This window comes from Actinophytocola sp. (assembly GCF_050699935.1).
Taxonomy (GTDB): domain Bacteria; phylum Actinomycetota; class Actinomycetes; order Mycobacteriales; family Pseudonocardiaceae; genus Actinophytocola.
This window is the reverse complement of the sequence record NZ_JBOHGB010000008.1, coordinates 57354-113213: the sequence shown is the minus strand read 5'-3', so window position 1 is coordinate 113213 and position 55860 is coordinate 57354. Positions and strand designations below refer to the sequence as shown.

Below are 55860 nucleotides of genomic sequence, written 5' to 3'. Positions count from 1 at the left end.
GAGGTCGCCCCTGGGTACTTCACCCTGCCGCAGCTGGCGCCGTACATGTCCATCGCCTCGGGTGTTACCGACCGCACCCGGCGCACCATCCCCACGATCGTGCACACCAACGGCACCGCCCGCGTGCAGACAGTCACGCCGCGCCAGAATCCGTTTCTGGCCGACGTGCTCACGGAGTTCGCTCGGCTCACAGGAGTGCCGGTGCTGATCAACACCTCGCTGAACATCAAGGGCAAGCCCATCTGCGGCACGCCAGACATGGCGCTGGACTGTCTGATCCAGAGTGGACTAGACGCGCTGATGATCGAAGGCTGGTGGATCGCCAAGTGAGAATCGGGTACAGCTTCTGGGGATTCCTCGGTCCCGGTGTGGTCGACACGCCGGATGGCGGGCGCAGCCACCGCCGGGTACTGATCGACGGCATCCGGTCCCGCGGCCACGACATCGTGTTCCTCCAACGCGACCGCGACCGCGCCGAAACCGGGCTCGACCTGACTGGCACCTACACGTGGGACGACGGCTTCCCCGACATCGATGCCCTGTTTCTCGAGTGGCGCTGGCCCATCCCCGGCCGCAACACCACCCCGTGCGCAACGACCGGCCACACCTGCGACCTGCACCGCCAACAGGCGCTGCTCGACCACTACACCCACCGTGTCGCCACGCCCACGGTCGTCTGGGACAAAGACCAGCACGTGTCCGGCGACGACCCGCTGCGCCGCGTCAGCAACGTGGCGGTGTGCGAACCCGCGTTGTCTCCCAGCCCCGACGCGGTGTCATTGCTGTTCCCGGTCGCCGACGACGCCATCGCCGCCGCCGATCCGGCACAACTGGCTTCCTCGCCCCGACCACTCACCTTGGCCTACGTCGGCAACCAGTACGGCCGCGACGACGCGTTCGATGGCTTCTTCGCGCCCACGGCCACTGCGGTGGATCACGTGGTGGCCGGCAAGTGGACCGACACCGACCGCTGGCCGCACGTCCGGTTCATCGGCCGCATCCCCTTCCCCGAGGTGCAGGAGCTGTACGGGACCGCGCTGGCCACGATCCTGCTTGTCCCCAAGCGCTACGCCCGAACCGGGCAAATGACCCAGCGCCTGCCGGAAGCTGTCCTCGCCGGCTGCGTCCCGCTGTGCCCCGCCACGATCCACCACGCCGACACGCTGGTACCGCCCGAGCTGCTGATCCGCAACGGCGCAGACGCCGTGCTCCGGCTTCAGTGGCTGCGCGACCACGCTGGCCGTGGCGAGCACGCGGACCTGCTGGCCGGCTGCCTGCGGCTCCTCCGCCGCTTCGCCCTCACCACGCAACTGGACACGGTCGAGCGCGTCCTGGATCACCTGACCACACCGGCGGCCACACCAGTGACCACGCTGGCGGGTGGGTACGCATGACCCACGATCAGGTCGACCCACTGGATCTCGGTCCGGTGAGCCCATGGTCACCCCGACGCGCCGGCACCGGCACCGGCACCACAGGTCGCCAGCTCAAGACGACTAGGTTGGAGCGCCATGAAGAAGGTTGCGGTCATCGGCTGCGGAGGCAGCGGCAAGTCCTATGTCGCGCGCGAGCTCGGGACACTGCTGAAAGCGCCGGTCACGCACCTGGACGCCGTGTTCTACGACCGCGATTGGAACGAACTCCCGAAGGAGGAGTTCGAGGCACGGCAGCGCGACCTTGTCGCCGAGCCGAGCTGGGTGATCGACGGCAACTACAACTCGACGCTGCCCGTGCGGCTGCAGGCCTGCGACACCGTCGTCTTCCTGGACCTGCCGACTGCCACGTGCCTGTGGGGCGCGGTGTGGAGGCAGCTGCGGCGGAGGGCTGGCCAGCACCGGGAGACCGGCGAATTCAACCGCATCCACCGAGGCGTCATCCGCTACATCCGCAGCTACCGCACGAAGATGCGCCCCAAGGTCCTGCGCAAGATCCAGGAACACGCCCTGCACACCGAGGTCGTCACGTTGACCAGCCGACGCCAGGTACGGCGCTGGCTGACCCAGGTCGCCCACGACCAAGCACGCCCGTAGTCATTCCCCGAACGGTACCCTCGAGAGTCGGCGCGGTTCACCATGGACTCCGTGCTCGCCAGGGGACGGGCCGATGACCCGGAACGGTGTGAACCCGTTCGTCAGCGGCGACATCGGCCAGGTGCTGTATGGCACGGCCGACCGGCTCGCGGCGCGCACCGGCGCCTTGCATCGCGCGAAGACCGCGGGACGTCCGGTCGCCGACGTCGTGGCCGAACTCGCCCACGTGCACCGGGACGGGCTCGCGTGGCAGGTGGTCCTCGACATCGGCTGTGGCCGCGGCGGCAGTACACAGGCGCTGGCAACGCAGCTGCAGCCGGACCTCTTGGTCGGCGTCGATGCCTCGGCCGCGATGCTGGCGGCGGCGCGTCGCCGGATGGCGGGCACTAGTGACCGGCCCGCTGTCGGTTGGACTCGGGGCGACTTTCACCAACTCCCATTCAAAACCGGGGTGTGTGCGCTCGCGGTCGCGGCGTTCTGCCTCTACCACTCGCCCCATCCGGAGCGGGCCATCGCCGAGATCGCTCGGTGTCTGGAGCCGAACGGTCTGGCGGTGCTGGTTACCAAGTCCGTCGACAGTTACCACCAGCTCGACGCCCTCGCCGCCGTGGCAGGGCTTGACCGCGACGCTCGCGTCCGCCCCAGTCTCTACGCCTCGGCCCACAGCGGGAACCTCGCGTCGCTCGCCGCCACCGCCCTGCACGTATGTCAGGTGGAGCACGAGCGCCACCGGTTCCGATTCACCAGCATGCGGCATGTTGCCGAGTACCTGGCCACCAGCCCGAAGTACCACATGCCGTCGACACTGCAAGGCCAAGTGGACGCCATCGAGGCTGCCTTGATCACCGCCGTCCCGGACCAGCCGGTGGACACCGACTCCACCGTCACCTACGTGGTTGCACGCCGAGGCGGCTCCCAATGACCAGCCGCATCGATCGTGACAGGTTCATCAAGACCTACCCCAGTACGCAGGCCCGCGCGGCGGCGGAGCACCACTACCACTGGCTGACCATCCACGCGCGCCCACTCCGCCTCCCCGGGCTCCTCCGTGCTGACGGCACCAGCCTCGAGTTCATCCGGGTCGAAGGGCGCCACGCCACCCCACCAGACCTTGTCCGGATCGCCGCGCATCTCGGTGACGCCCACCGCGCCGCATGGACTAGTGAGCTCCACCGTGCCCGAATGGACCAGCCGCACCCCATCGACCGTGGTACCACGCTGTCCGACTTCGTCAGTCCACGGCGGGACGCGTTGAACCGGTGCCTTGACGCCGGCGACCTCACCGACCACGACTTCGACGCCGTGCACGCCATCCTGGCCACGGCCGTGTCTCAGCCGGTGGCCTTCTACAAAGACACCAACCCGCGCAACATCCTCATCACCACAGCCGGCCACATCGTCACCGTCGACGTCGACGACCTGACCCTCGCCCCGTTCGGCTATGACCTGGCCAAACTCATCGTCACCCTCGCCATGACCCACGGCCAGCTCCCCGACACCCTCATCCACCGCGCCCTCGACGCCTACAACACCGCCGCGGCACGCCACGGCCCGCGCCACGGCCACGTCGACCTCGAGCACCTGTCCCGCTACGCCGCGCTGCACCACATCCTCACCGCGCCCTACATCGGCCGCGGCGGCTACCGATACCCCTGGCCCACCGTGCAACCCACCGCCTGGCAAGGAGTGCGTCCGTGATCACCACCGAGCTGCTGCTGGTCCGCCATGGACAGGCACACTGCAACGCGGCCGGGATCGTCGGTGGTCCCCGGACCTGCACCGGGCTCACCGACCACGGCAGACACCAGATGACGTTGGTAGCCGAACGGCTCGCAGCCGACTACCCCGGCATCCCAAGGATCACCACCGTCTACACAGGGCCCCGCCAGCGGCTACGCGAATCCGCGGAAATCCTCGCGCACTCCCTAAACGCGCCCATCGCCGTTGAGCCCAGCCTGGACGGACCGCGACACGGCGAGGCCGACGGACAGCCCTGGCAGGAGATCACCGCATCCTTCCGCGGGAATCCCCAGACCCATCCCGACCGGCCGTGGGCGTCCGGATCGGACACCTGGAACGACTACCTCCGCCGCGCCACAGGAGACCTCGCGGAGTTGCTGTCGCGGGTCGCCGGGCAACGCATCGTTGTTGCCGCGCACGGAGAAACCGTCATTGCCGCACACGCCCTCCTGCTCGGATTGTCGGCCGGCAACCGCGTGCGGTTCACCGTCGAGCGCGCCTCCCTCACCCGGTGGCAGCACCGACGCGATCGCTTCGGCCACGACAGTTGGTGGCTGGACCGCCACAACGACACCACCCACCTCCACGCGACAACACCGGCAGACGACATCCGATGAACCACGAGCACGAGCCCACGAAGATGACCGGAGCCGACGACGCATTCCACACGCTCGCCCGGCGAACACTCGGACCTGTGACGGCACTGTCACGCCCCGATCTCCCCGTGCACATCAGGGCCTTCGCCGACTCCAACGGTCGGCACTATCTGGCGAAACGGCATTCCTCGCACGAGCGCTACGAACGCGAAGGCCACGCCTACAAGCGCTGGGTTCCCGCGATCCACGACCGGGCTCCGCACCTGTTGGCTACCGATCCTGATCACCTGATGCTGTTGCTCACCGCGGTACCCGGCGTGCCCGCCACCCACGTGACACCCGGAGGCGACTCCGAGCGCGCGGCCCATCACGCCGCCGGCGCGGTGCTCCGTCGGCTACACGACAGCGCCCCACCCGAGGACAGCCTCCGCATGGCCGTGACACTCGCCGAGCGAACCCGGTACTGGGTCGACCGCACCGGGGCACTGTTGACCGCAGCCCAGCGGCGCCTGCTACTCGACCACGCCGACGCCATCGGCGCGGCTCCCGTCGAGGTGCGCTTCTGCCACCTGGACTTCCAACCGCGCAACTGGATCATCGACGACGACGGCATTCTGCGGCTGATCGACTACGAACACGCTCGGCCCGACGCCCGTGTCCGCGACCTGGCCCGACTCGCCCACCGCTACTGGCCCCGCCGCCCGGACCTCTACCACGCCTTCGTCCGCGGCTACGGGACAGCGCTAGACGACAGTGAACGGGTGCTCATGTACCACTTCGGCGCGCTCGAAGCCGCGACGGCCCTGGTTCGAGGAACTGAGACCGACAACACCGACCTGACCCTGCATGGTCGTACTCTCCTCGACCGGCTCATGCGCCATCCCGACCCTTCGCCAGAGCTGTGGAGCACACCATGAACCCCCTCCTCTCCCTGGCGGGCCAACGCGCGGTCGTCACCGGCGTCGCCGGATTCATCGGCTCCCACCTCGCCGCCGCACTCATCCGTGCCGGCGCTGCGGTGATCGGCATCGACCGCCGCAGCCCACACCACGACCACGCCGCAGCCACGAACCTCGCCGCGCTGCTCGACGCACCGAACTTCACCTACGTCACCGCCGATCTCCGCACGGAACCACTCGACCAGCATGTTCGCGACGTTGACGTGGTGTACCACCTCGCCGCGATACCCGGCGTGCGCCCCTCCTGGGGTACACGGTTCGAGGACTACACCGCGTGCAACATTCTGGCCACCCAACGGATCATGCACGCGGCGACCCAATTGCGCGTCCCTCGTGTCGTCGTCGCATCGTCGTCCAGTGTGTACGGATCGACCGATGGCTCACCCAGCAGGGAAAGCGATCCGCCGCGACCCAGCTCCCCGTACGGAGTCACCAAACTGGCCGCCGAACAACTCTGCCTCGCCCACGCGGCCCGCGGCGACTCCCCCACCACCGCAGTCGCCCTGCGCTACTTCTCTGTCTACGGGCCACGCCAACGCCCAGACATGTTCATCCAACGCGCCCTCACCGCCACCCTCACCGGTCGGCCCCTTCTCCTGTTCGGGCATGGCCATCGACGACGCGACTTCACGTTTGTCGACGACGTCGTGGCGGCCACGATCGCCGCCGGAGCCGCGCGCACACCCAGCACGGTCCTCAACGTCGGCGCGGGCGTCGGAGCTAGCCTGCGCAACGTCCTCGACATCATCCACCAGCTCGTCGACCGCCCCACACCCGTGGAGGTCGTCTCCGACCACGCCGGCGATGTCGACGCCACCTTGGCCGACACGACCTCCGCCCAGCACCTGCTGAACTGGCATCCCACCGTCACTCTCACCGAGGGAATCACCCAGCAACTGCGGTCGCTCGACCCGACGGTGAGCATCCTCACGACCAACAACAACACATCGCTCGCGCCATTCACGCAGCCAGCCATCTAGGAGTCCGCCATGGCACACACCTACGTTGGTCGTGCTGTCCTCGCCGTGATACCCGCACGATACTCATCATCAAGATTCCCAGGGAAGCCGCTGGCCACGCTCGACGGCAAACCAATGCTATGGCATGTGTACCAGCAATGCATGAAAGCGCAGACTATTACAGACGCAGTGGTCGCCACCGACGATGCACGGATCGCCGCCGCGTGCACCCAGTGGGGAATTCCGTCGACCATGACCAGAGACCACCCCACCGGGACCGACCGTGTCGCAGAATGCGCCCAAAAACCTGAATTCCGCGACTACGCCGGCTACATCAACGTCCAGGGCGACGAACCGTTCGTCTCACCCGAATCCATCGACGCCGTCGGCCTCGCCCTACGCCACCAGTGCGGTGGCACAATCGCGGCGGTCAACGCATACTGCGACCTGCACGAGCCAGCCGAGGTGTGCGACCACAACGTCGTGAAACTGACCTTACGCACCGATGGCTGCGCACTGGCATTCTCTCGCCAACCAATACCCTATCCGCACACGTCGACCCGATTGGCATACTGTCGACAACTTGGCCTGTACGGATTCACACCGTCCGGTCTTCATGCCTTCGCAACAACACTGCCTGGCCCCGTAGAACGTGCGGAGGGAATCGAAATGCTCCGACTTCTCGAGCGCGGCCTCGCAGTACAAATGATCAAAGTCAGCGACACCGGTATCGCAGTTGACACCCCTCAAGACCTTGAACGCGCCCAAGCATTCATAGAACACACACGGGTAGATCGTAGTGAACCGTCCGGCAATACCCGCAACCTCGTCTGAGATCGAAGGTGCAGACAACGTCTTGACTCTACCCAGACTCGGTCTCGACGGTCTGTCTGTACAGCAGCTCGTACAGGTGTGCGCCCTTGATGAGGACCGAGGCTTCGACGGGGCGTTCGTTGCCGCTGTAGATGACACGCAACTGCCGGATCACCGGCGTCCCATCTGGAAGGTCCAGCGTCTCGGCTTCCTCCACCGTCGGGGGGCGTGCCGAAATCCGGTCGACGAAGGTCCGCTGAGGAAAGCCGAGGTCGGCAAGTGCCTGGGGTGCGCCGCCGCGGATTTTCGCGGCCTTCGCCAGGCTGCTGTTGGCGGCAATCTCGGCGGGATAGTACGACGCGGACAACTCCACGGGCTGCTCGTCGTGGAAGAGAATTCTGGTGCGGATGATCGTGGTAGCACCGGATATCAGCTGCAATCCGTCGGCGATGTCCGCGGGTGGGACGACGTTCTCGACGTTGAGCAACTGGTAGCGGAACCGGCCTGGTTCAGGCTTGATGTAGGCGGAGGCGTCGATAATGAACGGCTGCCGATCGCGAACATAGACGCCCTTGCCGACCCGGCTGTCGAGGAAGCCTTCGTCCTTGAGCGCCTTCAGCGCGTGCTGGATGGTGGCGTTTGCTGCGCCGTACCGCTCGACGAGTTGCGCGGTGGACGGCAGTTGCGTACCTGGGCTCAGCTCGCCGCGCATGATGAGATCGCGCAGTTCCGCTGCGATCTGCTGATGCCGGGGCCGGACGTCACGGGTGCGAGGCAAGTCCGACTCCTGGGGACGCAGTCGGGCCGGTCATGGCGTCAGCTCGTATCGCAGCCGTCGCCCGTCGGCCACCATCGTCATCACGCTGGCTTCGACGGCCAGATCGTTCTCGGTAACAAGCGCGCGGGCGAGCAGCAGCACACACGACGGGTCGTCCAGCTCCAGCACGGCCCGTTCGTCTGGTGTAGCCAAGCGTGCGCTGACGTCTTCGCGGACGCGGCGAGGCGGATGTCCGAGGTCGGCCAGGAGGGAGACAGCGCCGCCGCGGATCTTGCGGGGCTCGGCCAGCCTGGTGCCCAGAGCGATGTTCGCGGGGTAGTACGAGTCGACGAGCTCGACCGGGTGGTCGTTGAACAGCATGAGGCGGCGCCGGACGACCACCGCCTCGCCCTCATTCAGCCCCAGCATGTCGGCGACCGTCGCGGAGACGACCATTTCGTCAACACTCAGCAACTTTTGAGTTCCCGTGCCGCCATGCTCTGCTGCCTCGGCGCCCCAGGCGTCGCCCCGGTGGCCGCTCACGTAAGGCATCGACACGCTCGTCCACGGGCCTGCGCTCGTCATCGCTCGCCCTCCTTGTGTCTCGCGGTGGGAGGTGCTCCCGCCGTTGACCTTAGTCGTAAGGCAGCAAGGCCACCCTCGATGCTCATCCGACAACCTTGTCACCTTTCGGATATCGCAGTAAGGTCGATCGTAGCGAAGGTACTACAGATCGTCACTGACTCCGTTCGACCCCCGAACTTTCCGGCCGCTGCGCCATCCGGGCCGGCAAGACAGTTCCGCCGCCAGCGCACATCGTCCGAGTGCGGTTCGGCATGACCGAGGAAGGAGGGCTACATGAAGGCCACTGAGGAGAAGTGTGTGGCGGAGGGCCAGATCACCATCTCGCAGTCGTTCGGCTTCAGCGCCAGCCACGAGCTGAGGCAGTTACCGGCCAGTCACAAGTGTCGCCGCAACCACGGCCACAACTACACGGTGACCGCCTCGGCGCTCGCGCGCGATGACGCCCCCGGAGACCTGTCGCCGCTTGGGGACTATCTGGCCGCGACGTTTGACCACCGGTTGCTCAACGAGCAGGTCACCTTCCACCCGACGAGCGAGCTTCTCGCTGCGCACCTTGCCGAGTGGTTCCGGGACCATATGGAATCGGCAATGCCGATCACGCTGGTCGAGATGGTGGTGTCGGAGACCGCGACCACGTCAGCACGCTGTGACAGCGTCACCAGCGAGGTCACGATCTCGAAGACCTTCAAGACCAGCCACGGCGACGTCACGCTGGTTCTGGGGGCGGACGGGCTCAACGAGGTTGGGTTCATCACCGATTTCGGTGACCTGAAGCCGTTCGGGACGTACCTCCAAGCGCCTGACGCCGACGCGGGGCTACGTGCTGCCGGCCCTGCGCTCGTCGCGCACCTGGCTGGCTGGTTCGTCGACAACGTCGAGCCGGAGATCCGCGGTCGACTTGTATCCGTATGGGTCGACTCGGGGACGACCACCGGTCTGTGGGAGCGAGGCGATGCCTCGTGAACACGCCGGCCTTGGCTCCCGGACGTGTAGAGGGTTCCGCGATTCTCACGGAGAAGTTCGAGTCGTTCCAGGGCGAAGGCCCGTGGACCGGGCAGCGCTGCGTGTTCGTCCGGTTCTCCCGATGCAACCTCCGGTGCGGCTTCTGCGACACCCCAGAGAGCTGGGACTGGAGCAGGTACAACCCGGCCGAGGTCAGCGACAGAGTCCCTATCGCCGAGCTGGTGTCGTGGGTGCTTGAGCGCGGCGTGGACATGGTGGTCATCACCGGCGGGGAGCCGATGTTGCAGCAGCCCGCCATGACTGCCCTGGCCCGCGGCCTGACGGATCTTCGGGTGCAAGTTGAAACCAACGGCACGATTGCGCCCACACCTGAACTTGCCTCCTTGGTCGACCTCTGGGTGGTGAGCCCGAAACTCGCGAACTCCGGCATGGCCTACTCCACCCGAATCAAGACCGATGCCCTGTCGGCGTTGGTTGCGACAGACCGCGCGGTGTTCAAGTTCGTTGTCACCGAGCCCGACCGCGACCTCGACGAGATCGCCCAGCTCGTCAAGGAGCACCAGCTGGCTCCGGTGTGGGTGATGCCGGAGGGCACCACCCAGGAGAAGGTTCTGGCCGGTATGGATGCGCTCTACGACCCGGCCACTGAACGCGGGTGGAACGTCTCCACCCGCCTGCACATCCTGACCGGAGCGCGGTGACACCGATTCCCAGACCGAGCACCGGATCGCGCGGTTTCCCGCATCAGCACCAAACCTCAGCGGCCTCCTGTTGAAGGACGCCTTCCGAGGACCTGGCCGAGATCACCCTGATGCTCGCGGTCGTCGTCACTGCGCTGGCACGTCGCCCAGCACCTGCGCGCCAGGGCGCTACCACGAGCCGCCACTGCTGACGTCTTTGACCCATTACCAAACCCGGAAGCGAGACGAAGTCTGTGACCAACACTCTCGACAGGCTGGCTTCCAGCGACAGCCAGGATCTGGCGTCGCCGGGCCCGGTTGACACCGAGCGCGTCGCCGATCTTGTCGGCCAGCTCCTCGCCGCGATCGGCGAGGACCCCGGACGGGAGGGCCTGTCGGACACGCCGACCAGGGTCGCCGCGTGGTGGCGCGATTTCTTCTCCCCGGAGCCGTCGGCCACACCGACCTGCTTCACCGAGCAGCACCTGAGCGGCCAGTTGGTCGTGATCGGCGGCATGAGCGTCTGGTCGCTGTGTGAGCACCACCTGCTGCCCATGAACCTGGACGTCGCAGTCGGTTACGTGCCGGACGGCGAGGTGATGGGCCTGTCGAAGTTCGGCCGCATCGCACAGCAGTACGCGGGTCGTCTTCAGGTGCAGGAGCGCTTCACTCGGCAGGTAGCGGACGAGATCGCCGTCGTGCTCGGCAGTAGCGACGTGGCCGTCGCGGTCCGCGGCACGCACCTGTGCATGAGTGCGCGGGGTGTGCGGATGGATGCAGCTCGTACCACCACAGTGCAGGCCGGTGGTCGATTCGAGAGCGATCCTGTGCTCTCCCAACAATTCCTCACCCTCGCCACAGACAGGTGGAGGGCAGCCTGATGGCCAAGAGCATCGCCTTCTCCGCGATCGCGCCGCCGGACTACCTGAACGCCTTCGTCGCGCAGGAGCCCGCCAGCGTCCACCACGTGGCAGCCCAGCGTGTTCTGACCGACGCTGCCTACCGCGCGTTCTTCCACCGCGAAGCCCAGCGGGGCGCGGAGATCATTGTCGACAACGGAGTTTTCGATCTCGGCCACGCCCTGCCGGCCGCCGACCTGATCGCGGCAGCCCGCATAGTCGACGCCCGTGAGATCATCCTGCCGGACGTCATGCGCGACGGGCTCGCCACCATCCAAGCCAGCGACGAAGCCGCCCGTCAGATCCTCGACCTGAGCGACGAGTTCCGGCTGTGCGTCGTGCTGCACGCGGCAGACGATCAAGAGTGGCTGCGCTGCTACGACTACTTCGCCTCCAGTGACTACGTCGGAGCGATCGCGTTGCCCGCATCCCGGCGCCCCGCCCCCGAAGACCAGCTCTGCCGCACCCGCTGGGCGGCCACCCAGTACCTGGAAGACCACGGCATGATCGAGGACAGGATCGTCTATCGGCTGCTCGGCCTCGGCCGCAGCGGACACCTGGAACTCGTCGAACAGCGCGAGCACGAATGGATCGCCTCGGTCGACGGCGCCGCGCCGGTCATCCTCGGCGCGATGGGCATCGAGATGCTGCCCGGCGGGCCCTACGAGAAGCCCAAAACTCCTCGGATCGAGGACTTGGGCCCCATCCCCGAGGAACGGTTCGACCTGATCCGACGCAACATCGCAGTCGTCCGCGAGGCGGCCGGCAGCAGCGTCCGTATCCCGGAGGCCGCCTGATGAACCTGCTCGCCAATGCGGTCCTGCCCGCATGCCCCGACTCGGCGTTGCGCAGTTCTCCCATCGCGGTGGACGGGCACACGATGGCCCCGGACCGCCTTCTGCGCTACCTCCAGATCAAGGTGCACCACCTGATCCAGGACCACGACTGGGACAGCATCCACGTCGTCGGCAGTTACGACCGCGAAGCTGTGATCTCCGCGTACGAGAAGACCGGCAAGCTGTTCAACTTCGAGCGCCCCACCGCCGACGTCCAAGGCCGTGACCTCACCGTCAAGGCATTCCCCGGTGCCGACTACGTCCACCACTACGCGCTGATCATCGCCACGTACCTTGCCATGACAGGAAAAGCGGCCGACACCGTCACCTACGAGTTGCCCGACCCGACGTTGTCTCGCGAGGCGGTGGGGATGCTCGACCTCGAACTCGATGGCGACCTCGTGATCGTCGGCTGGGGCCTGGCGCACCTTGCCCCGCCGGACGGTGTGTGGAACCACGGGCACGGCTACGCCTGGCAACGCACCGAGGTCCACGGCCGCCGGGTGGTCTACCTCGGTTTCCTGCACAGCATCTGGGGCGACGTCGCCGGGCGCGTGGTCACGCGCCTGGCGGAGCTCGGTGCCCGCGACGTCGTCTACGTCGGCAAAGTCGGTGCCCTGAACCCAGACATCGAACCCAACACGCGACTTGCAACCGGAAACACAAGCCTCGTAGGTGGCAGCGTCGTGACGTGGCCCGATTTCTTCGGTGACTTCGCCACGGCCCAGCCGGGTGTGCACACCGGCGTCCACGTCACCTCGCCCTCGATCTTGCTGGAGAACCGGGACTGGCTGACCGAGCACGCCGAGCACGCATTCGTCGATCCGGAGATCGGCCCCATGGGGGTGGCAGCACGCGACGCCGGGATCGATTTCGGCTATCTACACGTCATTTCCAACAACCTCGCTCGCCATTACCCCGCGGACTTGTCCAACGAGCGTCACAACGACGTTGTCCGGCGACGCACCGTCCTCATCAGACAGATCCAAGACGTCATCGCCAACCGACTGGCCGCCCGGCCGATCTGAACCCCTTGGAGGAGCACCACATGACGAACGCGGCACCTTTCTTCAACCCCACGCGCGGACGGGAGATCACGGTCGTCGGCATCGACGGCGCGGGCAAGTCCACCCTCGCCACCCGCCTGCACCAAGCGCTCAACGAGGCCGGCCACGAAGCGATCCTGATCGGCAAGCACAGCACCGAAGTCCCGATGGACCCGGAGTTGTCCGCCTACGTCGATCGGCTCAACGCGCTCGTCTACCGCCGCGACGCCCGCGTCGCCCAAGCGTGCGGCGACCACTACTGGCTGCTGGCGTTGGCCGCCTGGTACACCCTCCAGGACAAACTCGTCATCCAACCCGCTCTCGCCGCCGGAACCCACGTGATCCTCGACAACGCCCACCACAAGATCCTCGCGCGCTACGCGGTGAATCCCGACGTCTCCACCAGTTTGGCCGAGCAGGTCTTCGCCCACCTCACCGAACCCGACCTGGTCTTCTTCCTGCACATCAGCGCCCGCGACGCGCTCACCCGCAAGGGCGAATTCAGCTCCCTGGAAACCGGCCACTCCGGCGCCACGGACGAGGACTTCATCCGCTACCAAGACATCGTTCTCGCGAAGCTGCGCGAGCACGAGCAGCGCAGCGGATGGCTGTCGATGGACGTGACCGACATGGACCGCGACGCCGTCTTCAAGACCGCCGCCGACGCGCTCGCCGACCGCCTCCAGCTCGCCATCTGACCCCGCCCGCAGCCACCACGAGGAACGCACCCATGCCAGTGACCCGACCGACCGACGGCGAGTACGTGTGCCACGGCATCACCTGGGCGACAGGAGATCCCCGGCTGCTGCTGGCCCCGCTGCCCGACGGGCCGCTGGTCTACGCCGAGATCATGAACCAGCGACTCGGCTTTGCGGTTGGTACTGGCCGGTGGTGCACCGGCCGGTACCAGTTCGCCGACACGGTGCGCGTCGCGGCCCTCGCGTGCCCCGACCGCGCGCCGACCGAGCAGAGCGACCAGTGCGCCCGGTGCCTGCGCCAAGACGAGTTCCGCTTCGCCCACCAGTTCCACCAGGACGGCAACGTCCCCGAGACCTTGCGCCAGTACATGGACCAGCCGCACTGGCTCTACCTCGCCACCTTCGCCGACGGCGCCACCAAAGTCGGCACCGCAGCCGAACCACGCAAGCAATCCCGCCTCGACGAGCAGGGCGCGCTGATCGCCACCTACCTGACCAAGAGTCCCGACGGCCGGGCCGTACGCCACCTCGAAGACGCCATCACCCGCAGTCTGCAGGTGCCCCAGACCGTCCGGGCCTCAACCAAACTCAAGGCGCTGGCCAACCTGACCGACCTGTCCACCGCGAGAGCGACCCACGACCGGCACGTCTCCCGCGCCGCGGACGCGCTCGCCGCGATGAACACCCCGGCAATGCTGGAGAAGTGGACTCCTCCCGCCGAAGGCGACCGAATGCGCGTCGCCAACGGTGTACGGATGCTGTATCCACACGACCTGCGCGACGGCGAGCACGGCTTCACCGTCGTCTCGTGCGTCGGCACCCAGATACTGGCCGTCCTGGACGGTGACGACGAGGTGGACTACGTGCTCGACCTCGGCACCCTCAAGGGGCGCCGCATCACGCTCGGCCCGTTCACCTCGCCTGCCGCCACCTTCCAGAACTCCCTCTTCTAACTGCCCCGGCTGGCTCGTCGCGTCCGTCCGCCACGAGCCTGGCCTGCACCCCTGAAGCGAGGTACCCGCGATGGCACCCCTGGACGCCCTTCTCGGCTGGGACGAGGACACCACCGCAGAGGCGTACGCCGCCTTCACCCGTGACTTCCCCATGTACACGGCCACCAGCCGAGACCTTGCCCGCCGCGCCGATCTCATCGACAGCCGGCTGGTGATCGACCTCTGCGGCGGAGCCGGCGCGACCGCGGAGGCAATCCTCGAACGCGTCCCCATCGACGCCCAGGTCATCTCCCTGGACAACGCCGCTGCCATGCAGCGGGTCGGCCGGCGCACCCTGGCCGACCCGCGCCTGACCTGGGTCACCGCCCCAGCCGAAGACCTGGCCGACCACGTTCCCGGCAATGCGGACGCCGTGGTCTGCAACTCCGCGATCTGGAAGACCGACGTGCCACAGGTGTTCGCCACCGTCCACCAGGTCCTACGACCCGACGGCCGGTTCGTGTTCAACATCGGCGGCGGCTTTGCCGGCGTCCGCCACCCCGACGAGACCAACGTGCCCGCCGGACCGTCGCTGAACACCTTGATCCGTCAGGTCGCGGCCCGTGACTACGGCTACGCCCCGCCTCCAGCCTCCGAGCCAGGTCCGAAGCTACCGCTGGACACGATCGCCAAGCACCTGTCGGTCGCCGGGCTGACCGTGCTCGACACCGAGATCATCGCCCAGCACAGCACCATGGCCGAGAAGAAGGCATGGCTGTCGATTCCCGTCTTCGCTCGACCCGACGGGGACTTCACCCACGCTCAGCGGATGGACATCCTCGACAAGGCGTACTCGCTGACCACACCCGACACACCTACCGTGACGAGCTGGCTCGTAGTGGTCGCACAGCGACCCAGGGGACTACGTTGACCGCCCCGCCGCCGACCAGTAGCCACGGCAGCGGGACCAAGTACTGCGATCACGCGGCCGTCGGCGTGCTCATCGCCTCACCGAACGGGCTGCTGGTCTTCGAACGCGCGAGGCCCCCCGCGGGGATCGCACCGGTCGCCGGTCATGTCGACCAGCACGGAGGACCCGAGCAAGCCGCCCACATTGAGGTCGCCGAGGAAGTCGGCCTGACCGTCACCTCACTTGACCTGCTGCTGACCGCATGGCGGCCCAACCACTGCCGCCGACCGACCAGCGACCGCGTGGGCCATCAGTGGTGGATCTATCGGGCCCAGACGTCTGGACCGATCCGACCCTCTGCCCAAGAGGTGCGTGCCCCGCGATGGCTGCACGAAGACCAGCTCCAGCAGCACGCGCACCGCACCGCGGCCTACGCCGAAGGGCAGCTGAGCGATGAGGAGTTCTGCGCGAAGCCCGGCCTGGAGCCGGTGTGGGTTCGATTCCTTCACGAACTCCAACTGGTGACGCTGCCCGACGACATCCTGAGTCTGATCGACAAGGTCCTCTGACCATGCGCCGGCAACGGGCCTCAGCGCGCCCCCACTACGTTCCCCGCTGCCAATCGGCGCACGTACGCGCGGATACGTTCGCGGTCCTCGGGGAACACGCTCTCCCACATCTCGTCCAGTTCGACCCACCTCGAGGGCTGCCCAGCCTCTCCGCCGAGCAGCACATCACGGCCGACGACAGCCCCGTAGGACAGGCTCAGTGTCGGCGCCCAGTCGGCACGGAAAGAACGGACAGCCACCGCGGCCGGCGCGGGCAGCAACTCGCTCGCTACACCGGCCTCCTCCAGGAGTTCACGAGCCGCAGCTGCCCGCGGCGTCTCGCCCGGCTCGACCTTGCCGCCAGGCGGTACCCATCCACGCACGCGGTGCCGTACGAGCAAGACCTGGCTGTACGTCCGGTCGGTGACCCAGACCTCTGCCGCGAGCGGCTCCATCAGCGTGTGATGGGCGCGCAGCCACGCCTGGGCGTCATCGAACTCCATCGCAGCAAGGCGAGCATCGGCGACCGCTGCTTCCACCGTCAACTGGTCAATCACCTGACCCAGCCTAGGCCGACGTCGCCGCCACCTGACGTTTGCTGGAGAGAACGGCCGGTTGGTGTCACTGCCATGCCCAGAAAACACCCAGTCGAGGGTGAGGTGATCACGGGAGTGCGGTGGCTTAGCCTGCGCGGTGTCGTGGCGCGGCGGTCACCGCAGTCTGGATGATGTTTACCCCGCCCGGCATCGCGCGACACCGGGAGAGTTCGCCGCCAAGACGGGTCACCTGGCGGCTGAGGAGGACGTCCGTACACGGCAACGAAGCGTTCGTGGGCCGCTCGCTCGCCGGTAGCGCCTGGCTCAGAGCTGGTTCCGTAGCCGGATCACCTCGGTGATGTACTCGTGCAGCGTCAGCCGGTTCGCCATCCAGAGTCCGTCCGTCTCGTGAACCTCCCAGATCACCGGCGAGTCGCAGCCGTACCTCGGCAGATACCGGCGGCGTTCGAGACCCGCTCGATCGATCACACGTTCCACGACGGCGTGATGCCGCCCTACCTGGCGGGCGACGCTCGCGACCACGCCAACGTCCAGGAACAGCGCGATGATCTTGTCCTTCTCCTGATCCGTGACCGGGCGCTTGGCGCGTCGGGGCGTCGTCACTCTCAGTCCTGGATATTGGGAATCACGGCAGTGGCATGAGGGGCATCTGGCAGGCCGATCTTCGTTCGACCTGCCAGGTGTACAGCCGGAATCTGTGGAAGAGCCCCACGAGCAGGAACCACCCGATCACAGTGACGACACCATCACCAGCACACCAAGGACCTGCACCACGCCCACTGCCGCCAGCACGATCACGGTGACCGGTAGGCACGCGGCGAGCGCGAGCGCACGCAGCTTCCGGCTCATCGTCCGCCCTGGTGTGGATGTCCAGGTGGCCCACGAACCCGGGGATGAAGTCGGTGCGGCGGATCGAGGTGGCGACATGCTCGGCGACCGCCACCGACCTGTCGTGGCCGCCCGCGCAACCGAACATCCAGGTGATCGCATGCGAGTCCTTCTCCGAGGCACGCTGGATCTGGGGATACAGGACATCGAGCAGGCACTCGAACCAGTTCTCGATCATGGGCTGGCCGAACAGCCACGCCTGGACGGTTGTGTCGAGCCCGGACAGGTCATGCAGGTCGACGGTCTTGAACGGGTTCGGCATCCATCGGACGTCGATTACGGCGTTGGCCGCAGGTGGTTTCCGGTGGTGGTAGCCGAAGCTCGCGACGTACAGCACGGGCGGCACGCTCATTGTCGTGCCCGGACTGGTTGGGGCTTGATTTCGTCGGTGACGTCCACAGTCGGGTCCAAACGCAGCCGGGCCAGCGTGTCGCGCACGTCGTCCTCGGTGACGGCGTTGACGCGTATTGCCCACTCGCCGCCGTGCCGATGCAGCTCGATCGTGGCGGTTCCGAGTTGGAACAGGTCGCGCGTCGGGTTCGACCACGAGAGGAGCCCGTTCTCGAGCCGCACTGCCTTGCACACGGCGTCGGGGTCGACGCTGAACACGACGGCCCGGAACGTGCTCTCGCTCATGCGGCGTCACCCCCGAAGCTCAGAGCGCTCAGCACAGCCAGTACCAGGACGATGGCCAACAGCCAGGCCGTCACCTGCAACGGCGCAGCTGGTCCACAGTGGATCCCGCGCACTCGGTGATTTGCCACGATGTTCAGTCCTTCCGGTTCCTGTTAGGGTTCCAGCGGTTGAGCGCGTCGAGGAGACGTTGGAGATCCGAGCGGTTGCGCGGGTTGAGCGGTGTGACCGCGTTCTGGCTGCGGTTCCATGCGACGTCGGTCGCCCGCCGCCGCTCCTCGGCCAGTTCGTCACCGACCTCGGAGATAGGTGGCAACAGCGCCGTGTCTTCCGGCGAGTCGACCGGCACACGCGGCAGGACCATGGTCGACTCGGGAATCTCGGAGATCTCCACTGCTGGTCGCCAGATCCGCTCGGTGGGGCATTCGTCCTCGGTGATCAACTGGCCGCTGAACGTGCCGATCAGCGGCCAGCCGTCCGGGCCAAGCAGGTCGTGCTTTCCCACGTCGTCGGCAGGGCTCAAGCATGGCACCGCCACCCCGCCCTACACCGCCACGACGAGCTGGTCCTCTTTGGCTCGTCGTAGATCCAGGAAGTGCTCGTACGCGCACTCCGCGCACGTCCGCGACGGGTTCGCCGGGTCCGGCTTTGCGCGCGGCGCGACGAGGTATACGGGTTTGCGCGCGGTCATGCAGAGCGCGAGCATCACGGGTTTGGTCAGGCCGTACCGGTCCGTGTCCGGGCCGGGCATCGTGACGGCCTTCCCATCCCGCGTGAACGGGTAGTGGTGCAGGTCGCCGCCGAGTCTTTCCGGGCACCGCGTCTCCGCCGTCACCTCATCGAGCGGGATGGACATGGAATCTCCTTCGGGATACAGCAAGGGCCCGGCTGATCTGGCAGCCCATCCGGTCGGGGGCCGCCACATCGGAAGAGTGGAGGGTGGGACGTTCCAGATCAGCCGGGCCACAACCGGCGCTCCTTACACAGCGGAGTGCCGGGGTGGGGGCCGCTGCTGCCGACGAGTTCAGGGGTCTCCTCGGCAGCAGCGGGGTTCTGGTAGAGGGCACGGCTCGCCGGCGCCGGTGCGGTGGCGTCATCGGCGAGCCGTGCCCTCTCCATACGCCGGTGCTCAGCAAGACGGCTGAGCCCGGCCGCGACCGCGATTACCAGCAGTACGACGCCGAGTAGGACCCCAACCACGCCCAGGATCGGGCCGAGCGAGCTCACCTCGGGGTCGCTGCTCGACTCCGGGGAGGCCAGGAGGAGCAGCGCGGGTGCGGGACCGGTGAGCAGGCTCAGTGGGTTCACGGTGTACCCTCTCGTGCATCGCATATGCGATTCGCGTTGTCGCATGATGACTGTAGCGTCGAATATGCGATACGACAATGCGACTGTACGAGTGAATCTGGTACGACCTGTGCCGCTCATGGCTTGTCGATCACGCGGGTGAGAGGATGCGCGACGTGCCAAGCCCGACAACGAAGCGGAAAGTGCTCGGCCACGAACTGCGCCACCTGCGACAACGGGCCGAGCTGGACATCACCGACAGTGAGTTGCTGTCGGTGCTCGACCGGTCCTGGTCTGTGCTGTCGAAGCTGGAGAACGGGATCACCGGGATCCGACAGGGGCCGCTGCGTGATCTCGTGACCTTCTACAAGGAGAAGATCGGCACCGATGCTGCCGGCGGCCCGGCCGACGGCGGCGACCCGATCGATCTCGAGGAGTTCGCCGAGCTGAATCGAGGCGCGGAGAACCGCGGCCGGTGGCGAGGACATCGCGGCGTCTATTCGAAGTGGTTCCGCGCCGCCGTCGACTTCGAGCAGGACGCCTCGGCGATCAACATCTACCTGACCGAGCTGGTTCACGGCCTGTTCCAGACCGAGGCGTACATGCAGGCGCTGTTCGCTCCGGTTCACGAGCCAAACGCCAAGACAGCAGCCCAGGTCAAGGCGCGACTGGAGCGCCAGGAGGTGCTGAACCGGCCGGACGTGGAGGTCACCGCGATCTTGTCCGAATCCTGCCTACGGCGGATGATCGGCAGCCGCGACGTGATGCTCCACCAGATGCTGTACCTCGCCGAGGTTGCGATGCGACCGAACGTTCACATCCACGTTCTGCCCTTCGCAACGCCTGTCGTCCCGAAGGCGCATTCGTATCCGTTTGTGTACTTTCGGATACCCTCCGCGAGCCCAAGGACGCCTCCGTTGGAGACCGTGCTTGTGGAGCAGTTCACGAACTGCGACTACTTGGATGGCTTCCAGGACTTGGCCGATTACAGTGGGTTGTGGACCGGGCTGTTGGGAGCAGCCCTCGATCCGGCGGTATCGAGAGACTTCCTGCTCCGGGCAGCCAAGGACTACGAGTGACCGCCGCCAGCCCGAAGGAGAAATGATCATGCAGTCGCGCACGCCCTCCGAGTCCGAGTTCACTGGCTGGCACAAGCCCGAGGCAAGCCAGGCCCAGGGCAACGGTTGCGTGGAGGTCGGCTACGCACCCGGCCACGTTGCTGTCCGGGACACCAAGAACCCTGGCAAGCCCGCCCACATTTACACCGCGCTGGAGTGGAACCTGTTCCTCGACGCCGTGGTGAACGGCGAGTACCAGCACATCTGACCGCAGCGAGAGAAGGGAGCGCCCCGTCCGGTCTGGTTCGGGGCCTTCTTTGTTCGAGGGGGGACATGACCGACCTGACCGTGACCCGGCCGGTGATCAACGTGCGCGAGGAAGCGCACCCGGACGTGCTCGAACGCGTCGAAACCGCGCTGGCGGTCCGCCTGGACCGGGCCTCGGTGGTGTACGGCGAGTCCGGCGCGACGGAGGGCTTCCGCACGAACGCGGGCACGTGGGTGCGCATCGAGCGCCGCGGCGCGACCCGGTTCGCAGCCGCCTGGGTCGGGCTCGAGGCAGCTTCGGTGATCGAGGGCGTCACCAAACCGAGGTGGTTTCAGTCCGTGACGTGGGCTGATCCTGGCCGGGGCGTGGTGTGGCGTGCGGACGAGCTGGAGCTGATCACCGCGCCGATGGTGGGAGAACTCCGTACGGCGGCGCTGATGCCGGACGTGTGGTGGTCAGGTCTGCGCGCGTCGCTAGCCGCCCTCGCCACACATCAGACTCAGCGGGTCGGCATGAGCCAGGCGCACGTCACCCGGCGGATCATCGAGATGTTCGGCGACGACGTGAACACCCGCGTCGACGAGTGGGTGACCGCACACACTGACGTCCACTGGCACAACCTGTCTGTGCAGGGCCACCTGATCGACTGGGAGGATTGGGGGACCGCGCCGCGGGGCCTCGACGCGGCATGCCTGTGGCAGGCGTCGCTGCGGGACGTCGACCTGGCCGCGCGGGTCCGCCGCGAGTTCGCCGCCGACCTGGACACCCGCTCCGGCACGCTCTCGATGCTGGTCCAGTGCGCGAACGTGATCCGGGGCGCCGCGCGGCGCGGGAATGAAACGTCACTGTCCCACGCCGCGCGGGCGGCCTCCACTGGTCTGCTGGCCGCGCTAGCGGACCTGTAGATACCCGGCCAGGAGCTCGTCAGTCAGCTCCGAGCACACGCCCTCGTCCACGAGCGTGCGCGCTACGACGTCGGCCGGGACGCCAGTTGCCTCGGTGACAGCCTCAAGGCTGACCGGGTTGCCGGACAGCAGCATCCGCAGCGCTGGCTCTGCCTTCGCAGCGAACGCGATCTCTTTCCCCACGGCGGTGACTGTCACCTGATCGTCGGTGGTCACAACAGTCGGCGGAAAGTCGGCCAGGCACACCACACCGGCCAGTGGGCCGAACACGTCATGGGTTACTACACGGCGCCGGGGCGGGCGCTCGTGCTCGCGCGCCGCGAGGTACACGCTCTGCGGATACGCCTTCACGAGGTCCGGAACCAGCCCGGTCAGCTCCGGATTGGACCCGGTGCTGGACCTGCCGCGGTCGAGATCGTGCCGGAACTCCTCCAGCATGCGGGAGCGGTCCGCGATCCAACAAAACCAGTCGACGCCAGTGCGCTTCACGAACCCGAAGGTGGCGTGCAAGCTGTAGCCTGCATCGTCACTACCTCGGTCGGTGCGCGTGGCCTGGTGCCAGTAGCCGCGCGGGATGTGCATGACGTCCCCGGCGCGCATCGTGCCTGACCACACGACCTCCTCGGGCGGCTCGTCGTCCTTGGCCGCGTCGCGGTACATCGGCGCGATCCGGTTGGTGCCGCGCACCTCCCAGGACTTCTCACCGCCGAGTTGGACAATGATCACGTCATGGTCGTCCCAGTGGAGGTTGAACCCGGACGCTTCCGCCGTCGTGAGGTAGGTGTTGACCTGCACCAGCTCGTGCGACCACCATTGCAACGCCTGGCAGGCGATCTCCATCGCTGGGTCGAAGCTGTCGAGCGTGTCCAGCACGATCGTGCACCCAGCGCGGACGAACCGCCCGAGAGGTTCCATGCGCGCCATAGACAGGCTCTGCCCGCGGCGCGTCACCACATTGTGCAGGTACCGATCCGGGTGCAACTCGTCGCCGTGCTGAAACACCCGGAACTGCGGGTACGACAGCGACCGGCGCATGATGATGTCGAGCAGTCGGGTTGGTGTCAGAATCTGTTGGCACAGCGAGGGATCGGTCATGCTGCCGTGAGCGAACCCAGCGCCGAGAGGACCGGAGCCATTCCACCCCAACGCGTTCTGAATGGACTCGACCAGTGGATGGTCCACCAATGCTCCTTTCTGTTGGTATTCAACAGAAGAAGCGGCGACAGGAAACGCCGCCGCCGCTTCTTCACCCAGGGGTCACTCGGGGATGTTCAGCCCATCGCCGCCCGCGTCGCCGTGACCGTCACCGCCGCCGTAAGTGGACGGGTCACCGTGGGCCAGGTCGAGGCGGTCACGCATCACCGTCAAGTCGCGCACACCGATCACCAGCTCGTCCTCCATGGGGGATCTACTACCTCTCCTTCGGTGTGAGCACCCTGGCTGGTGCTCACAGGGTTCCCAAGGCGTCGAGGCTAGCGCCCATAGGGTCTGCAGGAGCATATGCGAAACGAATTTTCGCCACAACGCTTTGATCATCACCCGGTTGGCCCAGCACCGTGACCGCTCGGACTGGCTCGCCGATGTGTCACGGACGGTAACGTGTCTGCGCGGCGCGGAGGCGGCACTGATGACGCTCCTCGCTGTCGGCCGCGCCGGCCGCCGCGATCTGCCTTCGCGCTCCCGGTAGGCCAAGTGCAGTCCCGTCGAACCTGCTCGCCTCCGACGCGCGCCTGCGATGGTCGCGTTTCAGTTAATCCGCAGAACATGGCGAGACACAGAGTGTGAACACGGCGTACCCCACCCTGTACTCTCTGCAGCGATCCATGGTCGCCGCGCCATCCATGTTGATTCCCGGGCAGGGCGACTGCGGCCGCGTGCGATCACTACAGCTAGCCGCCCGCCGAGCCGATGCTGATCAGCGGGCAGTCGAGGTGGTACTGAAGGTTGCTCGCTGTAGCCGGGAGAGTGACCGGCGTGGGGCCGCAACCGCGTCAGGTGCTGCGCGGGTCGAGGCACGCCACGGGTGTGAATCCGGCCCTTCGGACGGTGGTCATCGATGAACGGGCGCGACGGTGTCGATATCCGAGCCGACGGTTCGACGTAGCTGTGTAACGCGCCGGGCAGCCACTGGCGCTCGACCAACACAAGGAGTGAGCGATGTCCTCGACTGTGCTGCACCTGTCCTTGTCTCTCAACGGATTCGCCGCAGGGCCTAACGTGAGCCCGGACAACGGACTCGGTGACGGCGGAGAGCGGCTGCACGAGTGGCCCTTTCCAGACGCAGATCACGGCGCGAACCGCCAGATCTACGAAGAGTTCATGTCCACCGGAGCCATTGTCGCCGGAAGCGGGAGCGTCGAAACCGCAGGCGGGCGGGGAGGGGACTATCACGACGGTGTGCCCATCTACATCCCCAGCCCCCACCCGGCGCCCTCCTGGGCGGTGGATTGGCCCGCTGTGCACTACGTGAGCGACATCGACACCGCCATACGAGATGCTAAACACACGGCCCGCGACAAGAACGTGCTTGTCCATGGGGCGAGCACCGCACGGCGCGCACTGACCGCCGGGCTACTCGACGAACTCGAAATCCACCTGATCCCGGTCCTCTACTTCGGCGATGAGCGGCGCGAGTTGGAGAGGGTCAGAGTTCTCGAAGGAGAGGACGGCGTCACTCACCTTCGCTACCGCGTCCGCCGCTGATGGCTCACCGGGCCTACATGAACGCCCAGGTAGCAGGTGTTCAGCACGACGACACGGGCGTTGACGGCGCCGCACAGATCAGCGGCGGGGACGTCCAGGACGGTGGCCACGTGGCCACCGTCGAGGGTCCGTGTGGCCGAGCACCACGAGGATGTCGGCTGGTGTTTGCTGCGCGCTCAGCACGGGTTCGCCGGCGTTGCCGGAGACGATCCGCGGATCGACCTTGACGTTGCCTGGGCTGGTTTGCTCCAGGTGAGCGTGCAGGTGTCTGGCCTGGCTGGCGAAGGTGCAGGTTCGGCGGCGCGGACCAGCTCACACGGGGCACCGTCGTACCGCAATGTCCGCAGGCCGTGCTCGTCGATCACTGCCAGCACGTTCTGTTCGGCCGGGCCGAACTGGACTCCGCGCCGGGTGGGGGTACGGGTCATCCGCTCCATCCTTCGGTGAATCGGCTCTGTTTGTGTTGGGACATCAGGAGTTGGTGGGTTGTTCCGGCGGCAGCAACTCCTCGATGCCCAAGGCCAGCCGCTGGACGACCTGGTTCCAGGTCTGACCGGTGGCTTCGGCCAGCCAGCGGATGAGTAGTTGCTCGACGAGGAGGTTCACCCCGGCTTGACGCGAGCGGATCTCGTTGTTCCAGGCGAGCACGGATTCCAGAGCGCGGGCGTCGTCAGGTGGAAGGGGTGTACGGATCGGCACGGCGTGTGTGCCGGTGCGGTTGACGCTCGCGATCAGCGCGAGGGTTTCGTCGATGCTCTTGCCCTCCCCGATGATGGTCAGGCTGCGCAGCCACTCGTTCACCAGCTCACGCGGATCGATCACCGGCAGCGCTGGACGTTGCCCGAGCGGCCACACCCGCAACCCGCCTGCCGACTCATCGGTGACCGGCTCGACGACGTAACCCAAGGCCGCCAACGCCGCCATGTACGACCGTTCCTCGTGTAGACGTTCCTCGTCAGCGTTCCCGCTGTGGCGCACCAGGAACGTCGGGCCCAGCCCGACGTCCTCGACTCGGTACCCAGCCCGAACCCGACCGCCACTCTTTTCCTGATGCGGATGGAATCCGGCAAGGTATAGGGCCTGGCGGATGGCGTCCGCCTCATTGGCCCGGTCGATCAGCGGCGGACGCTCGTGTCCGGCCGCCGGCTTCTCGTCCCCGGTGTCCCTGGCCGGTTTGCGCCGGAACCACCCCATCACCCTGCTCCGGTGGCCGAACCAGCGAGCGTGCCGTCGACCCATTGGATGAATTTCAGCGGCGAGCCGTCGAAGTGTTCGCGGACGCGGGCTTGGATGGCGCGCACATCGTGGCCGGGCAGGAAGTCCCGGTCGGTTGGGTCGCCGCAGCCGCAGGCGCAGGGTCGGTAGATGAACGGCTTCTCCTCCGGGAGTTCGCAGTAACCGACCGGATTCTGCGACCCGTTGGCCACCGGGTCGGGCTGGTTGAGCCAGGCATCTCGCACCGGGTGACCATCAGTCAACACCGCGCCCTCCAGGGCAACGCGATCGCCGTGGACGGCCACGCCAGTGATCTCACCGACCGCGCGGATCAGGCCCTCGCCGACGATGACCGCGAACCGCTGCCGGGTCGCCTTGTCGGCGTTCATCCGCCACACGCCCCGCCCGGTCTTCCACGCCTCGGCCTCGGTCATCCGGGGGAAGTACCCGATGAACGAGCGGCCCAGGGGGTCGTCCTGCACAGTCTCGTAGTTCCCGAGCTTCAACCGGATCGCCACGGCGACCTCCATCTACCGAAACCCGCTTCCGTTGACGACAAGCCCATCACCATGAACCCGTTTTGAACAGAGCTGTCACCGCATAGCAGGACCGGGTTCACGCTGATGGGGCAACGCCTTTGCGAACCCGGCCACCGGAGGCGTTCAAGTAGCCGTGCTCTGCCGGACGGTTCTCGGTGGAGCGCGACCATCTTCGCTGCGAGCTTGATCAGCCTGGACGGACGTGTGGGCAGAGTGGGCGCTGCTCGTAGCCGCCGGGTACTCCGGTGCCGACGGCTGTCCAGAACGCTTGTGAGTCGGCGAAGTGGCCGCCGAGGGTATGCCAGCTCAGGCCAGGGTGTTCGATACGCAGCGCTGCCAAGCCGGCGCTGGCCAAGCCACACCCCTGAAGGTCCGGATCGGTGTAGGGCTGCTCGACCCAGCCGAGCTGGCAGCGGCGGCAGACTTGGTAATCGACGGCGAACGCGGGCTGGCCGTCGAGGATGGCGGCCCGCTCACGCCAACCAGGCCGCTCACCGGACATCGTGTCCTGCCAGGGCGTGCTCAACTCAGGCGCCACCGGACGGCCACGTGGTTCGCCGAGCCTGCCACGGCTGATCCACCGCAGGGCCACACGCCACGGTTCCCGACCCGATACGCGGCCCACCCGATGGGCTTGCCCAGCCAGCTGCCGGACCGCCTCCGCGTTGTCGCTCACCATGTCACCAATCGTGCCTCGACCCCATCGCGCTCGGACGACGGGAGCATCTGGGCGATCGCCTCGTTGCTACTCGCTTCGTTCGGGCAACGTGCAGGGCTCATCGGTGCCGGTCCGTATCGCCGGCCGGGGGGTGCTGTCGTGTCGCGCCGCGGCTGAATGCGGAATCGTGGCTTGGCGAGCGCCACCCACCGCTGCCCCCGTGATCGCTGCCATCCAAGTCCGTCGTCAACGGTCCTTTATTAGGCGCGCGGTCGTCCATGAGGTCGCGACGATCATCGGGAACCCTCGATCCAATGTGAGTCGATCAGAATTGACGACAGTGTTTGACGACAGGTAGGACTCTGAGTGTCGCCAATGGGTGCAAAGGACGGCGCGGTTATGGCGAACTTGGTCTTCACACAGGTTTCCGCCGTGGACGGCGAGGCATATCTGATCTACTGGCAACGACTCGGTACCACGAACACGACAACCAGCGACCCGCACGGTGGTGACCGTGCCCGCGTGGAGCTTGCGTCAGCGGCTACTCGCCTCGAACACGGCGGCCGCTGACGTGGCGTTCGCCGCGGTCCATCCCGAGGCTGGCCGCATCGACGCCACCCTGCTGGACCTCGGATGCGGGATGAGTTGGGCCGCGGTGCACAAGGCCCGGCCCCGGGTCGCGCTGCGCTGCCCCGCGTGCGGGCACGGCGTGCACGCCAAGGTCTCCAGCCGCAAGCTGCGGTACTTCGCTCACGACCCTGGTCGGCCCGCTGACTGCGTGTGGCTCAACGAGTCGCTGGAGCATCACCGGCTGAAGCTGGCGCTGGCGACCGCGATTCGCACTGTCGGCTGGCGTGCCGATCTAGAAGCCCGTGCCCCGAACGGCAGCTGGCGCGCGGACGTGCTGGCCGTCTCGCTCGATGGGACGCACCAGGTGGCCTGGGAAGCGCAGCTCTCGCCGATCACCGACGAGGACATCAGCGAGCGCACCCTCCGCTACCAGAACGACGGCGTCGGCGTGTGCTGGGTCAGCACCGCCGCACGGGTGCCGTGGATGGGGGTCGTGCCCTCCATCCGGGTCCGCGACACAGATAGCGACACCAACGGGAACGCTGACGATGTTGCCCGTGATGCTGACGGTGATGTGGATCATGACCTGGCGTGGACCGTCATCGACGGTGTTGCCGGCTTCCGCTACTCCGATGGCGCCTGGCGCATCCAACGCCTTCCCCTGGACGCTTTTGTCGGCTGGGTGCTTTACGAGCAGACCTTCGTCCACCAGGTCCGAACCCGCTACCGACGGATCGGGATCGGAGCCGAGAGGCGCTACGTCCGACGCCACCTGATCTGGACAACCTCCCGCAGCGTCGACGAAATGATCCGGCACGACGCCATGCGGCAACGACAAGACGAGCGCAAGCGCCAACAGCGGGAGCGGGAGCAGACGGCCGAGCAGCGCCGCAGGGACGAAGCCGAGGCACGGCGGCAGGAGGAGCAACGCCAACGCGAGATCGCCGAGGCCGCCGAGCGGGCCCGCCGCGAACAACAGTGGGAAGAACAACGGCGGCAGTGGGCGCTGGAAGCCGCACAGGCGCGACGTCAGCGGGAAGCCGAGGAACGCCGACGCCAGGAACAGGCACGGGCTGCCGAACAAGAGCGGCTCCAGCAGGAGCAGCGTGAGCAGCAGGCCGCGCGCCAGTGGTGGCAGGCGGTGTCATCCGCGCAGGTGGACGAGTTGCGCGCCGCTGTGGCTGACCCGGTGTGGAAGAAGGACGGCATCCGCCTCGAGTTCGACTCCCACGGACCCCCCGCCTCCTGCGGCTACGGCATCGCGATCTACCGAAGCCGCCAGCTGTATGGGGTGCTGCGTCCCAGCCCAGCCTCCCTGCACCGAGTTCCCCGAATCGTCCCGGTGTTCGTGCGTAACGCACGCGAAGCCCACCTACTCACCGAGACCGGAAGGATCGAACCGGACCGCGTCATCCACTTCGACCTACCGGAGTACGAACAACTGTCGCTGATCTAGAAGACCGCAGGGGACAGTGGGGTTCGCGAGACGGACAACGTGATGGCTTCTTCGAGCGAGGTCACTGGCCAGTTTTGTGGGCACGCCACTCGGGTCAGGGTCTTCGCGATGTTCTCGTGCCAGCCCAGTTCACAGCCAGTCACCGTGACATGGTGATCAGCCGGATCGGCACCACGACCTGCCACAGGACGTCAACGACCTGATACCACTGCTCGTTGTCGAACACGACCAGCTCGCGGACCCGGGGCACATGCTCGGCCTGCCGTTGTTGTAGCGGATCTCGCCGTCGTCGCCGGGCAGCGTGTATCCGACGTCGACCACGTGATGCCTTCCTGCCCGAGGATTGATCTCCCATGGTTCCTTACCGCCACAGAGAGCCGCCAGCAACCAGGACACCACACCAAGGATGCGACATGCGCAACCTATTGCGATCATCGCACTCTGTTGCGCATACTGTTTCACATGGCGAAGCGAGACATGATCGATGATCTGGTGGACATCATGCATCCGATGCCTGACCCGCCGCCCGAGGACGCGACCGAGGACGAGCAGGAGGGCCACGACGCATGGCGCGGCGAGGTCGACGGGCAGCGGCGCGCGTTCGAGCAGAACGTGCGGCTGGCCGACGAGAACGCCGACTTCTACTACGACCCCCTGCTGGCCGAGATCGCCCGCGCCCGCACGGAGATGCGCGCCGCCGAGGCGCGCATGCGGCTGCTCGTGGCCTACGCCCGCGAGTTCACCACACCACAGCCGTACCAACTCAAGGATCTCGCCGCAGTCACGGGGATGTCGATCTCGGGCACCCGCACCGCGTACGGCGATACCGAGATCACCGACGTCGCCCGGAGACTCGGCCGGCCGCCGCGGCCGCGTGCGGATGCCTCGGCGACACAGCACACCGACTCGACACGGGGCGCCTGACCATGGGCAAGGGGCAACGCAACCGCATCCGGCGCGCCGACCACCACCACCGCCGTCGCAACACCCGGCTGGACGGGCTCACCCTCGACGGTTGGCATACCGTCGGCTTGACCGACCTCGACGATGCCGACTTCGACGATGTCGCGTTCCCCGGCCCGCCGGACGACGCGCTGCTGGACACCACCGACTGCCCGGTCGCCGACCGGTGCGCCGGCTGCGGCGCCGTCAGCGGAATACGCGCGGTCACCTCGGCATTCAGCAAGCCCGGTGGATACGGCGCCGGATACGACGTCGGCTGCGCAACGCTGTGCGGCGTCTGCGACGGCCGATCCTTCCTCCACCTCCTCGACCCGGCCGAACTCGAGCAGGCGTTCGCCCGGCACGCCGCACACCCACACCGGGCCTCGCCTGCGCCTCGCACGTGATCTGCCTGTCCTGCCACCAGAACACCGACTCACGGCGCACAAGCCGTGACCGTCGAGCCGATCCTTCACCTGACCAGCGAGAAGCCGTTACTTTGCGGCTCGGGGTCGGCTTCGGGAGTTCCGGGCCTGAACTGTAACTCCCGAAGCCACGACAGTGGCCGCACACGGTCGATGGCGGACGTGTCAAGTGCTGGACGTCGCCGCACGACGTCCGCTGGTCGGCCGAGTGTGCTGGGGCTCCCCTGAACGGGCGAATTGAAGGTGAAGCCTATGCATTAGTTCCTGGGCTCGACAATCCGCTGGTCAGTGCGGTTGTGTCACTCTCGTTGCCGATCCGGGTAGCGCGAGCGAAAGGAGTCGACTGTTGAGTTGGCGAGACAGGTGCGGGGCCTACGTCGGGGTGGCCGAGTTGAAGGACCGCGGATGGACTCCTTCGATGATCAAGTCGTTTCTCGGCCAGCCAGACGACACGGCGCCGAACCCAGGCGGCCCACGTGCGCCGCGGGTCAAGCTGTGGCTGAGCTCCCGCGTCGACGACGCGGAAGCGACGGACGCCTTTCGGCAGCGGTGGGCGCAGGCTGCGGCACGCCGCACGACTCAGCTCGGACCAGCACGGACTTCGACGCCCACGTCGAAGCCGAGTTCGGTGCCGACTCCGGAGCAACCACGGTGACGGCGATGCCCACGCCGGACAGTGTGCTCGAGGAGCAGTGTGCGGAGCTGTTGCTGCGGTTCCGTCGGCGGCGGATCGCATTGTCGGCGGCGATCATCGAACTCACCGCACTGGCACGGCGCCCAGCCATGCTCACTGATGACGAGCTGGCCAGCCACCTCGCCCGGATCGACCACGCGCACCGGGGCGGCGCGGTGAAGACCCACCTGACCGGTCCGTGGGCCGGCGCGCCGACCGGCCGGGCCATCGCCGGACACCTCGGTGTCGGCAAGACGAAGCTGCGCGCGGTCAGGGACGCCTACTACACCCTCTACCTCGGACTGCGGCCCTACGACGCGGACGAACCCGTCACCCCTACTAGCGACGGGCCATGTGTCAACGCCCGGTGATCTTGGTGGCGAACCGAACCCGATCCCCGGCCTCGCCGCACCGGAAACAGTGAAGGTACCCAGCGGCTCCGGCCGCACACCGAACGCGGTGGATTCGCAGAACGGGCACGCACCCTGCAGCTGGATACCGTCGAGCGGGCGTAGCGCCGTGTGCTCAACGACCAGCTCGACGATTCCGGGAGGTCCAGACAGTGCGGGCTCAGGACCGGTCGGCACTGTGGGGTTTGCCGCACGTCGCGCGTGGCCCCCGAGGTCTGCTCGTCGTCGGCGTGGACGCGCTGCAGGAAATCGCGACGACACCCGGGTGGGCTTCGATGCTCTCCCTCGTCTTTCGCCCTGGTCGTTCGCCCTCATCACAGCGTGACGTTGACCTGCGTCGTCCGAGGATGTGGTTTCGCGGTCAGCTATGGACCGATGTCGGGGCCGGGTGTCGGTTCGGGTGCTGGCTGGGTCTGGGTGTTGGCATGTGGTGGGTCGGTGGTTGGTTGGGAGGCCATGCGAGTGCGGAGGTTGGCGAGGCGGTCGCGGAGGCGGTGGGTGCGGGTCTCGATCTCGTCGTCGGTGTGTGGTTCGGGTATCGGGTTGTCGTTGAGGTATTGGGCGACCCAGGCGCGGGCGCGGCCTTGTTCGCCGCGGTCGCAGGGTGGGAGTAGGACGAGGTGGGCGTCTGGGATGAGCCAGCGTTCGCGGTAGGCGGCGACGTGGCCGGCGCGTCGGATCCAGGTGTCGCGGATGATGGGGTCGACGGGGAGGTCTCCGAGGCTGGCTGCCCAGGCGGGTTGTGTGTGGGCGACGTGTTCACCAAGTTCGTGAACGCGGCTGGCGATCCGATCGGCTCGCGTCTGGAGCCACTCGGTGAGCTCGCGGCGGGCCGGGTCGGTGTCGTTCGGATCGTGCTCGGGTGGGCTAGTTACCCAGCCGGGTAGGAGGTCGGGTCGGCCGGGATCGGGTGCGTGTCGGGGTAGGTCGCGGGCGAGTCGGTAGTGGAGCACTTTCGCCGCGGACCGGGCCGGATTGCGGGGGTCGGAGGCGAACTCGCGCTCGTCGGCACGTTTCTGGAGGAGGGCGACCGGGTCACGGCCAGCATCGTCGAGCTTGAACAGCAGGGAGCGGAGCGCGGGCCACGCGTCGTCCGTGAGGATGTCGTCGGCGTCGACTTCCCCGGTCGGGTTGGGGAAGGCGTCGCGGATCCAGTGTTCGGCTTGTTCGTGGGCGTCGGGTCCGCGGTGTACGTCGAGGCCGTAGTCGTATTCGGGTACGAGGTTGGAGAGCCGGTCGAGGTCGGCGAGGGCCTCGCGCAGGGTTTCGGTGGCGGAGAGTTCGGCGCCTTCGCGGGCGAGGATCGCGGCCAAGGCGCGTATGGCTGGGGTGGCTTCGCGGTAGCGGTAGAACAGGTCACCGGGCAGGATCGTTGGTTCGTCGGGGTGGAGCACGGTTTCAGTGTCGAGGTAGGCGTAGTTGCCGTAGACGCCGCGGGAGAGCGCGACGAGGGCGGCTTCGCGGGTCGCGGCGATGGTCAGGAAGGCGCGGGCGGTGTCGACGGTCATGCCCTGGCTGCGGTGGATGGTGGCGGCGTAGCCGAGTTCGACCCATTCGCGGACGTACCAGGCGGGCAGGGTGCGGCGGCCGCGGTGTTCGATGTGGCGGACGGTGAGCCGTCCGTCCGTGTGGCGTTTCTCGACTTCCCACAGGTCGCCGTTCTTGACGTAGTCCCGGCCGCCGCGGACGACGAGTTGGCGGCGGTTCTTGCGGGTGACGATCCGGTCGCCGACCCCGGCATGGGTGCCGTCGTGCAGCTCAACACCGCCGAGTTCGGCAGCGCCCGTGGCACGGCGTTCAGCCTGGGCACGGGCGGAGAGTTCCCGGGCGACGTCGGCGGAGTCGGACATCATGACCGAGGTGCGGCCGGCGGCGACGTCGGCTTTCCAGTCCGCGTACAACTGGTCGAGCGCGACGGCCCGCACGCCGCCGAACAGCCGCCCGTGTGAGGCGTAGAAGTCGAGCGACTGGGGGTCACCGACACGGAACTGCAGGACAGCGGCGGCTTCGGCGGGGTCGGCGAAGCGGCGGACGTCGGTGAGCTCCACTCCCCCGCTGTCGTGATAGATCAACCGCAGGGCGCCGCCTGCTTCCACGGCGGAGAGCTGGCGGTGGTCTCCGACCAGGCGCACGACCGCGCCGTGCTCGGCGGCGAGGGCGCGCACGCCGTCCAGGGACCGGGTGTCGGCCATGCCGGCCTCGTCGACCAGCAACATGTCCCCGGCATGGATGTCGAGGTCGACGCCGAGGGCGTGCGCGAGCAGCAGGCTGTGGATGGTGTTGGCCCGCACGCCGAGCTCGTCGCCCAGGACACTGGCGGCCACGGCGGAGGGGGCGAAGCCGAGCACGCGGCCGCCGGTCGTCTCCCACGCCTCACGGACCGCCCGCATGGCGGTGCTCTTGCCGGTCCCAGGTGGCCCGATCCCGATCGCGAGGAACTGACCGCTGGAGACGAAATGCTGGACGAGCGCACGCTGGCCGGGGTTGAGCCGGACCTTCTTTCGGCTCGATGTCTCGAACCGGCGGATGGCGAGGTCGCGGGCGAACCGGGACACCACCGGCCCAGCCGCAGTTTGGGAGGCGTCGACGAGGCGTTGTTCGGCGGCGAGGATCTGTTCGCTGGTGTAGCGCTGGGAGCCGTGCCGGGTGAACACCGACTCCCCGTCCGGCCGCTGCAGCAGGCTCGGGACGAGCTCGACCTCGACGTCGAGCAGCACGGACTCGCGGCCGAGCGCCAGCTGGGTGACCGTCTCCACCGCGGCCATCCGCTCCTCGGAGCCGGCGAAGTCGACCGGCCGCAGCTGGCGGTGAGCCTCGGCTCGGATGTGGAAGACGTTCCAGGTCGCCCGGCTGGCGGACACGGCGTCGACGACCGCGGCAGCTGCTTGCTCGGGGTTGTACTCGAGGGAGGTGGCCTGGCGGTGCAGGCACCCGGCGACGACGTCGGGAATGGACCCGCCGGGCAGCAGGTCGTGGGCGTGGCGGGTCCAGTCGGCGATCTGGTCGGCCAGCGTGCGTAGCGCGGACTTGGTCGGCCGGGTGGCGAGCGTGGCCTGCTGGGCGAGCTGGATCTGCACCGTCCTGGACGGCGTGTGTCCGTGGCGGCGCACGTAGTCGCGGACCAGCTCGTCGTACCCGGCCTCGACCTGGGAGCGGCGGCGGCTGAACCCGCGGATCCACTCCCCCGGCATGCCCGCGATCTCCCGAACGGCCCGCTTACCGGGACCTTTCGACACCTCAACGAATTCCGCACCGAAGCGTTCGACAATTCCTTGCTCGACCGCGGAATTGTAGACCTCACTCATGCTGACCGCAGCGGCGTGCAATTGTTTGCTGTCCAACGTGCGCCACCGACCGTCCTCCCCCAATACGCGGTTCGCCACGGTCACGTGGGTGTGCAAGTCCGGATCACCGGCACGCGAATCACGATGGACAAACGCGACCGCGACAAAACCGTGCGACGGCACCTGCGCGATACCACCCGCGCCCATTCTGGTGAAGGCGGCGACCTGCTCGCCGTAGGCGAGTGCGCGTTGCCAGGCGGCCTCGTGGATCTCCTCCACCGCCGTGCGGATCTCGTGGCCGCCCAGCGCCCACAGCAGCGACACCGACTTGACCGGCGAGAAGACCAGGTCGAAGCCAGCCACCGCGTGCCTGGCGCGGCCCAGCTCGTCGGCGATGTACTTCTTGACGTCCTCGCGGGTGATGACCTCGCCTGGCCGCCGCTCGTGGAGCAGGGCGAGCGCGATCTCCTCCTTGATCCGCCGCCGCTCCTCCACGGTCGGGCGGCGGTGGTGGTCGCGCTCGAACTGCGCGTACGCCGTGGTCGTCTTCTTGACGAGCGGGATCTCGTTGTCGTACTGCGCGAACCGGCGCCCCAGCCGCGCCTCCGCGCGGGCCTTCTCGAACGACATCCCGGCGGCGACCCGCTCGGCGATGAACGCGTTCGCGTCCGGCCGCAGACCCTCGCCGAACAAGGCGAGCATCTGCTCTTCCGAGACGATCCCGGACACACCGAGATCGGCAATCCCGGACCCGGCCCACTGGCCTGGCGGGTTGCCTTCAACGGTGTAGTACGCGACGAGCGGATCGTGCGCGGAGCGCTGCACATCCCCGCTGGCGACCTGACGCGTCAGGTATTGGTAGCCATCCCCGGCGTGCAGCACGTGACACGTCATGGTCACCGTGCGGGCCCGTGGCCCCTTCCCCCCAGGGCACCAAGTCTACCCTGCTCCGCGACCGGATTTGCTTCCGCACACTGTGAGTGCCAGAGGTGTGTGATCTTGTGATCTTGAGGAGTTGAGGGGAGATAGATGATCTTGAGTGAGCGGGTTGGGCGTTGAGGCTGTGGAGAGTTGGCCTGTGGTGCTGGGGTGATCGGCGGTGGTGCGTGGCCCCAACTTGGTCGGGGCCACGCACCGCGCGATCACGCTGCAGCGGCCGCTAGGGCGGGCTCGGCGTCGGCGGGTCGGGCGTTCTCCTCGGCGGCGAGCTGTCGGCAGTCGGAGCACGCTCCGTCACGCACTCGCGTCGCGCTGCCGCACTCACACCTGGCCGTGACGGGCTCGTGCTTGACGGGTTCGGCGTTGACCAGCTCGACATTCGCCGCGCACCATGCCTTGATGAGCGTTTGGGCCTCGGGGCCGACGGCGTGCCACTCGGCATTGAGCAGCGCGCGGGCGGTGGCGGGGCGGTGACGGCTCGCGATGTAGGTACAGCGGGCGGCTACGGCGTCGGCGGCGGTGAAGTCGGCGGGCAGGCTGGGGATGCCTTCGCGGCCCTTGTCGCGGCACTCGGAGCACAGTCCGTCGTCGGACAGGTCGCCTTCGCGGACCCGTGGGGCGTGGTCGGCGCGGGTGCGCTCGGTCCAGCACGTCACACAGTCCAGACCGCGCAGGGCGTAGAGGGCGGCGTTGTCGTAGTCGATTGCGTAGGCGTCGGGGCGGGTGCCATAGGCGGGCTGGTCGTCGACGCCTGCGCGGGACTGGGCGTATGCGTCGGCGGTCTGGTTGGCTTGGCCACGGATGCGACGAACGCGGCGATCGTTGCGGCTTGCCGGTGCGTTGCGGCGGGCGCGGACTGGGCTAGCGGGGCGCGCGATGTCACTTCGGGACTGGGGAACCTGCGGGAGGTCGTCGACCTGGCGGGAGTCCCACTCGTCACGTGCTGGTGCGCACGCTTCGATGATCTTGAGGGCCACCGGGTGCGCCCGGTGCTGGTTCCACAGTGCGCAGAGCTTGGGGCGGGCAACAGCGCTGGGGCGTGAGAGGATCTCGGCACACTCGGTGAGCAGGGCGAGAACGTGCGGGGCGACGTTGTCCAACAACTGGGCCATGAGGTGCTTGGCGTCCCGCAACTTGCCGTTTTTTATCATCGCAGCAACGTCGGTGACTGCGTCCGAAACACAAGGCGATTGCGTCATATCGATCAGCGTCCTTCGAATCACTTTCAGCGAATTCACCGAGCTTGGCCTTCTCGGTGTTTCTTCTCGTCAATTCTATCGACTATTGCGGCAAGTATCAAGGTATCATGCGCATTTATTCGCTCTTTGTTTCGTGAATTGAAAGACGACGCGAACTAATCTAATTCGCGCATGCGCGTCCTTTGTTTTGTTTACCCTCTTTTTCCTGCCGTCCCTTCGCGCTTTTCGGCACTGGTGGCGGGGTGGTCGGGTCAAGGGTCGAGCTTGCTCGATCGGCGAAGCCGACGCCGTCAGGCGCCCTTGAGGCGGCCACCCCGCCATGAGACGCTCAAAAGCGAAGGGTGTGTGGTGACGCGCGGCTGCGACCTCCTCGTGGTCGGCATGGCCCTGGGCCTGGGTGAGCCGGCTGGTGCTGGCGGTCTGGATAGACTGACCGTGCCTGTCGTGCAGGGTGTGAATCAGCCCAGCGACGCGGCAGGCGTCGTGCCAGCGCAGCTTGGTCGGCCGAGCCCACGGGATCGGTAAGCCTTCGGGCTTCTGCGCTGGCACACCCATCTGTCCTCTCGCCTTACCGGCCGACGGGTAACCCGGCGTAAGGCGGTCCGCGGCCTGGCCTCCGAGGCAGTGCTGATCATCCAAGGCGAGGACGTGGAACGGCCTGGTTGCGGAGTCCGCGGTGCCGCTCACGGTGCGTTCGTACAGGGGAAATGCGTCAGCCGGGTCGCGTCATGCGGCTGGCCTACTGTCCGTCGGCTGCGCTGTTCCGACGAGGGTCGAGGTGACGGTGGTCCACCGGCTTCCCGTGCCTGTGCGCCGGGTCGGCGACGGGCAGATGACGGGATCGCCTGGCGCGACGTCATGGCCGACGTAGAAGGTATGACAGCCGCAGGCCAAGAGCGCGAACGTCGCTGGGCCTGCCCGGAGAACAGGGTGTTCGTCCTGCAGCATGAGGACCTCTCGTACGGTCGGGGTCGGTCTTGAGGCGGACCGCCCGGGGTGAGGGCGTGGTGATCAGGTTCGGGCTTGTGTCGCCGCGGAGCGGAGGCCCGCGGCGACGTAGCCCTCGCAGCCGATGACGACCCAGCCGCCGTCCCGGTTGCTGACGAGGCCGTGCACGGACAGGTCGTCTGCTGTCATGGCGGTGACCGTGGTGTCGCACTCCGTGCAGTAGTCGAGGAGTAACGCGCAGGTCCAGCAGCGGCGTGGGCGGTAGCCATCGATTCGGAGGTGAGCGTCGAGGTGTCCGATGGCGTGGCGAACGTCGACGGGTGTGGGTAGTCCGACGCGGAGACCGTCGCCCTCGTCGCAGCAGCGGCGGACGCAGCCAGGACACCAGCCGTGGTAGGTCAGCCGCGCGGATGTCCCGCAGCGTTGGCAGCGTCGGCGGAGAGGCCAAAGCCGAAGCGACACGTCAGCTCCTCCCCCGTGACGGTTGGGTGGAGGCGGCGTCGTCCGGCGGATCGCCGATGGCGAGATAGAACCAGGTCACGTCCCGGTTCCACTCGGTCGCGCAGAGCAGACAGTCGAACAGGGTGCGACGCAGCCTGCCGGGCTGTCGACGGGTGTGCGTGCGGGTGCCGCGGCAGACCTCGCAGTCTCCGCGCCAGAACCGGCAGGCCGGGGAGACGTCGTAGTAACGGCCACTCAGACAGGCCGGGCAGCCACACAGGTCCGTCCTTGGGTCGCCTGCGGGCGGTGGGGTGCTCGGGAGTGGCTGGTGGTAGGGCGGCCTGGGGACGAGGGAGTCGTGCAGGACGTAGCCGAAGTCGAATCGGCCGACCGGCTCGGCGGTCGATGGGAGAAGAGTTCGCACGGTAGGGCTCCTGGAACGGGCCTCGGCCGGGCACCTCGCGAGGTGCCCGGCCGAGGGGAGAGCAGGGCGGCGTCCGTGGGGCTCGGCGCCGCCCTGCTTGGTTAGCTGGTCAGGGTTGGGATCAGAACGGCGGCTTGTCGCCGCCGCCGGCGGACGCGCCGACCAGCTCGCGCTCCGCCTCGGGGTTGTTCCAGGGGTCCTCGGTCGTGGACGGCGCCTCGACGCGGGTGGGAGCGGAGCCGCGACCGGCCTTCGCGACGGTGGCAACCTGCCACCGCAGGTTCGGACCGATGGCGTCGACCTCCAGCTCGATGACCGAGCGCTTCTGGCCCTCGCGGGTCTCGAAGGTCCGCTGCTTGAGGCGCCCCTGGACGATGACGCTCATGCCCCGGCGAAGGCTCTCGGCGACGTTCTCGGCCATGTCCCGCCAGATGGTGCACCGCATGAACAGGGGGTCGCCGTCCTTCCAGCCCGTGCCCTGGACGAACTGGCGGGGTGTCTCGGCGACGGTGAGGTTGGCGACGGCGTGCCCGCTGCTGGTGAAGCGCAGCTCGGGGTCGGCGGTGAGGTTCCCGACGATGGTGACGACCGGCTCGTTAGCCACTGTTCTGTCTCCTTCTCGATTCTATCCGCACGCTTGGGTGCGGGATGGTGGTGCTGTCGATCTGCCGCATGCGTGATCAGGGCGTGCTGGGGCCCGAAGGGGTGGCGGGGGTTCTGGGTCGGCCGGTCGGGGAAGATCGCCGGAGGCGACCGAGCGAAGCTCGGCTTGTCTTCTCCGGGCGGGTGGCCCAGGTTCATCGCCACGAACCCCGGCACGCCCTGATTGCATCTGGGCAGATCAACAGGACCACGATCACGGGCCTGCCCCTTTCCCTCGCCGCTCCCAGCCACCTCGGAAGTTGTCCGGCGGGTGTCAGGCGTCAAGTAGCCACGTCGGTGCTCTGTGCTCTGTTTCGGGACGGCGATGTCAGTGGTCGACTGTTGGATTGCACTTATGTTCGCTTGATGCCTGGGAACTCGGTCGGGTTGAACTCGTAGTCGGCGCGGACCACGTACTCGTCCTGGGCTGTCCGGATCGCCCAGCAGCGTTCATCGTCATATGTGAACTGGACGATCTGCTCGTCCGGCTGAGCGTCCAAGGCGGCGGTGACGATCTCGTTCAGCTCTCGATCTGCTTCTGTCTCGCGTGCGGCGTAGTAAGCGTCCAAGGCCGCGTCTGGGTCGAACTCCGTCGGATCTCCGGACAGAGCAGGACTTGCGTCGGTGCGGTCTACCGGGCCGACGATGGCGTCGAACGGCTCGTTAGCCATGGGTTTGCCTCCTTCTCAACCCCACCCGCGCACCGGATCCGGGATGGTGGTGCTGTCGGTCTGTCTGCGTGATCAGGTCGTAGCGAAGATCGGTGTCCTGCATCGGCTACTTGGGAGTAAGAACATTGAGCGGCGACGGGGCACGCCCTCGAGTTCGACGGCGTAGAGAAGCGGTCACCACCAATCAGAGTTGGACAGAGCGGCAGCTCTCCTGCTGATCGCGGCGGGACCAAGGACGCGATTCACCGGCCTGGCATGGCGGCGCATGCACGCACGAAGGTGGACGCGGCAGCAAGCACGTTGCCGTCGAAGGCTTTGGCGAGGTCTTCCAAGGTGAGGCCGGTGTCTTCCAGGTCCTCGGGATAGATGTACCAGGGCACGTGAAGGTCGGTCTCAACCCCATACCGTGTACCGGTCTCGACGCTTTCGATGACACCGTGCGCAAGGCCGTGGATGCTGCCGATACCGATCTGCCACTCCTCGGCGTTCAGGACCCAGCGGAATCCGGATTCCTCGTGCTCCTCGTCGACGGCGTGACCGACAGCGGCCGGCACTCGCCTCCAGTCGTTCGCGTCAGTGATGACGGCGACAGCACCGTTGGCCAGCCCTTCGGCGTAGAGCAGGGCGGTCTGTAGCGGCGCCGCCAGCCAGGTGTTGAGTTGGCGGGCAATGACAAGTTCAACCGATGTGACCGAAGAGGACATAACACCTCGCAGATGTGGATAGATGACTGGCGTGCATCGACTCTCGGTAGCGGATCATGCGCTGCGTCGACATGACGCGACGTTGCCCACGACCGCTGCGAACAACCGCAGCGAACTGATGCAGCTGCCTTGATGGACGACGTGGGTTGCTCGCGTCTTCTCTGGGCTTGTAAGAAGGTTGTGATGCTTGTGAAGTCAGGCGGCGAAGCTGAGCGCCAGTGCCGTCTGTTGTGGGACGTTCTGCACGTCGACAGTTTCCTGCCACCATTGCCGGGCGTAGCGGGGGCAGTTGTTGCACGGTCCACGATGGACACAGCCAGGAAGCCGGATACCGGATCGGCGTGCGGTCGCCGACCACGCAAGGCTGTCCGCTGATGAGATCGCGTGCCCGATCCGGGCAAGCCCGTCGCGTTTCACTCCGAAGCAGTGCAACGGGATTCCCCGTGCTGCCAACGTGGTGACGATGGCCGCGATATCTGCCGAGGAAACTCGTTTGCACACCGACCCCAGCCCCACGAGCGGTTCTTGGGTCAAGTCAACCCCGGCTTCTCGATGCATCTGCTCATGCCGCAGGTAGTCCTCCAGACGCCAACCCTGAAGCGTTGGCAGCCAGCGTGCATGGGGAAACTCTCGCTACGCAGGTGCAGCAGCGAGTCGAGGGTGAACTCAAGGTGATCGGTGACGGTGAAGCCGGACGCGGCGAGCGCACCTGGTTCGCAGGGCATGTCCTGGATGGCCACGAAATCCGGGGGGCGGCCGATGTCCTCGATGAACCGGTAGATCCGGCCGCCGTAGGTGTCGGGCGAGTCGCGCCAGTCGCCGAAGCGGCTGATCTCGGTATACGCGCCGGAGTCGATCGCATAGTCCGTCGCGATGCCTTTGGGAAAATCGTCGCCCCGGCGCCGGTAGGCCGAGAGTGTGTTGTAGGTGACGAACAGTGGTATCCCGGCGAACCGATGGTCTTCCAGCCAGCGGCCGCGGTGAGTGCCAAGGTAGAAGCGGGTCACTCCACTCACCCAGCCTCCTGTCCGGACACCAGCAGTGCCTCCTCGTCGTCGGAGCCTGGCTTGGCACGGCTGGGTGATGGCGGGGCTGGCCCAGAACCAGCTTCGGCGGCGGGTGCGCTGATCTCCCAGCGGTGACGCTCCTCCCACTGGGAACCGAGATTGCAGAGGAATCGGGTGCCGTCGTCAGTGATCGCCTGCCAGGCGATAGTCCGGCCAGTGCGGTGCACGCACCGGAACTGGCTAGCTTGCAGGCCGTTCTCGAATCGCACGGGTTCCGCCGTTCGGATGACCACATCGGCGATGACGCCACGCAGCTTGTCTCGGATCGTGTTGCGGCGAGCGAGATTGGCCCGGCACCGCTCGCGCCATTCGATCGCATCAGCGTTGTCGGTGGGAGTCAACACGTCCAGCACCGAGGCCGGTGCGTCCGCCGCGTACGGTCCCGTCGACTCGTGCATGTCCTTGTACGCGAAGTTGAACCGTCCACGAGCCCACCGCATCAGCACCACGAGCGCCCACACCTCACCGGTGGCGATCGTCCGGATCGCGGCGTAGAAGACTCTGTTCTTGCTGGCGCACTGCACGATCTCGTATTCGGGGCTGCTGAGCAGTTCGCGCTCGAAGTGGGCGCGATCGGTCTCGCCCTTCGGGCGGTGGTAGGAAAGCCAGCCCATTACCATCTCCTCACATAGTCCACTGTGTAGCCAGCGGTTCGGAGCGGCGTCTGACATCGGCACCACTCAGCTCAGCCTGCATGGACACGCATCCACGTTCGCGGCGCGATGCGCTATTGGTGCATGTCACATGGCCAAGGGCAGCGGAGTGGCGCCGCCGCCACGAATGGCTTCGCGGGCGAGTGCGGTGCGCCACTCGCGGTCGAACCCGGCGTGTTCCTTCGCGCGAATGGCACCTGGAAGCAGGGCGTACTCGTAGGTGGTGAGTGGCCATTCGCGTGGCCGGTCCGGCAGGACCCGCACGTCCACGCGAGGAATCTGGTCACCTTCGGTCCACACCACCGTGTCGTGCACGGCGGCCAAGCGCTCCAAGGCCACAAGCCCTTCATCACGGGTCGAGGTGGTGACGTGGGGTCGAATCGACCGCCAGGTGTCACCTTTCCTGGCAGGGTCCTTGACGGTGCGTCCGTCCCGGCCTCGCAGACTCTTGCCGGTCTCGGGGTCTTTGACCGACGCAGCCCGGTACACCCGGCGGGTCTCGACCACCGTCCACGTGGTCGCGTCCGCGAGTTCGCTGTCTGCCAGCTCCGCCACGCCGCTGATCTCCCGTGTGCGGACGAACTCGGCTGCGGATAGCGATCCGAACAGCCGCATCCGACGGTTGGTCGACAAGGCACGCCGCTCCATGCGGAGCGCGTACGCGCCGGCCTCGGGCTCCGCGCGCCACCGTGCGGCAAGCGCGTTCCGGCCAGCTTGTGGTGCCTGGAAACAGCAGAACTGGCAACAGGACCGTGGGTAGACGAACCCGTTCAGCGCCTTCTTCAGGTAGTTGGCGCACCAGGTTCGGTCGCGGCGCTTCTCGATCAGCGGATACCACGGGCGCCGGGCGTTCGTGGTGTAGGAGCTGTCTCGCTTGGCGCGCCACGTCTCCTCGGCGGCGAACGCGACTGCGTGCCGGAAGTCCGGCCTGACACGACCAGCGGCGATCTCGTCTGCGATCGCCGAGTCCAGAACCTCGCCCTTAGCTCGGTAGCTACAGAGACGACGTCCTGAGACGATCTGCGGCAGAGTCAGTGCGTGTTCCATCTCTTCACCGAGATGCCATGCGCCGCGCGGGATCAGTTCGGTCGGTGCAGTGCTGTCGGCGAGGATGTCGTAACCGTCGCGAGTGGACTGTCCACCGCGCGCGACCTGGAGGAACCGAATCCCGTGCTCGTGAAGCATTGGCACCAGGTGCGCGTTGGCGGCGTCGATGGTGGATCGGTACTCGTCGCCGGTGATCGCGGTGATCACGAGCAACTCGTCGAGGTCGAAGCCGCGGGACTTGGGTTTGGTGCACCACAGGTGCAGAAGTGCCATCGAGTCGACGCCACATCCGTTGCAGAACACGACGGTGGCCGGTGGCCGACCGGTCAGATTCGGGTACTCGTGAACGTGGTTGCGCTCCAGCTTGGTCACCGGTCACCTCCTTTGTCTCGCAAACGTGAGCAGGGGGCGGTCCCGCCACCGGGGAAGGGATGGCGGGACTGCCGGCGGCAGCGGTCAGCTGCCTGCTGTGGGGATGGGGTCAGGGCCGGGGGTGGTGTTCGATCCGCGCGAGCAGGTCACGGTCGTGAGTGACCAGCTCGACGCTGGTGCCGGGCCGAGTTGGTGGGTAAGGACGTGCAATGCGGTCCGGATGAGTGACTCCGGATCGTGGTGGTCGGTGCCGATCCGCACCCCGTACACGGTCGAGCCCGGTCCTCGTCCGGGCCGCTCCCCCAACGCCGTCCGCAGCGCGCGCCTCGCGTCTGTCGGATCTTGATCTGGATCGATGCCCAGTTCGAGGAGCCAGCTGGTGACCTCGCCGACAACGTCGCTGCCGGGCCAGCTTCCGTCGCCCTCTTCGATGTCTTTGATCCGGCTGAACAACGACAGAATCGCCGCGCCCTCCGGCGAGTCTGGGTCGACCACCGGCGGCGACGCGGACGGACGTCCGTACCTGTGGTCGTCCCAGTCTCTGACTGGAGCGTCTGCGCCGGTGTGGAGACCGCGAGGGTCATCGTGGTTCTTGGGGGCTCGCACAGCGATGGAATCGGCGGCGGCGTCGCTCACGGGCTGGGTGACCGCGAGCGCCTGGATCATTGCGTCGTAGATCGGCGCGTCCGCACTCGCTTGCGTCCGCACGTCTGACCCGGTCGACGTGTCAGCGCTGCTGTCTGGGGTGGTACCGATCGTGTTGGCGTGACGGTCAGAAGTTCCGTCCGTGTGATGGCTGTTCATGTGTCCCCTCGAGTTAGTTCGGCCAGGCAAGCGCCACCCGGGCCGCGTGTGTGTGGCAGGTCAGCTCCCGCCCGGAATGAGGCGGTGTCGCGGCGGTGCCGGTCGTGATGCGGGCGGCACCGCCGGGGTCAGGAGGTGCTCAGGAAGGACGGCGGTCTCGAAACTCCAGCGCTTCGGTGATCTCGTCACGGCCAGGGCGGACGAGGCCGGCGAGATCGGCGAGAGTCCATGCCACTCGCAGGGCGCGGACCCAGCCGCGCCCTGACATCGCACCGTTCTCCAACGCCTGGTCCAGCGGCGCGGTTGTCAACCGAGGCAACCGGAACTCAGCGTGGGTAAAGGTGGTGGCGGGCACATCGGCGTTGGTACTCCCCCGGTGTTCTGCCCAGCGTTGGGCAGCCCGGGTTCGCGCGGCGGACACCCGAGTGCGCAGATTGGAGCCGACCTCCGGCGCTGAGGTGCCCGGAGCGCTGTCATCTGGTGGACGGAGTCGCACCCGCAGGTCGACGCGGTCAAGTAAGGGGCCGGTAATCCGGGCCAGGAACCGGCGCCGCGCGTGCGGACTGCACGAACAGTCCTGTTCGGGCTGTCGGCAGGGACAGGGCGCGGCGGCAAGGACGAGTTGGAAGCGGGCCGGGTAGCGGAAGACCCCGTCTCGGCGGGCAACACGGACCTCGCCGTCGTCCACGGCGCAACGCACGGCCTCCAACTGGTCGGCTCGGAACTCGCTGACGTCGTTGAGGAACAGGACACCCCGGTGGGCCTGCGTCATGGCGCCGGGCCTGGTGACGCCCGAGCCGCCACCCACCAAGGCTGGCATGGACATCGAGTGGTGTGGCGCGATGAACGGCGCGGTCAGCGCGAGCGAGGTGTCGGGCCCGAGGCAGCCCGTCACCGACTGGACCGCGGCGACTTCCAGCGCTTCCTCGTCGGTCAGCGCGGGCCGCAGCTGATGCAGGAGCGTGGCGTAGCGCCGGCACCCCGCGCCGGGGTGGCCGACCAGCAACAGGTAGTGGTCTCCGGCTGCGGCGACCTCCACCGCCCGGACCGCTTCGGGCGGACCCGAGACGTCGAGCGCGTCGGAGGCGTTCGCGTCCGCCATCGCCGCACGGCCGCCGGGCGAAGTGCGGTGCGCAACGTCGACGGCAGAGCCGGCCGGATCGGCGATGGCCGAGGTGGCGACCGATGTGGTGGCTGAGGCGGCTTGAGCAGAGTCGGACAGCTGTCCGCGGAGCCCGGCGACGGCCGTAGCCAGCCGATCGGCGCCGACCACGCGGACACCAGGCAGCAGCGCGGCCTCCGGAAGTGAGCTGGTCGGCACGACCGCCCGGTCGAGTCCTGCCCGGCGCGCGGCGAGTAGTGCGGGCAGGACACCGCGCACAGGCCGTAGCTGCCCGTCGAGCCCAAGCTCGCCCAGGAGCACGGTGTGTGTGACCTCGTGAGCCGGGAGTTCGTCGGCGGTGGCCAACACCGCGCACGCCATGGCGAGATCAGCCAGCGTTGTGCCGTCTCGGAGCGGGTGGGAGGTCGTGAGCAAGACCGGTTCGGTGGGCCACGGCAGTCCGCTGTTGCGGAGTGCCGCGCGGATCCTCTCCCGTGTTTCCCGCTCGACGGGGTGGATCTGCGAGGCAGGGAGGGCGTCCGATGGTGTTGGCACGATCTGGGCGCTGATCGTGATGGGTGTTCCGTCGATGCCGTGTAGGGCGATCGACCTGGTGACCGCTGCCCGAATGGTCATCAGAGCGTCACCTCCACTCGCCGCCGCCGTTTGTGCCGTGCCGGCGGACTCGTGACGGCGTGTTCGGCGGTGCGCATCGTCGAAAGCAAGAGTGCGGGGTGAGACATGGGATGTGAGCCCTCCCTGGGACGAACGGTGTGATCAGCCCGGTTCGGTGGGGTCATAGCGCTGGTAGCGGTGCTGGACCCACCAGTTGGTGATGGTCGCGGCGGTGAGCAAGTCGGTGGCGTCGACCAGGACGGCGACGTTGTCGCGCGCGAGGACGTCGTTGCTGGCCTTGAATAGTCGAACCATTGCGGCGTGTGCAGCGCGCTCACGCGTGCGGAGTGGTTCAGCCATCGCCTGCAGTTCCTCGTGGTTCAGGCCGATCACCCGTCGACGATGAACGTCGTAGGCGGCGCGGTCGATGAGTCCGAGTGTCCAGACACGATCGGGGATGTTGGGAATGAGCAGTGAGATCGTGTCGTTGCAACGTCGACAACGGAACCGGTCGTTGCTCCCTGACGCGTCCCAGATGGACATTCCTGTCGCGCCGCTCGTTGCACAGCCGTCGGTGACACATTCACCGTTGAACAAACCTTTACGTGGCATCGCTTTCCTCGCCAGGAGTTGGCAGTGGTGATGTTCGGGATGTAGCGGTCGTGCGGATCACCACTCCTTGACCTCGACCACCCGTGTTCCGACTCGACGCTCCGCCCAATACAGCGCGGTGTCCGGTGTGGCGAACCTGTGCCGGTGATGCGATGGGGTGAGCGTGACGAAGTCCGACGACGCGATGGCCCATCCCCCGCGTGGGGTGCGGGCCAGGTGCAGCCATACATCTGCATCGTGGGTGAACCAGGTCACCGTGTCCGCGTCATGCTCGGCGTAGAGGTCGCCGGTGATGTCGCTGCCGTTCTTCCCGTACTGGCGTTGGACGCGGGTCGGCTCGATTGGGCGGCCGTCCTCAGTCCACCACCGGGTGGTGTCGGTGTAGTCCTCGCCGTCGTCCTCGGATTCCCGGTAGGTCTGGACGATGGTGCGGGTGATCCCAGCGGCGCCGTGACCGGCGATGCTGTGCGCGATGTCCGCGGCGTTCTCCGCGCTGGTCGCCTCAATTGAGAAGGTGGGGAGATCCGTTCCGGCGGAGTACCACCCGCCCGGGTCGGGCCGGTCATGGATCCGGCGTGCAGTGATGCTGTATTTGGCCATACGGGTTGTCTCCGTCCACATAGGGCATCGCGCCGAGGAGTGGTGTTGTCGGGACTACGCCGCGCAGACATTGACCCGCGCTGAGTCCGGAGCTGGATAGTGGTGCCGCGTGATGACCGGTGTGCCGGTCGTCGCGCGGTAAACGATCGTGGGAATCAATGCCTTGCGCGCCAAGGTTGCGGTGTGGGTCGCGCCGGAGGATCCGTCCAGGATGAACGCCAGGCAGACGTCGGCACCCAACGCGATCATCGCCTCGTTCCGACGGAATCCGGCTGAGCGGTCCAGAACGCCTCGGGTGCGCCACTGCGCGGGATGCCGCTCGACTCGACCGCCCCAGTGTTCCCAACACGCCTCGCACAACGCGTCCGCTCCGCGGGGGCATGCACCGGACACCAAGATCGCCGAAGGGTGCCACACCTGAACGAGGGCGGCACGGATCGTCGGGCGGTGGTTCCAGTTTCTCGAGCCAGTGATGAGAATCCGTCGCGTCACAACATCCTCCACAACAACGAAGGGTTGGGACCCTGCCGGAGTGTGTCCGGTCGGGGTCGGTGTGCGCGCGTTTCAGCGTCGCCGCTGCGAACCTGTCCAACCGCACGCTCTTCGCGGCTGGACAGGTTCGCGGCGGTGACGCATCGTGTAGCGCTCACCGGTCCCGACCGGACACAGTGGACAGCACCGCGTACTCCATCGCCGTGCGGCTCAGGCTCTATTCGTTGTCGTCGTGGGGCTTGTCGTCAGTTAGGACGAGTGGGATGTCCCGGCCGATGGCTTCGGCGAGACCGCGTCGGCGAGCTTCCCTATCCAGGAGATCCGCGAGTTCAGGTGCGATGGCCTTCAGCTTGAGGTAGCGGGCACCGAAACCGTGGACGTAGCGAGGCACACAGTTGGGACCGAACTCGGCGTCGATGATCCAGCACGTCTCGCCACGCAGGCGCGACAGGCCGTAGGACCGTGAGTCGTCGGGAGCGGTGAAAGTGATCGTGAGGTGAGCGTCGAGACCTACCACGGCGCCGAAGATGCCGGGTTCGGCCCTGCGCTGCATGCTGGTCACGGTCGCCGACACCGTGATGGCGTCATCGCCGGAGTCGAGGGTGATGGTTTCTGGAGAGCTGGCCATGAGTGTTTCCTCCACGCGGCCTGTGTCGCGCTGACAAAGCGCGGGTTCGTGTTTACAGGTTCGGGTCAGTCCCACCAGATGCGGATGCGGTATGGGTTCTCACCGGGACTGTTGTCGACGAACAGATCAGCGACGGTGGGGTACTGCTGGACGGTGATCTCGTCGGCGCGCATGGAGCGAGCCCAGGTGATCACCTTCTGCGTGTAGTCGCGCCGCTGCTCGTCGGTGTACCGGTCACCACCGCCCGTTGTGGACGCGATCCGTTGGTGAGTGAAGAACGGGACGTCGATGTAGAGAACGGCCGATCCTTCGGCGCCGAACTCGACCTGCATGGCGTCGTCGAACAGTGTCCCGATCGTGGCTGCGACCTCGCTGGGCATGAAGTTGTTTCCGCCAAGGGCAGCGTTCATGACCGCATCGAAGGTCGCGCGGTTGGAGAGGTTCACCGTGAAGTTGGTCGAGACTCGTTGACCGAGCTGAACGAACCTGACGATGTCGGCCTGGACGTTCCTGTAGTTGCTGTTCACGTCGTGCTCCTCGGGAATCATGAGCGTTTGCTGCATGGCAGGCAGCAGCCCGCCGACGCAATTGGCCTCTTTAGGCGGACCGCAGCAAATCGATGTGGTACGCATCAAATTTGCGAAGCCACGGACGTAGCTGCGGATGGTGTGATGTGCTGTCAGGCGGCGAGCGAGGCGCCGAGAAGCCGCTGAACCTGGTGGCGACGTCGACGAACCGCATGTGGGCCGCGCGTAACCGGTCAGCTAAAGAAAACGCACGAACAGGTTCCTGATTATGAAGACGGCGATTTGCCACACGATTCTCGACGCGGTGACTAGCATCTTGATCACGATTAGAGTGCCCACAATGACCGCCAGGAGCAGCCAGAACACCATCGTTCCAATACCCAGGGCGGTGGATTTCACAGACGCTCACCGTCGAGTCCGTTTAGGTGTCGGGTCGGGTGGCGCATAGGCACTGTTGTGTCGGCGGGGATGGCCATGGATACCTGCGCTTCATTAAGGGGAGGACACAAGGCGGTCCGGCGGCTTCGGGCCGGCTGAGGAATAGATCGATAATTGGCGTGGTGTGGCGCGTTAGCCCGCGAGACGTCGTGGCTGACGGGCGCCTGCCTCCAGGCCGTCCTCGATAGTGTTGAGGTCCTTGCTGGACGGTGTGCCGCGCCAGCGCGCTACGGCATCGCGGAGGCAGGCACGTGCCTCCTCGAGGGTCATGTCGCCACCCTGGGCCAAGCGTCCGAGTGTGAAGGCGGCTCGGACCAGCGTGTCGTGGCGGTAACCTTCAGGCGTCGCTGCGACGTTGTCGTGGATCCTGGTCAGGTAGGCGTCCTTGCGGACCTCACTCACCGGTCCTAGCCGGTGCCAGGCGACCGTCGGATGCACCACGAGCCGCGGCGGACGCAGAAGCGGGATGAGCCAATCAGGCAGCGAGGCGATCGAGTGGTCGTTCGCGACCGTGTAGCGCCCGTGGGTGAGGAGAGATCCGGCGGCGACGACGTAGCCTCCGCCTCCCCGGCTGTCCACCCGCCAGCCGAGCCTCGCCACGGTGTTCCGCAGATTGAGCACCTGTGGGATGCGGAAGTACAGGTGGAACCCACCTGAGGGTGTCTGCACCGTGTAGGTGTCACTGGGAAGCGGTTGGCCCGCTTGATCGGCCAGACGGGCCAGGACGTCGCGGCCGTGTCGCGCACCGGCCCATCGGGGCGGAGGGTCCTCGCCGTGCGCGGCGTCGAGATCGAGCACGTGCAGACCGGACGGCCCTGTTGCGACCCCGATGTTCAGCGGCCACTGCTGCCACCATCGCCGGATCAGCTCCGGATCGCGGGTGGCGTGGGCCTCCCAGCCGCGGTGTCCCTGCGCGCACGGCCCGCGGCGGGGGCAGTGTTTCTCTCCGTGCAGCGCCGGCACCTTGCTGCGTGGCCACAGTGGGAAGACGAACATGCCGAGGTCCGCGCTGCGCAGGGCCTCGCGAATGAGGTAATGGTGGTCAACGTCGTGCATCCGCGCCATCACGAATCACCTCGGTGGTGATCGGAGATGGTGAGGTGCGTGCCGTTGCTGGCGGCCGCCATCAGCCGTGTGGCACGCGGGGTGCCCATGCGGTACTCGGCCATCACGCTGCGCCGCGACAGCGGCTCTCCCTGCTGCTCGCGCTCGCGCAGGGCCTTGATCACCTCGTGATCAGACACGTCTGGCTGCGGGCCCTTCCTGGGCTGGCGCGGCCGATCAGAGGACGGGGCTTTCCGGTTCCGTAACGACGTCGTCCGGGCCGTACGTCCTCCGGTGGGTTCCGCAGCGGCGGGTTGCGCGTTCGGGTCGGGGACGGTGGGCGGCGCCTCGGCGTCGATGTCGACAGCACCGGTGACTGGTACCGCGGCTGGTACTGGTGCCACCGACGCGGGACCGGTACCAGCGGCGAGACTCGGTGTCGAGGACGGCGTGGTGTGGGCGGCGTGACGGTGCATGGTGAGCAGCAACGCGGCGAGCATCAACGGCGGGACGGCGCCGAGGACGGCTGCGCCGGGACCGACGTACAGCCAGTCCGCGACGTTAGCCGCCAGGGACAAGCCCACCGCCGACAGTGACAGGCACGCGGCCGCGCGTTTGGCTGGCGAGTTCGACATCCACAGGTCCATCCCCACTGCCGCGACCGCGTCCAAGCACAGCGGGTAAAGCCAGGACAGCGCCCCAAAGCCCCACCGTTCGGCGAGATTCTTCGTTGAGATATAGGAGATGACGCCCGTGTCGGCGATCGTCACGAATGCCATGAGACGAAGCCGGATACGCTGAGGGATCCGCATGTCAATCGGAGAGAACAAGCGTACCACGATAACCCTTCCTAAAATTTTCTCATTAGCCGAGCAGAATCGGCTACGATGACCGCACCGCGGGGATGGGGTGGTTTACAGGGAGTTCGATTCCCTTATGCACGGATACGAATGCCGGGCCCGCGCGAGGAGATAGTGAGCGTGCGCCCATCGGGATAGGTGATCAAATATCCGGATGCGGTCCGCTGCACACGAACCAGAACACCGTTCTTGTCTCGGAAAATGGCGTTGCGCATGACTGATTCCTTCGTCGTGTTGCGGCGACTCCGGAGGACTTCAAACCGATTCGGGAGCCACGCTGAGCAGCGACCACCGTGACGGCAATGCCGCTGGTGTCGGCCCCGGGATGTGGGGCGCTTATCGCGTCAGCCACGTGAGCCGCGGTGGGTCAAGCCGCCCGCGCCGCGGCGGCGAGGGGCCTCGATAGCTGCGGCTTGACCCACCGCGGCGGCGTGGCAGGCTGCGCGCGCCCCACACCCTGCGGGCGGACGCGCGATCGCCCATGTGCCTCAAGGCCCAGGCGTAGGCCCAATCAGCGTTGCCGCGCGAGTTCGATGATGCTGCGCATAGGCAGGTTCTTCTTGAAGGGCTCGCCCATGCGGGTTTCGGCGTCCGCATACTCCTGCGCCAGGTCGGGGTTCAGCCGTGCGGACTGGACCAAGTCGTTCCTGGCTGCGAGAGGGCAGAAGCGGCAGGACAGCCTTTACCGGACTAGAAGTTGATCTTCATCGCTCCAGGTAGGGGTCGACGACGGGTGAGGTCGCGTATTCAACGGTCGCGGATTCGCCTGACGGTGGCTGCGTGTGATCGCCGGGGGGACGTATCGGCTCCAGGTGGCGCCCGCCTGGTTGGCGAGCCTGGTCGCGGTGACCGGGTGGTAGCCGAGGGCGTCCGTGACGACGGGGGCGCATCTCCAGGACGTGCTGGCGGATCGGCGCTCGAACGGCTGGCCGTTGACCTTCGCTATCCTTCCGGGCAAGGGGGACAGCGAATGACCGAGAACTTCCACTTCCACGGTCCGACGACGTTCATCAACAAGCCGGTGGACACCGTCATCCGGGACTTCCAGAACACCCACGCCTCGGCGCACGGCGAGCAGCTCGCCCGGCTGATGGAGCTGGTGCTGTCCAGTCGCGACCTGAGCGACGCGGAACGCGAGGACACCGCCCGCCTGATCGACGAGACCGCCGCAGCGGCGGACACCGACGAGCCTGCCGCGGTCGAGTCGAAGCTCGGCGCGATCAGCCGGATCGTGTCGCGGGCCGCAGACATCGCCGCGCCCGCGTCCACGATCGTGGACAGCGTCTCTTCGATGTTCGCCTGACACCGCGACAGCACGAGGAGGGACGTGGGTGCGGCTGAACGCGATCGTGTGGGTCGGCGACTGGGCCGAGATCAGTGGCTCGCTCGGGCACGAGGCGGCGTACGCACTGGTCGACGGCGCCGACTGGCCCGCCGTCGTGCAGCGGTTCGGGTCGACGCTGATCGGGCTGGACGTCGAGCCGGACACGACGGTCGCCGAGTTCGCCCGGCGCGCGCTCGACGCGTCGGCCGCGGACGGGTGGGAGGTGGCCCGGACCATGGTCGAGGACCTGCTCGGCGAGAACCTCCCGGACGAGGCCCGGCTGGCCGATGCCGTGGAGCCGGACGACCTGGTCCTGGTCAAGGCCGAGGTGCCGACCACCACGGGCTACATGATGATGCCGCTCGGCCGTCCGGAGGCGTTGTTCGACGCCCTCGACGTCGCTGCGGCGGTGGAGGTGGCGGCCTGGCCGCGGCTGTGGGGCGCGCTGCTCTACACCGAGGAGGACGCCGCGCTCGCGACGTACGTGCGCCTGCACTTCAACGAGCTGAACACCTTGTCCGGCCCGTTGTTGCGCGTCTTCGTGGTGGAACGCCCGCCGGACTTGCGGCGTGCGCTGAAGTACTGGCGGCAGCACCTGGAGCCGGAACTGCTGCGCCCGCTGGCCGCGCTGCGCTGGCTGCGCCGGGCGCCGTACGACAAGAGCGGCCTGTACGACGTCGCCCGCGAGCTCGGCGTCGCCCCGGAGCTGTTCCCGTGCCTCGTGCTGTTCGGCGGCGCCGACGACCGCACGATCGTGTTCCCGATCGAGTCCGCCGACCCGGCTTCGCTGCGGGAGCTGTTCGGCACGATCCAGCGCGCGGCGGGCGGCAAGTCACCGGTCGACCGCACAGAGGCGGTCACCGAGCTCTACCAGCTCTACCACAGCGTTCCGCTGGAGGCCGGTCTGCGCGGCGCCGAGGCGTTGCGGGCGTTGGCGGCGTCCGCGTCCTGGGCCGACCGCGAGGCGCTGGGCCGGGTGTCGGCAGTGAAGGACACCTTGCGCGCCACGGAGTTCACCGGCCGTCGCGTGGTGATCTCGCACGCCACCGTGGAGAATTTCACCTTCAACGGGCCTACAACGTTTATCCACAAGCCGGTGGACACCGTCGTCGCGGACTTCCAGAACACGCACGCCTCGCCCTACGCCGAGCGGTTCGCCGAGTTGCTCCGCCTCGCGCTGCACGCCGGGAACGCCCGGCCCGAGGACCGCGTGCTGCTGGCACGACGGGTGGTCGAGGTGGCGGCCGAGGTCGAGTCAGGCGGCGGGGCGTGGCAACTAACCGACGTGTTGCGGTGGCTGCACTCCGCTGCCTATGGCCACGGCCTGCCCGAACGGTTCACCGAGGTGCTGAAGTCCATCGAGGGCAGCGTCGCGACGCGGACCACCGAGGGCTGGTTTGAAGGGCCACAGTGACCGACCGCAGTGGTCCAGGCGGCGGACCGCGACCCGCGCCTGGACACCGACCGGAGACTGGTGACATCGCCTATTCAACTATCGCGGGTTCGTCCTGATTGTGGCGGTGAGTGATCGCCTGGGACGTAGCGATTCCAGGAAGCGCCAGCCTGTGTGGCGATCTTGGTGGTGGTAACCGGGTGGTGTTAGCCGAGGGCGTCAGCGACCACGGGTGTGAGCATGGTGAGCACGTCTTGCTGGTTGGCCGCGCGGCCAACGCGCGGTCCGGGTCGAGCAGCTCGGCAGCCCGATCCAGCACGCCAGCGTAGGCGCGCCGCGTGTTCACGTTGCCGTTGATCTTCGGAGAGTCCAGGAACGCGTCGACGGCGCGCGCACCGCGCAGACCTCGACCCCGACCGAGCCCTGCGACTACGCGAGGCCCTCGACAAGTGGGACGACCGCACCCGACCCGGGTGCACCCGCCTGACGCGCGGTCGGCGTCGGTGAGGGTGAAGTGCCGGAACAGCTCGTCCCGCCCGATCCCGGGGAACTCCTGAAGGCGCTCCAGTTCCTCGTCGGCGAACACCCGCGTGGCCAACAACAACCTCCAGCCCCCAAGGACGATCAGCAGGCTACTGGAGCACGGACGAGCCGATCGCCATCACGGCACCCACCGGCGGCACCGTCATCGCCCACAGCCGGTCACGACGAGACCGCTCCGGCAGGCGAGTTATCACAGGTCAGGGTATACCGCCCGAAATTCGGCGGATACTACGAGCGACCTCAGTTACTCGATCTTGATCACGTCTTCGGTGACGGTGATGCCGTGTTGTTTGGCCCAGGGGATCATGAGGCTTCCGAAGTCTTCGTCCCAGTGGCGTTGCCGTAGTTCGCCGGTGGTGGTGAGTTGGCCCATTTCCGGGATGCCGAAGGCTTGTCCGATCTCGTCGACCAGCCGGCAAGCTGTGGCGAGGAGTTCTGGTCCGGGTTGGATGAGGTCGTCGAGTGCGGCGGCTGTCTCGGCCGGCGGTGGGGCTGTAGTGAGCGCCTGCGGGCTTCGGGGGTCGTTGAAGGGTGTCCGGTGTCCGATCTGGATAGGCTGCTGGTCGGAGACGGGGTGCAGTTGGGCTCGGACCAGTACACCCCCGCCTGCGGCGGCCCGGTCTTGGGCGTGCCGGGCGAGATAGAGCAGCCCGGACACCAGACCGACTGTGAGCGCGTCGTCGCTTATCAACCGTACTCGGGGGGTTTCGTCGTTCGGTGTTTCCCACGACCGTCCGCGGGATAGGTCATGGACGTTCACCGCGTAGACGCCGGAGCCGTCGGTGTGCAGTTCGAGTGATCCATAGCGGGCGAGTGGGTTGTTGTGCGTCCCGTCGGCGAGCAGCCGGCGTCGCCCGGTGGCGAACCGGGTGAAGGTCGTGCCGGTCGTGAAAAGCCGCACCGGGGTGGTCCTGAGTTCGCGTTGGAAGGCGGAGTAGGCGGCCTGGGTGATGACGAACTCGCCGGGCTGGTCGGGGACGAGGGTGACCACCACCCATGGGTCCTGGTCAGTGGTGTCGAGACGGGCGAGAGCGTCCTGCTCGATCTCGGTAACCCGTCGGGCCCGCTGCTCCCAGCCGGCGAGCCGGTCCCGATAGGCCGCGGCGACCTCGGGCTCGGACAGGTATCGGGTGGTTGAGCCGTTGCGCTTGGGGAATCGCAGACCGTCGTTGACCAGGACGGCGTGTGGATACTGCGTGCCGCGGGCCACGGCGATCAAGATGAAGCCCTGGGTGCCGTCGGCGGGCGGGCTGCCGGCTGGTGCGTTCGGATGGGGCTCCTTGACCACCTGCCAGACGTCGAACACCGGAACCGGGGCGACCAGGCTGGCCACGACCTGCTCGATCCGC

64 protein-coding genes and 2 pseudogenes (2 of these 66 running past the window's edge) are annotated in these 55860 nt (G+C 67.1%); 28 read left to right on the top strand and 38 right to left on the bottom strand.

The genetic code is table 11. The features are described 5' to 3' along the window. The 9 genes from ACRDTB_RS05710 to ACRDTB_RS05670 form a co-directional block, all read left to right on the top strand. On the top strand, positions 1-330 hold the final stretch of the coding sequence (locus ACRDTB_RS05710; RefSeq protein ID WP_431428884.1) for a carbamoyltransferase family protein. It extends 1413 nt beyond the left edge of the window; only the last 330 of its 1743 coding nucleotides appear in the window; its start codon lies off the left edge, out of view; the stop codon is at positions 328-330. Beyond that, on the top strand, positions 327-1394 hold the full coding sequence (locus ACRDTB_RS05705) for a hypothetical protein (RefSeq protein WP_431428883.1): 1068 nt from the start codon (positions 327-329) through the stop codon (positions 1392-1394). Before ACRDTB_RS05710 ends, ACRDTB_RS05705 begins: the two co-directional genes overlap by 4 nt. A 117-nt stretch (positions 1395-1511) precedes the next feature. Beyond that, a complete protein-coding gene (locus ACRDTB_RS05700) occupies positions 1512-2030 on the top strand; it encodes a DNA topology modulation protein FlaR (protein ID WP_431428882.1) in 519 nt (172 codons plus the stop codon). An 88-nt stretch (positions 2031-2118) separates the two neighbouring features. Then, entirely contained in the window at positions 2119-2952 is an 834-nt protein-coding gene (locus ACRDTB_RS05695; protein ID WP_431428881.1) for a class I SAM-dependent methyltransferase, read from the top strand. Then, a complete protein-coding gene (locus tag ACRDTB_RS05690; protein WP_431428880.1) occupies positions 2949-3728 on the top strand; it encodes a hypothetical protein in 780 nt (259 codons plus the stop codon). The genes ACRDTB_RS05695 and ACRDTB_RS05690 overlap by 4 nt, the downstream gene beginning before the upstream one ends. Next, positions 3725-4387 (top strand): histidine phosphatase family protein, encoded by a 663-nt coding sequence (locus ACRDTB_RS05685; RefSeq protein WP_431428879.1) that lies wholly within the window; start codon positions 3725-3727, stop codon positions 4385-4387. The genes ACRDTB_RS05690 and ACRDTB_RS05685 overlap by 4 nt, the downstream gene beginning before the upstream one ends. Positions 4388-4494: 107 nt before the next feature. Next, positions 4495-5283: a phosphotransferase family protein gene (locus ACRDTB_RS05680; protein ID WP_431428878.1), complete on the top strand. Its 789-nt coding sequence runs from the start codon at positions 4495-4497 to the stop codon at positions 5281-5283. Beyond that, positions 5280-6305: an NAD-dependent epimerase/dehydratase family protein gene (locus ACRDTB_RS05675; protein ID WP_431428877.1), complete on the top strand. Its 1026-nt coding sequence runs from the start codon at positions 5280-5282 to the stop codon at positions 6303-6305. Before ACRDTB_RS05680 ends, ACRDTB_RS05675 begins: the two co-directional genes overlap by 4 nt. Before the next feature lie 9 nt (positions 6306-6314). Then, positions 6315-7118: a 3-deoxy-manno-octulosonate cytidylyltransferase gene (locus tag ACRDTB_RS05670; protein WP_431428876.1), complete on the top strand. Its 804-nt coding sequence runs from the start codon at positions 6315-6317 to the stop codon at positions 7116-7118. A gap of 28 nt (positions 7119-7146) precedes the next feature. Here ACRDTB_RS05670 and ACRDTB_RS05665 read toward each other — a convergent pair whose 3' ends face one another. Both ACRDTB_RS05665 and ACRDTB_RS05660 read right to left on the bottom strand, forming a co-directional pair. Then, positions 7147-7875: a GntR family transcriptional regulator gene (locus ACRDTB_RS05665; RefSeq protein WP_431428875.1), complete on the bottom strand. Its 729-nt coding sequence runs from the start codon at positions 7873-7875 to the stop codon at positions 7147-7149. Between the two features lie 30 nt (positions 7876-7905). Beyond that, a complete protein-coding gene (locus tag ACRDTB_RS05660; RefSeq protein WP_431428893.1) occupies positions 7906-8406 on the bottom strand; it encodes a GntR family transcriptional regulator in 501 nt (166 codons plus the stop codon). 306 nt (positions 8407-8712) lie between these two features. Here ACRDTB_RS05660 and ACRDTB_RS05655 point away from each other — a divergent pair, with 306 nt between their 5' ends. The 9 genes from ACRDTB_RS05655 to ACRDTB_RS05615 all read left to right on the top strand — a co-directional run bounded on the left by ACRDTB_RS05655 (position 8713) and on the right by ACRDTB_RS05615 (position 15972). Then, positions 8713-9402 carry a 6-pyruvoyl trahydropterin synthase family protein gene (locus ACRDTB_RS05655; RefSeq protein ID WP_431428874.1) on the top strand — a complete coding sequence of 230 codons (690 nt, stop codon included), beginning with the start codon at positions 8713-8715 and terminating at the stop codon, positions 9400-9402. Next, positions 9399-10103, top strand: a complete 705-nt coding sequence (locus ACRDTB_RS05650; RefSeq protein ID WP_431428873.1) for a 7-carboxy-7-deazaguanine synthase QueE — start codon at positions 9399-9401, stop codon at positions 10101-10103. The genes ACRDTB_RS05655 and ACRDTB_RS05650 overlap by 4 nt, the downstream gene beginning before the upstream one ends. A 233-nt stretch (positions 10104-10336) precedes the next feature. Next, complete coding sequence (gene folE / locus ACRDTB_RS05645; RefSeq protein ID WP_431428872.1) at positions 10337-10963, top strand: GTP cyclohydrolase I; 627 nt, start codon at positions 10337-10339, stop codon at positions 10961-10963. Further along, positions 10963-11778, top strand: coding sequence for a hypothetical protein (locus tag ACRDTB_RS05640; protein ID WP_431428871.1), 816 nt, complete (start codon positions 10963-10965; stop codon positions 11776-11778). The genes folE and ACRDTB_RS05640 overlap by 1 nt, the downstream gene beginning before the upstream one ends. Continuing rightward, positions 11778-12845: a hypothetical protein gene (locus tag ACRDTB_RS05635; RefSeq protein ID WP_431428870.1), complete on the top strand. Its 1068-nt coding sequence runs from the start codon at positions 11778-11780 to the stop codon at positions 12843-12845. Before ACRDTB_RS05640 ends, ACRDTB_RS05635 begins: the two co-directional genes overlap by 1 nt. Before the next feature lie 20 nt (positions 12846-12865). After that, positions 12866-13561 (top strand): dTMP kinase, encoded by a 696-nt coding sequence (locus ACRDTB_RS05630; RefSeq protein ID WP_431428869.1) that lies wholly within the window; start codon positions 12866-12868, stop codon positions 13559-13561. 32 nt (positions 13562-13593) lie between these two features. Continuing rightward, positions 13594-14514 carry a DUF2797 domain-containing protein gene (locus tag ACRDTB_RS05625; RefSeq protein ID WP_431428868.1) on the top strand — a complete coding sequence of 307 codons (921 nt, stop codon included), beginning with the start codon at positions 13594-13596 and terminating at the stop codon, positions 14512-14514. Positions 14515-14584: 70 nt separating this feature from the next. Then, complete coding sequence (locus ACRDTB_RS05620) at positions 14585-15424, top strand: class I SAM-dependent methyltransferase (protein WP_431428867.1); 840 nt, start codon at positions 14585-14587, stop codon at positions 15422-15424. Continuing rightward, positions 15421-15972: an NUDIX hydrolase gene (locus ACRDTB_RS05615; protein WP_431428866.1), complete on the top strand. Its 552-nt coding sequence runs from the start codon at positions 15421-15423 to the stop codon at positions 15970-15972. Before ACRDTB_RS05620 ends, ACRDTB_RS05615 begins: the two co-directional genes overlap by 4 nt. A 20-nt stretch (positions 15973-15992) precedes the next feature. Here the strand turns inward: ACRDTB_RS05615 and ACRDTB_RS05610 are convergent, their stop codons facing one another. From ACRDTB_RS05610 to ACRDTB_RS05580, 7 genes are all read right to left on the bottom strand, one after another. Further along, on the bottom strand, positions 15993-16508 hold the full coding sequence (locus tag ACRDTB_RS05610) for an NUDIX domain-containing protein (protein WP_431428865.1): 516 nt from the start codon (positions 16506-16508) through the stop codon (positions 15993-15995). Between the two features lie 303 nt (positions 16509-16811). Beyond that, positions 16812-17111, bottom strand: coding sequence for a hypothetical protein (locus ACRDTB_RS05605; RefSeq protein WP_431428864.1), 300 nt, complete (start codon positions 17109-17111; stop codon positions 16812-16814). A 22-nt stretch (positions 17112-17133) separates the two neighbouring features. Then, positions 17134-17742 (bottom strand): RapZ C-terminal domain-containing protein, encoded by a 609-nt coding sequence (locus ACRDTB_RS05600; RefSeq protein ID WP_431428863.1) that lies wholly within the window; start codon positions 17740-17742, stop codon positions 17134-17136. 2 nt (positions 17743-17744) lie between these two features. After that, entirely contained in the window at positions 17745-18032 is a 288-nt protein-coding gene (locus ACRDTB_RS05595; protein ID WP_431428862.1) for a hypothetical protein, read from the bottom strand. A 133-nt stretch (positions 18033-18165) separates the two neighbouring features. Next, positions 18166-18552, bottom strand: a complete 387-nt coding sequence (locus ACRDTB_RS05590) for a hypothetical protein (RefSeq protein WP_431428861.1) — start codon at positions 18550-18552, stop codon at positions 18166-18168. 21 nt (positions 18553-18573) lie between these two features. After that, positions 18574-18885, bottom strand: coding sequence for a hypothetical protein (locus tag ACRDTB_RS05585; RefSeq protein WP_431428860.1), 312 nt, complete (start codon positions 18883-18885; stop codon positions 18574-18576). Positions 18886-18983: 98 nt separating this feature from the next. After that, positions 18984-19337, bottom strand: a complete 354-nt coding sequence (locus ACRDTB_RS05580; RefSeq protein ID WP_431428859.1) for a hypothetical protein — start codon at positions 19335-19337, stop codon at positions 18984-18986. 146 nt (positions 19338-19483) lie between these two features. On the opposite strand from ACRDTB_RS05580, the gene ACRDTB_RS05575 reads away from it, so the two are divergent. The 3 genes from ACRDTB_RS05575 (at position 19484) to ACRDTB_RS05565 (ending at position 21547) form a co-directional block, all read left to right on the top strand. Continuing rightward, the gene (locus tag ACRDTB_RS05575) at positions 19484-20395 is read left to right on the top strand and encodes a DUF5753 domain-containing protein (protein WP_431428858.1); all 912 of its coding nucleotides are present in this window, start codon (positions 19484-19486) and stop codon (positions 20393-20395) included. Positions 20396-20423: 28 nt separating this feature from the next. Continuing rightward, entirely contained in the window at positions 20424-20642 is a 219-nt protein-coding gene (locus tag ACRDTB_RS05570; RefSeq protein ID WP_431428857.1) for a DUF397 domain-containing protein, read from the top strand. A gap of 65 nt (positions 20643-20707) precedes the next feature. Continuing rightward, the gene (locus tag ACRDTB_RS05565) at positions 20708-21547 is read left to right on the top strand and encodes a hypothetical protein (protein WP_431428856.1); all 840 of its coding nucleotides are present in this window, start codon (positions 20708-20710) and stop codon (positions 21545-21547) included. Here the strand turns inward: ACRDTB_RS05565 and ACRDTB_RS05560 are convergent. Both ACRDTB_RS05560 and ACRDTB_RS05555 read right to left on the bottom strand, forming a co-directional pair. Next, positions 21533-22642: a JmjC domain-containing protein gene (locus tag ACRDTB_RS05560; RefSeq protein WP_431428855.1), complete on the bottom strand. Its 1110-nt coding sequence runs from the start codon at positions 22640-22642 to the stop codon at positions 21533-21535. The two genes, ACRDTB_RS05565 and ACRDTB_RS05560, sit on opposite strands and share 15 nt — an antisense overlap. A gap of 162 nt (positions 22643-22804) precedes the next feature. Then, complete coding sequence (locus ACRDTB_RS05555) at positions 22805-22948, bottom strand: hypothetical protein (RefSeq protein WP_431428854.1); 144 nt, start codon at positions 22946-22948, stop codon at positions 22805-22807. 756 nt (positions 22949-23704) lie between these two features. Here ACRDTB_RS05555 and ACRDTB_RS05550 point away from each other — a divergent pair. Continuing rightward, positions 23705-24250 (top strand): dihydrofolate reductase family protein, encoded by a 546-nt coding sequence (locus ACRDTB_RS05550; RefSeq protein WP_431428853.1) that lies wholly within the window; start codon positions 23705-23707, stop codon positions 24248-24250. Positions 24251-24721: 471 nt separating this feature from the next. Here the strand turns inward: ACRDTB_RS05550 and ACRDTB_RS05545 are convergent, their stop codons facing one another. The 3 genes from ACRDTB_RS05545 to ACRDTB_RS05535 form a co-directional block, all read right to left on the bottom strand. After that, positions 24722-25444 (bottom strand): hypothetical protein, encoded by a 723-nt coding sequence (locus tag ACRDTB_RS05545; RefSeq protein WP_431428852.1) that lies wholly within the window; start codon positions 25442-25444, stop codon positions 24722-24724. Continuing rightward, the gene (locus tag ACRDTB_RS05540) at positions 25444-25983 is read right to left on the bottom strand and encodes a hypothetical protein (RefSeq protein ID WP_431428851.1); all 540 of its coding nucleotides are present in this window, start codon (positions 25981-25983) and stop codon (positions 25444-25446) included. Before ACRDTB_RS05540 ends, ACRDTB_RS05545 begins: the two co-directional genes overlap by 1 nt. A 208-nt stretch (positions 25984-26191) precedes the next feature. After that, entirely contained in the window at positions 26192-26683 is a 492-nt protein-coding gene (locus ACRDTB_RS05535; RefSeq protein ID WP_431428850.1) for a hypothetical protein, read from the bottom strand. 493 nt (positions 26684-27176) lie between these two features. Between ACRDTB_RS05535 and ACRDTB_RS05530 the strand changes: the two genes are divergently transcribed. The 4 genes from ACRDTB_RS05530 to ACRDTB_RS05515 all read left to right on the top strand — a co-directional run bounded on the left by ACRDTB_RS05530 (position 27177) and on the right by ACRDTB_RS05515 (position 31099). After that, positions 27177-28688 (top strand): competence protein CoiA, encoded by a 1512-nt coding sequence (locus tag ACRDTB_RS05530; RefSeq protein ID WP_431428849.1) that lies wholly within the window; start codon positions 27177-27179, stop codon positions 28686-28688. Positions 28689-29150: 462 nt separating this feature from the next. Further along, the gene (locus ACRDTB_RS05525) at positions 29151-29612 is read left to right on the top strand and encodes a hypothetical protein (protein WP_431428848.1); all 462 of its coding nucleotides are present in this window, start codon (positions 29151-29153) and stop codon (positions 29610-29612) included. Between the two features lie 2 nt (positions 29613-29614). After that, positions 29615-30037 carry a hypothetical protein gene (locus ACRDTB_RS05520; RefSeq protein WP_431428847.1) on the top strand — a complete coding sequence of 141 codons (423 nt, stop codon included), beginning with the start codon at positions 29615-29617 and terminating at the stop codon, positions 30035-30037. A 678-nt stretch (positions 30038-30715) separates the two neighbouring features. After that, the gene (locus ACRDTB_RS05515; protein WP_431428846.1) at positions 30716-31099 is read left to right on the top strand and encodes a hypothetical protein; all 384 of its coding nucleotides are present in this window, start codon (positions 30716-30718) and stop codon (positions 31097-31099) included. Positions 31100-31503: 404 nt separating this feature from the next. Here ACRDTB_RS05515 and mobF read toward each other — a convergent pair whose 3' ends face one another. The 23 genes and pseudogenes from mobF to ACRDTB_RS05400 all read right to left on the bottom strand — a co-directional run bounded on the left by mobF (position 31504) and on the right by ACRDTB_RS05400 (position 51891). Then, positions 31504-35316, bottom strand: coding sequence for a MobF family relaxase (gene mobF / locus ACRDTB_RS05510; protein ID WP_431428845.1), 3813 nt, complete (start codon positions 35314-35316; stop codon positions 31504-31506). 248 nt (positions 35317-35564) lie between these two features. Continuing rightward, the gene (locus tag ACRDTB_RS05505; RefSeq protein WP_431428844.1) at positions 35565-36599 is read right to left on the bottom strand and encodes a hypothetical protein; all 1035 of its coding nucleotides are present in this window, start codon (positions 36597-36599) and stop codon (positions 35565-35567) included. A gap of 972 nt (positions 36600-37571) precedes the next feature. Beyond that, positions 37572-37697, bottom strand: a complete 126-nt coding sequence (locus ACRDTB_RS05500; protein ID WP_431428843.1) for a hypothetical protein — start codon at positions 37695-37697, stop codon at positions 37572-37574. Positions 37698-37971: 274 nt separating this feature from the next. Continuing rightward, a complete protein-coding gene (locus tag ACRDTB_RS05495; protein WP_431428842.1) occupies positions 37972-38373 on the bottom strand; it encodes a hypothetical protein in 402 nt (133 codons plus the stop codon). A gap of 121 nt (positions 38374-38494) precedes the next feature. Then, entirely contained in the window at positions 38495-38977 is a 483-nt protein-coding gene (locus ACRDTB_RS05490; RefSeq protein ID WP_431428841.1) for a single-stranded DNA-binding protein, read from the bottom strand. A gap of 391 nt (positions 38978-39368) precedes the next feature. Next, positions 39369-39686, bottom strand: coding sequence for a hypothetical protein (locus ACRDTB_RS05485; protein ID WP_431428840.1), 318 nt, complete (start codon positions 39684-39686; stop codon positions 39369-39371). A gap of 242 nt (positions 39687-39928) precedes the next feature. Continuing rightward, a complete protein-coding gene (locus tag ACRDTB_RS05480) occupies positions 39929-40390 on the bottom strand; it encodes a hypothetical protein (protein WP_431428839.1) in 462 nt (153 codons plus the stop codon). Positions 40391-40585: 195 nt separating this feature from the next. Further along, positions 40586-40948 (bottom strand): DUF7221 family queuine tRNA-ribosyltransferase-like protein, encoded by a 363-nt coding sequence (locus tag ACRDTB_RS05475; RefSeq protein WP_431428838.1) that lies wholly within the window; start codon positions 40946-40948, stop codon positions 40586-40588. Continuing rightward, the gene (locus ACRDTB_RS05470) at positions 40921-41397 is read right to left on the bottom strand and encodes a DUF7221 family queuine tRNA-ribosyltransferase-like protein (RefSeq protein ID WP_431428837.1); all 477 of its coding nucleotides are present in this window, start codon (positions 41395-41397) and stop codon (positions 40921-40923) included. The genes ACRDTB_RS05475 and ACRDTB_RS05470 overlap by 28 nt, the downstream gene beginning before the upstream one ends. Before the next feature lie 5 nt (positions 41398-41402). Next, positions 41403-42071: a DUF6927 domain-containing protein gene (locus tag ACRDTB_RS05465; RefSeq protein ID WP_431428836.1), complete on the bottom strand. Its 669-nt coding sequence runs from the start codon at positions 42069-42071 to the stop codon at positions 41403-41405. 126 nt (positions 42072-42197) lie between these two features. Continuing rightward, the gene (locus tag ACRDTB_RS05460) at positions 42198-43364 is read right to left on the bottom strand and encodes a hypothetical protein (protein ID WP_431428835.1); all 1167 of its coding nucleotides are present in this window, start codon (positions 43362-43364) and stop codon (positions 42198-42200) included. A 249-nt stretch (positions 43365-43613) separates the two neighbouring features. Beyond that, complete coding sequence (locus ACRDTB_RS05455; RefSeq protein WP_431428834.1) at positions 43614-44333, bottom strand: hypothetical protein; 720 nt, start codon at positions 44331-44333, stop codon at positions 43614-43616. A gap of 139 nt (positions 44334-44472) precedes the next feature. Continuing rightward, complete coding sequence (locus ACRDTB_RS05450; RefSeq protein WP_431428892.1) at positions 44473-45606, bottom strand: ATP-binding protein; 1134 nt, start codon at positions 45604-45606, stop codon at positions 44473-44475. Between the two features lie 39 nt (positions 45607-45645). Continuing rightward, positions 45646-46071 (bottom strand): annotated as a pseudogene (locus tag ACRDTB_RS05445) (magnesium chelatase domain-containing protein); the annotation flags it as partial. 141 nt (positions 46072-46212) lie between these two features. Further along, positions 46213-46662 carry a hypothetical protein gene (locus tag ACRDTB_RS05440; protein WP_431428833.1) on the bottom strand — a complete coding sequence of 150 codons (450 nt, stop codon included), beginning with the start codon at positions 46660-46662 and terminating at the stop codon, positions 46213-46215. Between the two features lie 57 nt (positions 46663-46719). Then, entirely contained in the window at positions 46720-47262 is a 543-nt protein-coding gene (locus tag ACRDTB_RS05435) for a hypothetical protein (protein WP_431428832.1), read from the bottom strand. A gap of 54 nt (positions 47263-47316) precedes the next feature. Next, complete coding sequence (locus ACRDTB_RS05430) at positions 47317-47511, bottom strand: hypothetical protein (protein ID WP_431428895.1); 195 nt, start codon at positions 47509-47511, stop codon at positions 47317-47319. A gap of 60 nt (positions 47512-47571) precedes the next feature. Then, positions 47572-47754: pseudogene (locus ACRDTB_RS05425) on the bottom strand (SLOG family protein); the annotation flags it as partial. A gap of 217 nt (positions 47755-47971) precedes the next feature. After that, complete coding sequence (locus ACRDTB_RS05420) at positions 47972-48397, bottom strand: hypothetical protein (protein ID WP_431428831.1); 426 nt, start codon at positions 48395-48397, stop codon at positions 47972-47974. A 50-nt stretch (positions 48398-48447) separates the two neighbouring features. Next, positions 48448-49014, bottom strand: a complete 567-nt coding sequence (locus ACRDTB_RS05415) for a hypothetical protein (protein WP_431428830.1) — start codon at positions 49012-49014, stop codon at positions 48448-48450. Positions 49015-49479: 465 nt separating this feature from the next. Then, entirely contained in the window at positions 49480-50412 is a 933-nt protein-coding gene (locus ACRDTB_RS05410; protein WP_431428829.1) for a bifunctional DNA primase/polymerase, read from the bottom strand. After that, on the bottom strand, positions 50412-51170 hold the full coding sequence (locus tag ACRDTB_RS05405) for a DUF2637 domain-containing protein (protein WP_431428890.1): 759 nt from the start codon (positions 51168-51170) through the stop codon (positions 50412-50414). Before ACRDTB_RS05405 ends, ACRDTB_RS05410 begins: the two co-directional genes overlap by 1 nt. A gap of 592 nt (positions 51171-51762) precedes the next feature. Continuing rightward, complete coding sequence (locus tag ACRDTB_RS05400; RefSeq protein ID WP_431428828.1) at positions 51763-51891, bottom strand: hypothetical protein; 129 nt, start codon at positions 51889-51891, stop codon at positions 51763-51765. Positions 51892-52221: 330 nt separating this feature from the next. On the opposite strand from ACRDTB_RS05400, the gene ACRDTB_RS05395 reads away from it, so the two are divergent. Further along, positions 52222-52554 (top strand): hypothetical protein, encoded by a 333-nt coding sequence (locus ACRDTB_RS05395; protein WP_431428827.1) that lies wholly within the window; start codon positions 52222-52224, stop codon positions 52552-52554. 28 nt (positions 52555-52582) lie between these two features. Next, positions 52583-53989 carry a hypothetical protein gene (locus ACRDTB_RS05390; protein ID WP_431428826.1) on the top strand — a complete coding sequence of 469 codons (1407 nt, stop codon included), beginning with the start codon at positions 52583-52585 and terminating at the stop codon, positions 53987-53989. Positions 53990-54755: 766 nt separating this feature from the next. Here ACRDTB_RS05390 and ACRDTB_RS05385 read toward each other — a convergent pair. Continuing rightward, positions 54756-55860: the 3' portion of an AlbA family DNA-binding domain-containing protein gene (locus ACRDTB_RS05385; protein WP_431428825.1), read on the bottom strand. 290 nt of this gene lie beyond the right edge of the window; 1105 of the gene's 1395 nt are visible here — the last part of the coding sequence; its start codon lies off the right edge, out of view — the gene reads right to left on this strand; its stop codon occupies positions 54756-54758.

What these genes read in the sequence shown, in the direction of transcription:
- ACRDTB_RS05635 (WP_431428870.1), top strand. Translation starts at nt 11,778, where the DNA reads ATGAACCTGCTCGCCAATGCGGTCCTGCCCGCATGCCCCGACTCGGCG.
- ACRDTB_RS05465 (WP_431428836.1), bottom strand. Translation starts at nt 42,071, where the DNA reads ATGGGCTGGCTTTCCTACCACCGCCCGAAGGGCGAGACCGATCGCGCC.
- ACRDTB_RS05560 (WP_431428855.1), bottom strand. Translation starts at nt 22,642, where the DNA reads ATGACCGATCCCTCGCTGTGCCAACAGATTCTGACACCAACCCGACTG.
- ACRDTB_RS05690 (WP_431428880.1), top strand. Translation starts at nt 2,949, where the DNA reads ATGACCAGCCGCATCGATCGTGACAGGTTCATCAAGACCTACCCCAGT.
- ACRDTB_RS05535 (WP_431428850.1), bottom strand. Translation starts at nt 26,683, where the DNA reads ATGGTGAGCGACAACGCGGAGGCGGTCCGGCAGCTGGCTGGGCAAGCC.
- ACRDTB_RS05500 (WP_431428843.1), bottom strand. Translation starts at nt 37,697, where the DNA reads ATGACAGCAGACGACCTGTCCGTGCACGGCCTCGTCAGCAACCGGGAC.
- ACRDTB_RS05475 (WP_431428838.1), bottom strand. Translation starts at nt 40,948, where the DNA reads ATGCATCGAGAAGCCGGGGTTGACTTGACCCAAGAACCGCTCGTGGGG.
- ACRDTB_RS05595 (WP_431428862.1), bottom strand. Translation starts at nt 18,032, where the DNA reads ATGAGCGAGAGCACGTTCCGGGCCGTCGTGTTCAGCGTCGACCCCGAC.
- ACRDTB_RS05620 (WP_431428867.1), top strand. Translation starts at nt 14,585, where the DNA reads ATGGCACCCCTGGACGCCCTTCTCGGCTGGGACGAGGACACCACCGCA.
- ACRDTB_RS05675 (WP_431428877.1), top strand. Translation starts at nt 5,280, where the DNA reads ATGAACCCCCTCCTCTCCCTGGCGGGCCAACGCGCGGTCGTCACCGGC.
- ACRDTB_RS05410 (WP_431428829.1), bottom strand. Translation starts at nt 50,412, where the DNA reads ATGGCGCGGATGCACGACGTTGACCACCATTACCTCATTCGCGAGGCC.
- ACRDTB_RS05415 (WP_431428830.1), bottom strand. Translation starts at nt 49,014, where the DNA reads ATGCGTACCACATCGATTTGCTGCGGTCCGCCTAAAGAGGCCAATTGC.
- ACRDTB_RS05485 (WP_431428840.1), bottom strand. Translation starts at nt 39,686, where the DNA reads ATGGCTAACGAGCCGTTCGACGCCATCGTCGGCCCGGTAGACCGCACC.
- mobF (WP_431428845.1), bottom strand. Translation starts at nt 35,316, where the DNA reads ATGACGTGTCACGTGCTGCACGCCGGGGATGGCTACCAATACCTGACG.
- ACRDTB_RS05575 (WP_431428858.1), top strand. Translation starts at nt 19,484, where the DNA reads ATGCGCGACGTGCCAAGCCCGACAACGAAGCGGAAAGTGCTCGGCCAC.
- ACRDTB_RS05545 (WP_431428852.1), bottom strand. Translation starts at nt 25,444, where the DNA reads ATGGGGTGGTTCCGGCGCAAACCGGCCAGGGACACCGGGGACGAGAAG.
- ACRDTB_RS05455 (WP_431428834.1), bottom strand. Translation starts at nt 44,333, where the DNA reads ATGAACAGCCATCACACGGACGGAACTTCTGACCGTCACGCCAACACG.
- ACRDTB_RS05515 (WP_431428846.1), top strand. Translation starts at nt 30,716, where the DNA reads ATGCCCACGCCGGACAGTGTGCTCGAGGAGCAGTGTGCGGAGCTGTTG.
- ACRDTB_RS05660 (WP_431428893.1), bottom strand. Translation starts at nt 8,406, where the DNA reads ATGCCTTACGTGAGCGGCCACCGGGGCGACGCCTGGGGCGCCGAGGCA.
- ACRDTB_RS05550 (WP_431428853.1), top strand. Translation starts at nt 23,705, where the DNA reads ATGTCCTCGACTGTGCTGCACCTGTCCTTGTCTCTCAACGGATTCGCC.
- ACRDTB_RS05625 (WP_431428868.1), top strand. Translation starts at nt 13,594, where the DNA reads ATGCCAGTGACCCGACCGACCGACGGCGAGTACGTGTGCCACGGCATC.
- ACRDTB_RS05435 (WP_431428832.1), bottom strand. Translation starts at nt 47,262, where the DNA reads ATGGCCAAATACAGCATCACTGCACGCCGGATCCATGACCGGCCCGAC.
- ACRDTB_RS05655 (WP_431428874.1), top strand. Translation starts at nt 8,713, where the DNA reads ATGAAGGCCACTGAGGAGAAGTGTGTGGCGGAGGGCCAGATCACCATC.
- ACRDTB_RS05520 (WP_431428847.1), top strand. Translation starts at nt 29,615, where the DNA reads ATGGGCAAGGGGCAACGCAACCGCATCCGGCGCGCCGACCACCACCAC.
- ACRDTB_RS05405 (WP_431428890.1), bottom strand. Translation starts at nt 51,170, where the DNA reads ATGGCATTCGTGACGATCGCCGACACGGGCGTCATCTCCTATATCTCA.
- ACRDTB_RS05570 (WP_431428857.1), top strand. Translation starts at nt 20,424, where the DNA reads ATGCAGTCGCGCACGCCCTCCGAGTCCGAGTTCACTGGCTGGCACAAG.
- ACRDTB_RS05395 (WP_431428827.1), top strand. Translation starts at nt 52,222, where the DNA reads ATGACCGAGAACTTCCACTTCCACGGTCCGACGACGTTCATCAACAAG.
- ACRDTB_RS05640 (WP_431428871.1), top strand. Translation starts at nt 10,963, where the DNA reads ATGGCCAAGAGCATCGCCTTCTCCGCGATCGCGCCGCCGGACTACCTG.
- ACRDTB_RS05440 (WP_431428833.1), bottom strand. Translation starts at nt 46,662, where the DNA reads ATGCCACGTAAAGGTTTGTTCAACGGTGAATGTGTCACCGACGGCTGT.
- ACRDTB_RS05670 (WP_431428876.1), top strand. Translation starts at nt 6,315, where the DNA reads ATGGCACACACCTACGTTGGTCGTGCTGTCCTCGCCGTGATACCCGCA.
- ACRDTB_RS05555 (WP_431428854.1), bottom strand. Translation starts at nt 22,948, where the DNA reads ATGGAGGACGAGCTGGTGATCGGTGTGCGCGACTTGACGGTGATGCGT.
- ACRDTB_RS05700 (WP_431428882.1), top strand. Translation starts at nt 1,512, where the DNA reads ATGAAGAAGGTTGCGGTCATCGGCTGCGGAGGCAGCGGCAAGTCCTAT.
- ACRDTB_RS05480 (WP_431428839.1), bottom strand. Translation starts at nt 40,390, where the DNA reads ATGTCCTCTTCGGTCACATCGGTTGAACTTGTCATTGCCCGCCAACTC.
- ACRDTB_RS05565 (WP_431428856.1), top strand. Translation starts at nt 20,708, where the DNA reads ATGACCGACCTGACCGTGACCCGGCCGGTGATCAACGTGCGCGAGGAA.
- ACRDTB_RS05525 (WP_431428848.1), top strand. Translation starts at nt 29,151, where the DNA reads ATGGCGAAGCGAGACATGATCGATGATCTGGTGGACATCATGCATCCG.
- ACRDTB_RS05430 (WP_431428895.1), bottom strand. Translation starts at nt 47,511, where the DNA reads ATGATCGCGTTGGGTGCCGACGTCTGCCTGGCGTTCATCCTGGACGGA.
- ACRDTB_RS05630 (WP_431428869.1), top strand. Translation starts at nt 12,866, where the DNA reads ATGACGAACGCGGCACCTTTCTTCAACCCCACGCGCGGACGGGAGATC.
- ACRDTB_RS05585 (WP_431428860.1), bottom strand. Translation starts at nt 18,885, where the DNA reads ATGTCCATCCCGCTCGATGAGGTGACGGCGGAGACGCGGTGCCCGGAA.